The organism is Bhargavaea cecembensis DSE10, from assembly GCF_000348905.1.
Taxonomy (GTDB): Bacteria; Bacillota; Bacilli; order Bacillales_A; family Planococcaceae; genus Bhargavaea; species Bhargavaea cecembensis.
In genome coordinates, this window is the sequence record NZ_AOFT01000009.1 from 57,479 (window position 1) to 115,149 (window position 57,671).

Genomic DNA, 57,671 nt, shown 5'->3' on the forward strand with positions numbered 1-57,671 from the left:
GAAATGTACACACCGGAACATCTGCGATGAGCTGACGCTTAATGGCATCTTTTACGAGGAACGAAACTCTTTCCAGCGTTTCTGCGAGATCATGGTCATGGTTCTTGCTTTCCACATTCCAGTATCGCCATTTCCGGATACCCTGTCTGTCAAAGGTCAGGGCATGCGCAGGCGGGAGTTCATCGATTCCGCGGAAAATTCCATTTCCCGGACTGCGTGACGGACCCAATCCGAACACTTCCCTTAATCCGTCACGGTCCACTTGCGCTTTGATTTGCGGATGCTTCAGAATGGCTTTGATTTCGGAAGCAAACATCAGAGAGTCGGCACCGGCCCGGTAGAATAACGGCTTAACGCCCAGCCGGTCTCTCGCCAGAAATATACGATCCAGCGTTTCGTCCCATATTCCGAAGGCGAAAATTCCGTTTAGCCGCTCCAGGCACTGCTCTCCCCATTCGATATAAGCAGTCAGCAGCACTTCGGTATCGGACCGGGAATGGAACGGATAGCCCTTGCTGATCAGTTCTTTTCTGAGCTCTTCCGTATTGTAAAGCTCACCGTTGTAGACAATCCGGTAAGTGCGTCCCTGTGATTCTTTGGTCATCGGCTGCGACCCGCCCGAAGGGTCGACGACTGTCAGACGTGTGTGGCCAAGGGCCATATGCTTTGAACACCATATGTTCAGTGCATCCGGCCCGCGTCTTGAAAGGGTGGCGGCCATTGACTGTATCACCGGCACTTGCTGTCTGAGATCCCGCTGCCAATCTGCCCAACCGGTAATTCCACACATTTTTGCTCACTCTTTCTAAGGTGTTTTCACAGGCTGCCGCGGCTCAATATTGAGTCAGATACTGTTCCCGCTCCCAAGGGTGGATCTGGGTGCGGAACATATCCCATTCAATTTCCTTGGACTCCACAAAGTGTTCAAACAAGTGGCTACCCAGGCCCTTGATGATGACTTCATCCTCCTTCAGCAGTTCCAGGGCGTGGGCCAGTGTGGACGGGAGATCGATGATTCCGTTGTCATTTCTCTCCTTTCTGGACATGTCATAGATGTTCTGGTCGATCGGTTCGGGAGCCTGTAATTCGTTCTTGACTCCGTCCAGTCCGGCAGAAAGAAGTACGGCCATCGCCAGATACGGATTTGCGGACGGATCTACGCTTCTGACTTCGACACGGGTGCTTAACCCCCGCGATGCCGGAATCCGGATGAGCGGGCTCCGGTTTCTTCCGGACCATGCGACATAGCAAGGCGCCTCGTAGCCGGGAACAAGCCGCTTATAGGAATTCACTGTCGGATTCGTGATGGCCGTGAAGCTTGGTGCATGTTTGAGGATTCCCGCCAAAAAGTGTCGGGCTGTATCGCTCATTTCCATCACGCCGTCCGGGTCATAGAACGCATTTTCTTCCCCTTTGAACAAACTCAGGTTACAGTGCATGCCGGAGCCGTTGATGCCGAACAATGGTTTTGGCATGAAGGTCGCCAGGAGGCCGTGCTTTCTGGCAATCGTTTTGACGACCAGTTTGAATGTCTGTATATCATCGCAGGCTTTCAGTGCGGACTGATACTTGAAGTCGATCTCATGCTGACCGGGGGCAACTTCATGGTGCGAAGCCTCCACCTCGAAGCCCATTTCTTCGAGTTCCAGTACGATATCGCGACGGCAGTTTTCCCCCAGATCTGTCGGTGCCAGGTCGAAATAGCCCCCGCTGTCATTGAGTTCAAGCGTCGGATTTCCGTTTACGTCCAGCTTGAACAGGAAGAACTCCGGCTCAGGACCGAGATTGAAGTGGGTGAAGCCCAGTTCTTCCATCTCTTTCAGCACCCGCTTCAGATTGGAACGCGGATCGCCTTCAAATGGTGTACCGTCCGGATGGGCGATATCACAGATCAGACGGGCTACTTTCCCTTTTTCGGACGTCCACGGGAAGATGACAAACGTGTCCAGGTCCGGGCACAGATACATATCGGATTCTTCGATCCGTACAAATCCTTCAATCGAGGAGCCGTCGAACATCATTTTGTTATCCAGTGCTTTCGGGAGCTGGCTGACCGGGATTTCTACATTTTTGATCGTCCCAAACAGGTCCGTGAACTGCAGGCGGATAAACCGCACATTCTCTTCCTTCACCAAATCCATCACTCGCTGTTTATCCATTTCCCCCAGCTCCTTTTCTTTTTCAATTTCGTTCAGGCAATGAGTTCCCCTGAGCAGATATAAGCGGCTTCTCCTCTTTTCCGCACATGCCCATCTACGTCCCACGTAATCTCCAGGTCACCCCCGGGCAAATGAACGGTGATGGGCTGATGCGGATCCGAAAAACCATTCAATGTAGCAGCGACGACTGCCGCGCAGGCACCAGTGCCGCATGCCATCGTGATGCCGGATCCCCTTTCCCAGACCCGGCACTCGATTTCCCGTGGACCTTTGACCTGCACCCATCCGACATTCACCCGTTCCGGGAACAGGCTGGAATATTCGATGAGCGGGCCCAGACGTTCAACTTCGACTGCCTGCACATCCCCGGTGAAAATAATCGCATGCGGATTTCCCATTGAAATACAGGTGATGCGCAGTAGTTGTTCGCCAAAAGTGTGCAGTTCATCGATTGTCCGGGCTTCCGGATCGCCCTGCATCGGGATCGCCCCCTTCTGCAGTCCCGGCTTCCCCATGTCCACTGTTACAAAGCTGACATGGTCGTCAACTGTCCGGCCTTCTTCAACTTCTGCGCTGACAATCCCGCCCAGAGTCTCTATCGTGAAATTCCGCCGGCCGGCGTATCCGTGATCGTAAACGTACTTTGCCACGCAACGCAGCCCATTGCCGCAGTTTTTCGCTTCCGAACCATCTTCGTTGAAGATCCTCATTTTGAAGTCCGCTTTTTCCGAGGAGCCGATCAGGATGATTCCGTCAGAACCGATTCCGAAATTGATCTGTGAGACTTTCCTGGACAGTGCCGGATACCGGTCTTCTTCCAGGACATTGCCCGGATCATCCAGTTGGTTGAAAATTACATAATTGTTTCCGAGACCATGCATCTTCGTGAACTTCAACTTCTCACCTCCTTAAAAGAAGAACTTGCATGTCTGGAGCCTGCTTCTGATTTCATTCAGGATCATTTGCTCTTCTTCCGGCCCTTCTGCTTCGAATGTCACCGAAAAGCGCACGTAAGATCGCGCATCGTCCCATGGCACGGTGGAAATGGAGTGATCCTGGATCAGATAGTGGCTGAACGCTTCTGCATTCTGGAACGTCGGACCGTTTTCCACTCCGGCAGGCGCTTTGACATAAAGGAAGAACGATCCCTTAGGCTTCACCGCATCCAATCCGCTTTCCCGGAGGATGGAAGACAGTTTTTCGTGCCTCGCCGCATACTTTGCGGCTGTTTTTTCCGTGATTTCCGGGTGGGCCAGCGCATAGGCAGCCGCTTTCTGGATCGGGATGAATTGGCCCGAATCGCTGTTGTCCTTCACTGCAACGAAGGCGGATACCAATCTGGCATTCCCCGCGATAAAGCCGATCCGCCATCCGGTCATATTGAACGACTTGGAAAGCGAGTGGAGTTCCACTCCGACGTCTTTTGCTCCCGGGACCGACAAAAAGCTGAGCGGTTTGCTGCCGTCGAATACCAATGCTGCATAAGCGGCATCATGGACGACGATCAGTTCATGCTCTTTAGCAAAGCGGACAACCTCTTCAAAAAATGCGCTGTCAGCAACAGCTCCTGTCGGGTTATTCGGATAGTTCAGGTACAGCAGCTTCGCTTTCTCCAATGTCTCATCTGACAGAGAATGAAGATCCGGAAGAAAGCCGTTTTCTTCAAGGAGCGGAAGTTCAACGACTTCCCCTCCGAGGTACCGGGTATGGGTTCCGAGAATCGGATAGCCGGGAGTCGTGATGATCGACACATCGCCGGGATTGATCAGCACCTGAGGCAGCATGGCCAGTGCAGATTTTGTACCGATCACATGATTGATCTCCGTGTCCGGATTGAGACCGGCCACTCCAAACACATCCTGCATGTAGGCAGCTGCAGCCTGCCTGAATTCCGGAATCCCATTGTCGGCATAAAACCGGTTTTCCGGCTTTCTGCTTTCGATCATCAGTTCCCTGAGCACAGCGTCATCCGCCATGGCGTCCGGCTCACCGACACCAAGATCAATCAATGCTTTGTCCGGATTTCTCTGCAGCGCTTCCCGTTTGGCCCGCTTGATCTTCTCGAACTTATAAACTTCATTGTCCATTCCAAAGCGGGAACCTCCAATGCGCTCGGCAAACCGGTTCCGGATAAAGTCCGCACTCACCATTCTTTTTCCCCCGTCCGGTTCATGATGTTTTTCCTGTGATGTAGTTGTGGCATTCATCTGCAGCTTCCTTCCCCTCCTGGATGGCCCAGACAATCAGGCTGGCTCCTTTCCGGGCATCTCCGGCTGCAAAGACGCCTTTTCTCTGAGTCTGATAGGTGGTGCCCATCACTTCGACGTTGGACCGCTGATCGGTAGCTATTCCCAGGCTTTCCGTCTCGGCTCCTTCGAATCCGATTGCAAGCAGCACCAGCTGGGACGGCCAAACTTTTTCGGTGCCCGGTATCACTTCCCTGATTTTCTCGCCGCCTTTGACGATGGTCGTTTTGATCTCCGCACTTTTCACCCCGGAGACCCGGTGGCGGTCATCGTAAGTGAATTCAAGAGCAGTCGTGGCAAACTCTCTGGGGTCATGCCCGAACTTGGCGATGGCGTCTTGCTGTCCGGTATCGACCTGATGGATAACCGGGAATTGCGGCCATGGGTTTTCGGCTGAGCGAGCCTTCGGTCGTGCCGGATAGATATCGAATTGGACAAGACTTCTGCAGTTTTGTCGGACTGCCGTTGTCACACAATCCGTCGCGGTATCCCCGCCGCCGATCACAATGACGTCTTTGTTCTCCGCGGAGATGTATGCCTGATCCTGAAAGCCGGAATCCAGGTAGCTTTTCGTATTCAGATGCAGATAGTCCATTGCGTAATGGATACCGGCGGCTTCTCTTCCCGGGATTTCGAAGTTTCGCGGCCTGGTCGCACCGATACATAGGACAACGGCATCGTAATCCTCCTGCAATTGCTCAAGCGGTACCTGGTTCCCGACTTCGACGTTCGTTACAAACCGGATGCCTTCCTGCTCCATCAGCCTGATCCTGCGATCCACCACCTCCTGCTCGATTTTCGTTTTCGGTATCCCGTATGTGAGCAGGCCTCCAACACGGTCCGCCCGTTCATAAACGGTCACCTGATGCCCGTGCTGATTGAGGACAGTGGCGCATGTAAGACCCGCAGGTCCAGAACCGATCACCGCCACTTTCTTTTCTGAGCGCTCCGACGGGATTTTCGGCTGTACCCATCCTTCTTCAAACGCTTTATCGATGATGGCACGCTCGATGTTCTTGATCGTGACCGGCTCATTGGCAAGCGATGCCACACAGCCCCCTTCACACGGTGCCGGACATGCGCGGCCGGTAAACTCCGGAAACGGGTTGGTGCGGCTGAGCCGCTCGTAAGCCTCTTTCCACCGTCCCCGGTAAACCAGGTCATTCCATTCGGGAATCAGGTTATAAATCGGACAGCCTGTCGTCATTCCAGCCAATTCACTTCCGTTCTGGCAAAACGGCACCGCGCAATCCATGCACCTGGATGCCTGTTCACGCAATACCCGGTCAGGCGGCAATACGGAAATCTCTCTCCAGTCTTTGATCCGTTCATCGGTGTCGCGATAGTTCCCTGCGTTCCTCCGGTGATCCATGAAACCTGTAACGCTTCCCAACGGCCTCACCTCCTGTGTGTTAGTTCAGACTATATTGAAGTTCTTCACTTTGCCGGGGACTTTCAAGAATCCGTTTATACTCGGTCGGTATCACCCTTACAAACTGCGGGATATACCGGTTCCAGTCATCCAGGATCGACTTGGCAACCGGACTGTCCGTATATCGTGCATGCCTTCCAATCTGCCGTTTCAGGAACTTGATCTCTTCTCCATCCCGGAGCTGTTCGAGCGTCACCAGTTCATGGTTGCAACGGTTGCCGAAATCCTCGCTGTCCTCCGTCAGGATATAAGCAATTCCGCCCGACATGCCGGCTGCAAAGTTATCTCCGACTTCCCCAAGAATGATGGCAGTTCCGCCGGTCATGTATTCACAGCCATGATTACCGGTTCCCTCCACAACGACATGAGCCCCGCTGTTCCTGACACAGAACCGCTCGCCTGCAATTCCACGAATATAGGCTTCGCCGGAAGTAGCGCCATAAAAAGCGGCATTCCCGATAATGACGTTCTGTTCAGCCTGGAATTTTGAAGCGGTTGGAGGATAAATGGCAATCTTGCCTCCCGAAAGCCCTTTTCCGACGTAATCATTGGCTTCGCCTTCCAGGGTGAGGGTCATTCCCTTCGGCACAAATGCACCGAAACTCTGGCCGGCGGAACCCCTGAAATGCAGCTGCATGGTGTCGTCACCAAGCCCTTTTCCTCCGGTTTTCCGGGTCAGTTCACTTCCGGCACACGTTCCCACCGAACGGTTGATGTTCCGGATCGTCCGCTCAACACGGATTGGCTTTCCTTCCTCCATATGCTGATGGATAACCGGAAGCAGTTCCGTGCTGTCCAAGGTTTGATCAATGCGATGATCCTGTTCTACCTTCAGTTGGCGCACATCCGGCTGATAGTGGAAGATCGGGGACAGATCCAGTTTTTTTGCTTTCCAGTGTCCGGTTCCCGCCTGTGTGAGAAGATCGGTTCTTCCGATCATCTCTTCCATTGTCCTGAACCCGAGCAGGGCCATGTACTCCCTGACTTCCTCGGCAAAAAAGTGCATCAGCCGGACAATATCATCTGCAGTTCCGAGCATGTTTTTCCGGAGCTGCGGGTTTTGGGTCGCAATGCCGACCGGACAGGTATCCAGATGGCAGACCCGCATCATGACACAACCGAGTGAAACGAGCGGCATTGTGGAAAACCCGTATTCTTCCGCCCCCAGAAGCGCCGCAATGACCACATCCCGGCCGCTCATCATCTTTCCGTCCGTTTCAAGGGTGACTTTTTCCCTCAGGCCGTTCAATTTGAGTGTCTGATGAGTTTCGGAGAGTCCGATTTCCCATGGCATGCCCGCATGCTTGATGCTTGAACGGGCGGCGGCACCGGTCCCGCCGTCAAAACCGCTGATCATAATCACGTCGGCTTTCGCCTTTGCCACACCTGCCGCAATCGTCCCGACTCCGGTGCCGGAGACGAGCTTCACACTGATCCTCGCTTTTGGATTGGCGTTTTTCAGATCGTGGATCAGCTGCGCCAAGTCTTCGATCGAGTAAATATCGTGATGGGGAGGAGGCGATATCAGTTCGATTCCCGGAGTGGCCCCTCTCGTCTTTGCCACTTCAATCGTCACTTTGTGTCCGGCAAGCTGGCCGCCCTCACCGGGCTTCGCCCCCTGTGCCATTTTGATCTGGATTTCTTCGCTGTTCACGAGATAGTGGCTGGTCACCCCGAACCGCCCGGAGGCAACCTGCTTCATCTTGCTGCATTTGGAGTCGCCATTTGCCAATGGAACAAACCTCTCAGGATCTTCTCCCCCTTCGCCGCTGTTGCTCCTGCCACCGATCCGGTTCATCGCGACGGCAATCGCTTCATGGGCCTCCTTGCTGATCGAACCGTATGACATGGCTCCGGTCTTGAACCTCTTGAAAATCGATTCAACCGGTTCCACTTCTTCAATCGGTACCGGGGCTCCGGACGGTTTGATGTCCATCAGGCCGCGGAGCGTCGTCTTCATGCTCAGTTCCTCAGCAAGCAACCGGCTGTATTCCCGATAAACCTCATATTTTCCGCTGCGGACGGCCTGCTGAAGCAGATGGATCGTTTTCGGCTGGAACAGATGAGTTTCTCCGCCTGCGCGCCATTGGAAATCAGATCCGCTTTCAAGGTGCGGAGCGTTCTTCTCCAGTGTTTGTGCGTGCCTGTGCCGGACTTCCCTTTCAAGGTCATCGATTGTCAGTCCGCCAAGTTTTGATGGTGTATTCGGAAAGTAGCAGCTGATCACAGCATCGCTTATTCCGATCGCCTCAAAGATTTGTGCTCCCATATAGCTGCGCACCGTTGAGATTCCCATCTTGGACATGACTTTCAGGATGCCCTTTGTGATTGATTTCACATAATTGGTTATAGCGAGTTCTTCCGAGATCGCTTCTTCCGCTGTTGGAAGCGACTCGAAAACCAGGTATGGACAAATCGCATTGGCTCCGTAGCCAAGAAGCGCTGCAAAATGGTGGACTTCCCGCGGTTCACCGGAGTCAACAATCAGGCTGGTTTTGTTGCGCAACCCCTTCCTGATCAGATGATGATGAACAGCGGATACGGCCAGCAATGATGGAATGGCCGCAAAGCCTTCTCCGGCATCCCGGTCAGTGAGAATGATGAGATTGTCTCCCCGAGCAACTGCAAGCTCCACCCCTTTAAGCAACCCTTCAAGTGCATCCTCCATCCTTTCCGAAAGCGGAAAAGCCATGGAGTAATCAGCTGATGACCAGTCCGGGGTCTTTAAGGCACTGATTTTCCTAAACCCGGCCGGTGATAGGATTGGGGTTTCCAGGAGAATGTTCTTTCGGTCCAATTCTTCCGGACAAAGCAGGTTTCCGCTGCTGCCCAGCAATACTTCCATTGACGTGACCCGTTCTTCCCTGATCGCATCGATCGGAGGATTGGTCACCTGCGCAAATCTCTGCTTAAAGTAGTTGAACAGAAGCTGCGGCGCATCAGACAACACTGCCAGGGGGGCATCGTAGCCCATCGATGCGACAGGCTCGGAGCCTGTTCTGAACATTGGCTTCAGAACCTTTTCCCATTCTTCGTCGGTATATCCGAAAACAGCCTGTTTGAGAAGAACCTCACTCTCGGATCTGACAGTTCTCAGGGCGGTCACATCTTCCAGGTCTCCCAATGGAACTAGGAGATTATCTGCCAACTTTTTATAGTCGTTCTCCGATGCAATCATTTCTTTGATTTCGCCGTCTTCATAGAGTGCCCCGCTCTCCATATCCACCAGTACCATCTGTCCGGGCATCAGCCGTTTTTTACAGAGGACCCGGTCATCCGGGAAATCCACCACACCTACTTCCGATGAAAGGCAGACCACGCTATCCTCCGAGACGATCAGACGGGCAGGCCGAAGACCGTTCCGGTCCAGACGGGCACCGACCACATTGCCATCGGTAAAAGCCATGGCCGCCGGCCCATCCCATGGCTCCATGAACAGGCTGTGATACTGATAAAAGGCTTTTAGCCGGTCATCCATCCGGCAGTTTTTCTCCCAGGCTTCAGGCATCAGCATGAGCATCGCTTTGGGAAGGGACCAGCCCGATAAGACGAGAAATTCCAGAGCGTTGTCAAACATGGCAGAGTCACTGCCGTCGCGGTCAATGATCGGTAACAGTTCCGCAGCTTCCTCTCCCAGTAAATCCCTGAACTCTGCTTCCCTGGATTCCATCCAGTTCACATTGCCGTTGATCGTATTGATCTCTCCATTGTGCATGGCGTACCTGTATGGCTGTGCCCGGTCCCAGCTTGGAAATGTATTGGTGCTGAAGCGGTTGTGCACCATGGCCATCGCCGATTCATACGTTTCATTTTTCAGGTCTGCAAAGTAGTCCCTCAACTGGCTTGGGAGCAGCAAACCTTTGTAAATCAGTGTTCTTGAAGAAAAGCTGACCACATAATGCGGCTCGATATGAGCGTCTTTCATTGCGTTCTCAATTTTCTTCCTGACCTTGTAGAGATCCCTTTCAAACCGGATATCACCAGGCAGGTCATAAGGTGATTTCACGAATACCTGGCGGATATCGGGTTCGGAATCGACTGCCAGCTGATGCAGGTTTACCCTGGTCCTGGGGACTTCCCGCCAGGCCGCCAATTCCAGATTGGCATCTGCAATGGCCTTATGGATAATCGTTTCACAGAGTTCCCGCTGGTCCTCCGTTTTTGGAAGGAAGAACATGCCGACCCCATACATTCCTTTTTTCAATACAGGGGCCCCGGCATTCTCCCACTCTGTACGGAACAGCCTGTGTGGGATCTGGGTGAGGATTCCTGCACCATCACCCAGCTGGTTGTCAGCGCTGCTACCTCCCCGGTGGTCCAGCCGCTCCAGTGCTGTCAAAGCCTGCGCGACGATCGAATGTGACGGCTTTCCCTTCAGATGTGCAATGACTGCGATGCCACAGGAGTCGTGTTCAAAACGAGGATCATACATCCCTTCGCTTCCCGCCATCCAAGAATGATGCATAAATATCCTCCTTTACGAATCATTTTTCGAGTTACCTTTATGTTATTAGCTTCTAAAGAAAAAGTATTTAGAAGTTTTGGATAAATATTTGCACTTTTTGAACAATAAAACAAACGAATAATTCAGTTGTTTGCATCTGAATCATTCGCTTTATATAAAATCAGACCTGATATATATGTCGATTTTGGTTTCTATAATCTGTAAATCGGAACTTAAAATCTAGCTTGAATAAAAAAAGACTGCAACGGAGAGTCCTTCCCTCACCATTGAAGCCCATTTGAATGCTGCATATTTCATCTAATTTCTGACGGGTTTTTTCCGGTATATTGCTTGAATTGCCGGCTGAAATAATGAAGATCACGATAACCGAGCGCATGGGCGGCTTCCGTCACGCTCAGTCCGGTAAAGTGAAGAAGGTGTTCTGCCCGTTTGATCCTGCAGTGGACAACATAGGACTTTACGGTATGCCCAATGATCTGCTTGAACTTTTGTGAAAAGTACCGTTCTGAAAGATGCGCCCGTTCAGCCAGGCTCTCTACTGTATGAGGCTCACCCGGGTGCTGCTGGATATAATTCGCAATTTCTCGGATCGTTTCCGCCAGGCGCCTGCTATTCATATCCTCTTTTTCCCGGGATTCCCCATGTTCTTCCCTAAGCAGATGAATCATGAGCTGCTTCAGAATCAGCTTTCCTTCGGTTTCCGCGCCGTACGTCTCCACCAAAAACAGTCGGACATACCGGCTCAACAAGGATTCAAAGCTGATCGGGTCAGACAATACCCGGTGGGGACCAGGGATCAGCCGTGGTTCATTGGCCAGATCAAAGTGAATATAAGTCAGCACAAAAGGGTTCTGGGGATTATGAATGGCTTCCGTATCATCGCCCGGACGGAACAGGAAGCAATGTCCCTTTCCCACTTGATAAGTTTGTTTGTTCAACACCACGGTCCCTTCACCGCTCCATACATAAAACAGGTCATAATTCGGCATGGGATGGTCTCTTTTCTTCCATCTCCAATCCGGCTCACAGTGAATGGTTGCGAGCGCCGGCTTTAGTCCAAAGTCTTCCGGATTTAATTCAAGCATCCCATCCCTCCCAAATATAACAACATTCTTGAACCTGCAGTTCCGGTGTCCTGCCGATGAATGGGTCTGCTGATTTACTTGGAGGCTGTTGATTCTGATTGACCCTTTACTTTTCTATTATAATATTAAGATCAAATTACTATCAAATTTGAATCCAATGAATATGAACCCGGCACTTTTATGATTAAGGGCGGATGATCCATATATGAAGAAAGACTCCGGGGATATACCGGAGTCTAAAAAGCCTTTGTACAGCAGTGTTTATTCAACGGTGACGGACTTCGCCAGGTTGCGCGGCTTATCCACATCACATCCGCGGTGAAGGGCAGCATAGTAGCTGATCAGCTGGAGCGGAATGACTGAGACGAGCGGCGTCAGCATCGGATGGACGGCCGGAATGACGATTCGGTCGCCTTCCTCTTCAATGCCTTCCATCGAGATGATGCACGACTTGGCTCCTCGGGCACCGACTTCTTTGACGTTCCCCCGGATATTCGGGCTGACGGCTTCCTGTGTGGCAAGCGCAAACACAGGCGTCCCTTCCTCGATCAGGGCGATGGTCCCGTGCTTCAGTTCCCCTCCGGCAAATCCTTCTGCCTGGATATAGGAAATCTCCTTGAGCTTGAGTGCGCCTTCCAGGCTGACAAAATAGTCAAGACCGCGCCCGATAAAGAAAGCATTCCGGCTCAGTTCGAGGAAATCAAAGGAGAGGCCTTCCATTTCCTCTTTTCTTACGATCATCGTCTGAACCGCATTTGCGGCAATTCCAAGCTCCTGGACCAGGTCGAATCCGATCTCATTCCCTTTCTCGCCGGCAGCAAGGGCTGCGAGAATGGCGAGCACTGCAACCTGGGCGGTATAGGCCTTCGTCGAAGCTACCGCGATTTCAGGACCGGCATGCAGAAGGACCGTGTGATCTGCTTCGCGTGACAGAGTGGATCCCGGGACATTCGTTACAGTAAGGGACGGGTAGCCAAGTTCCTTGATTTTGACCAGCACCTGGCGGCTGTCTGCCGTCTCCCCTGATTGGGAGATAAAGACGAACAGCGGCTTTTCGGAAAGAAGCGGCATGTTGTAGCCAAATTCACTGGAGATATGGACTTCGGTCGGCACACCTGCAAGTTTTTCAAAGTATTCCTTCCCGACAAGACCCGCATGGTAGCTGGTTCCCGCAGCGATCACATAGATCCTGTCGGCACGATTGATTGCTTCGAGCGTTTCCTGATCAATGCTAAGCTTTCCGTTTTCATCCTGATAGGCTTGGATAATCTTTCTGAGAACGGCAGGCTGTTCGTCGATTTCTTTCAGCATGTAATGCGGGTAGGTCCCTTTTTCAATATCCGAGGCATCCAGTTCGGCTTTGTATGCTTCACGGCTGACCGCTTCACCGGTAATCTTGCGGATCTGGACATTTTCCTTCGTGACAATCACCATTTCTCCGTCATGCAGTTCGACGAACCGGTCAGTGACCTGAAGCATCGCCATCGCATCGGAAGCGATCACATTGAATCCTTTCCCGAGACCGACGAGAAGCGGTGATTTGTTTTTGGCGACATAGATGGTGTCCGGCTCTTCTTCGTCGATCACGGCAATGGCATATGATCCGTGAAGCATTGCAAGCGTCTCCGCAAACGCCTCTTCTGTGGTCATGCCTTCAAATACCAATTTGGCGATCAGCTGAACGATAATCTCCGTATCGGTATCCGAGACGAGCTGAACATCAGCAAGTTCCTCACGGCTGAGCTTCTCATAGTTCTCGATGACCCCGTTGTGGACGAGCGTGAAGCGGCCGGATACATCCTGATGGGGGTGTGCATTTTTTACGTTCGGCACACCGTGTGTGGCCCATCGAGTGTGGCCAATACCGGTCTGCGCTTCAATAGACTCATCCACAATGCTCCGCAGGTCGGCAATCCGACCTTTAGATTTGAAGAGCGACACCCCTTCTTCGCCGGCAACGGCAATCCCCGCAGAATCGTATCCGCGGTATTCCAGCTTTTCCAGTCCCCTCAACAAGATTTCCTTTGCATCCGATCCACCGATGTAGCCTACGATTCCGCACATATTCAATTCCTCCATTATCAGTCAATGTCAAATAAGCGTCCTGTTTTCCGTTTTTCAAACGGACAGTGGGCGCTGTCTTACAAGTTGGATTAATTCCGCACGAGCAGGCAGTTCCTGCTCCCGTATGCGGAAATTGATGCCGGCTTTCCCCTCTGTGTCACACAATCGCTTGTGTGTTTTGCTGGAAAGCATGACAACCGGGCATCGCGGTCGGGAGGCATCCGCCGAATTGTCGATGAACCTCCACCTCGTCTGCTGGGGCTGTGATCCGATTTCCCCAGCTCAGGCGCTTTTGATTGTTTTCCGATTTTGGCGTATCGCCGGCCCTCCTTCGCCGTTTTTTACTGCTTTTGTAATGTATTATACGGAAAGCGACATTGTCAATTACCTTTTACTTCAAAATCATTATTTTTATTGTAAAACCTTCCCTCTGCAGTATAAAAAGAAGAACGTTGTACCAGCAGGATATAGAAAAATGGTCAATTCCCATATTTCCGGAACTTTTCAGAAAATACTACGTTAATGATAAGGAACGAGTCCGTAAAGTAACTTCAATGACCTATTCCCCAAACCCGATTTACCGAATCCGAAAATGAACAAAAGCGGCCGAAACTGAAATTGCGTGAAATGGAGGAGATGGATTGGAGTTTTATAAAGAACAGAACAGCAACATAAAGAAACCGGTGGTGAACGCAAAAACCATGACTGTCTCTAAACAGACATTGATTCTGATCCCGATCATTGTCGCGCTGTTGATCGTACCAACGAGCTATATGCTGACTTTTGCCTATTATGCGTTCGGAACCAAATCCACGACACTGATGGATACCGCCAGCAAAGTTCTTTATCTGACAGAGCCGAATACCGCTCTTGAAGAAATGGAATTTGATATGGAGTTTTCCCTATTCTCAATGGATCTGTCATTTGATCAATACAAACAAGTCGGCGGTGAGCAATATCCAATCCGCCGTTATGACCTGCATTTTGTGCTTGACGATCTCGTGGATAAGGAAATGACCTCAAATCTTGAAAGGACACCGCCGAAGTTCCCGACTCAAACCAATCAGTGGCTTGTACACCCTGCGCAAGGGATGCCGGAATTCAACAGCGGACACGAATGGCAGGTACTTGCAGGGCTGCCTGACGAAACGGTTGTCGAAGCCTACCTATCATTTAATGACCTCTATCAAGTGATTGATGTCAGAAGTGAGTTGCCGGGCATCGATGTTGTCTGGGCTGCCATCTACACCGGAACCGAGGATGAGATGCTGAGCGCGGATGGGGATGTCGTTTCACCGATCGGCTACCCGGTACAGCCTGACCGGACATACTGGTCCCCTTTCCGGGATTCAATGTCACATGAAGAGACGTTCCTTCAGATGCTGAAGGACATTCAGCCGTATGAGGAGCTTGCAGCGGAAGTCTCTTCCCATAAAAACCTGGAACTCGAGGAACGGATTGCATTTATTGAGGAAAACGGCTTTGACACTTACGGTGCGGTGATCACCGGACCGAAGAGAGAGGTTGAGGCACTGAAAGATTCGGCGTTGATCCGGCATATGAAACTGGGTGAGGTGAAACTGTGGAATTGGACAAAGTAAAACTTAAATCTTTTCAGGTGCTCGGATGGTTCAGTGTCATTGCAGGTATCGTTGCGCTGGCGCTTCTGAACATAGCCATGCTGTCCGGATATGATCTGCCCATCACCAGCCAGCTCTCCTTCTGGATAACGGTCATTCTCATATCGGGCCTGATTTCCCTTTCCAACAGACAAAGCCGTTCACTTGGTTTTTGGGGACTCGGAATCGCGGTTTACCTGGCGTTTTTCATTGCCGTGATTTTCATCCTTGGGTGGATCATCGTGCCGTTCCCCTGATGCAGGCACAAGCACAACACATAATAAAAAGACTGCAGGCCGGATGAGTGATACTTTCCGATCTGCAGTCTTTATTATGAATCAGCTTCTTGAAGTTGCGGCATCCGTTGCCGGTGCAGCGCCTTGCCGTGAAGTCTCCGCAGCCGAAGACCTCATGAACAACGAACAAATGAGGCCGATCACGGAAATGGCTGTCGTGAAGTAGAATGCATATTTTACACCGGATGTCAGCACTTCGGCTTCCGTTGCACCCGGAGCCGATGCGCCATACGCTGCCTGCCCTGCGGTGAAGAGGGTAATGGCTACTGCCGTCCCTGCAGCCCCTGCCACCTGGTTCAGTGTATTCATCGCGGCCGAGCCGTCCGCGTAAAGGGTCCGTGGCAATTGGTTCAGCCCATTTGTCTGGGACGGCATGGTGACCATCGTCAGACCGACAAACATCACTGCAAATGACACAAGAACCTGCCAGGCTGGGGTGGAAGCGGACAGGAATGCCAGGAACCCAAGATTGCCGAGCAGCACAAAGACAAAGCCGATGATGACGAAGTAGCGCGGCCCCCACTTGTCGAACAGAGATCCGACAATCGGGGACAAAATGACATTCACCGCGTTGCCCGGAAGAAGAATCAGGCCAGCCGCAGCTGCGCTGAACAGCAGTGCCCCCTTCAGGTAGAGCGGAAGAAGGATGGCCGTTGCCAAGATGATCAGGATGCTGAGGAACATGATGAGCGTTCCGAGTGTGAACATCGGATACTTAAATACGGAGAGGCTGATCATCGGCTGGCTCATCCTTGTCTGCCGGATACCGAACAAAAGCAGTGCAATCAGTCCGACCAGAAGCGGTGCCCATACATAGACGGACGTGAAGGAATGCTCAGCCATCGTGCTAAGCGCAAAGATCAGTCCGCCAAAGCCGGCTGTCGAAAAAAGAATCGATAAGACATCAATGCGGGGTTTTGTGATTTCCGAGACGTTCACGATTTTCAGTGACGCGAAAATGATGAGGAACACATAAAAGATTGCACTCATCCAGAAAATATAGGGCCATCCCAGGGAAGTGATGATTACGCCCGATAGGGTCGGTCCAACTGCCGGGGCCGTCGTGATGACAAGGCCCATGAGCCCCATGACCACCCCGCGCCGGCTGACCGGGAAAATTAGCAGAACAACGCTCAGCATCACCGGAAGCAAAAGGCCCGTGCCGATCGCCTGGATGAGTCGCCCGGCAAGAAGAATACCAAAGGTCGGCGAGAATGCCGCGAGTAACGCACCTGCGAGCGAAATAGCGAGCCCGCCTATCACGAGCTGCCGTGTCGTAAACCATTTCATGAGAAGTGCCGAAACCGGCACGAGGATGGCCAAAACGAGCAGGTAGCCGGTCGTCAGCCACTGGGCGGTTGCCGGGAAGACCGAAAACTCGTCCATGATGTTAGTCAGTGCCATGTTGAGGGCAGTCTCGCCGAACAGGCCGATAAATGCGCCAAGCATCAGGATCAATGCCATCGTTTTGGGATTCTTCACTTGGATATGTGTTTCCATATTGCTCTCCTTTTACTAATACAGCCGGATTCCCCGGCAGGAGACGTGCCGTTCTCTTTCCTTGCAGCACGACCGTGCACATATGGAAATGACATCGCTCTTGATTAGTGTTCTTTGTTTTGGTCAGGGTTGATGAATTTGACCTTCCTCTGCCTCGCCGCCGTACACCTCCGGAAACGCCGATTCTCCAACCTTACCAAAAATTTTTTCTCAACGTCAACCCGGTTGACAAAATTTTTATTTCATGAGCACTCGGGCTTTTTCCGTTAAAAAACCTGCCGGAAAGGTGCTTCATGCCCTTTCCGGCAGGTTCGATTTTATGCTTTTTTGATGACGGCCCTAACCGGGCTCCCGTCAGCGCCATGGATGGCAAGCGGTAATGCAATGAAATCATAATCCCCCGGTTCAACATCAGCCAGCATCAGATTCTCGACGATATGGATGCCGTTGTCGCCGAGTGAATGGTGCGTCGGAAGTTCCTTGCTGTCGGTCCGGTCTACCGACGGGACGTCGATGCCCAAAAGGAAGATTCCCAATTCCCTGAGGTATGGGCCGATATCCGGCAGGAGTTCGATGAATGTCTCCGGAAAGACAAGCGGGTTGTTCGTCTCCGATGATTTCAGGAGAAGCCGCTCCACCCCTTCCAGGTCATAGTCTTCCAGTTCAGAACGTCCGAGGGATGGGTGTGCTGTCACATCGATGACCCTTGCCCTTCCGATATAGGTGTTGACGTCCAGCTCATGCAATTTCCTGCCAGTCCCGTCAAAATGAAACGGGGCGTCTGCATGGGTCCCCATATGCAGGCTCGTCCGGATCTCACCGATGTTGACCGATCCGCTCTGCTCCTTCGTGACGCCGAGCTCAAAACGGAAAGGCGTGTCCCCGGGCCAGTGGGCCATATCGTTCGTGAGCGGCTGTGTAATATCGATCCATCTTTTTTTCTCCATGTCTCTTCTCCCCCTTTCAAAGTGTCGTCCTCAAGTCCCACAGTTCCGGGAAGAACCGGTGGTCAAGTACTTGCCTCAGGTAACCGACACCCGACGACCCTCCCGTGCCTTTCTTGAACCCGATGATGCGCTCAACTGTTTTCATATGGCGGAACCGCCATTGTTGGAGCCAGTCTTCCACGTCGACCATTTTCTCTGCCAGCTGGTACAGATCCCAGTAACGGCCGACATCCCGGTATACTTCTTCCCATGCCGCCGCAACAGTGGGATCACCGGCATAGACGACTGTATAGTCCCGGTTGATCAGTTCCGGATTGATCGGGAAACCTTCTCTTGCCAGCGCTCCGATCGCTGCATCATACAGTCCCGGTGCACGGTAGGCCTCCTGCAGTTCCCGATGCACGTCCGGGTCTTTCTCATAGATTTTCAATATGGCTTCCGACTTGTAGCCGAGCGCGAACTCGATCAGCCTGTACTGATAGGACTGGAAGCCGGAAGCCCTGCCGAGGCTGTCCCGGAATTCCAGATATTCCGCAGGCGTCATCGTGGATAGCACATCCCAGGCCTGGATAATCTGCGACTGGATCTTCGAGACCCTTGCCAGCTTCTTGAACGCCGGCTGCATATCGTCTTTTCCGATGTCTTCAATGGAAGACCTGAGCTCATGCAGGATCAGCTTCATCCAGAGTTCACTCACCTGATGAATGATGATGAACAGCATCTCGTCATGGTGCCCGGACAGCCGTTTTTGAGAAGAAAGAATCTGATCAAGTGACAGGTATTCACCATAAGTCATCGATTCCCTGAAGTCCGTATGGATGTCCTTTTCCTGTTCAAGTGCTTTTTTCAGGTCAGAAATTTTCTTGGGCATTGCACGCCCCTCCTTTGTCAGGCGACGATGCCGCGTTTGTTTTCAAATTTCTTGTACGCTTCCTCATCCATGATCTTCTTGAGAATCCGGATGGTTTCATAGACATCCTCGAATGAGTTATAGAGCGCAGCCGGCGCCAGCCGGATACCTTTTGGTGCCCTGAAATCAGGAATGACACCTTCCGCTTTCAGCGCACTGCAGATGCGTGCAGCCTCTTCATGTTCCAGATAGACATGGCCTCCCCGCCGGGAATCTTCCTTGGGGTTTGCCAGTTTGAAGCCATATCCGTCAAGTTCCTGATCAATCAGGTCCATCATGAAGCGCGTCAGTCCGAGCGACTTTTCCCTCAGGCGTCCAAGGCCGGCTTCTTCGAAAAGCTCCAGCGAGCCGGCAAGCGGTGCCATGCTGAACATGTTCGGCGTCCCCACCTGATAAGCACCCGCATGCACAGCCGCAGTCATGTCATGTTTCATGTCAAACTGTTTTTCCTTGTCGGAGCCGAACCAGCCGGCAAGTCCGGGAGCCGCCCCAAAATGACGCTCATGGATAAACAAACCGCCAGTTGAACCCGGACCACCATTCAGGTATTTGTAGGTGCACCAGAATGCGAAGTCGGCTCCCCAGTCATGAAGGTCATGCTCCATCGCACCGACCGAATGGCAAAGATCGTATCCGATCAGGATGCCGTTCCGGTGTGCCGCTTCCGTCAGTGAAGGCATGTCGAGGACCTGCCCGCTCCGGTACAGCACCGACGGCAGGATTGCAATGGCAACTTCATCCGACATAGCGCTGATGATGTCTTCTTCCTCGATCAGATGACCGTCCCGGCTTTTTACACTGATCAGATGTTCTTTTGGATCCAGCCCGCGGAGCTCCAGCTGGCTTTTGATCGCGTAAATATCACTCGGGAAATTGAGTTCGTCCGCCAGGATCTTCGTCCTCTTCCCTTCCGGCCTGAAGAATGTGGCCAGGATCTGATGCAGATTGGAGGTGGTCGACCCGGTCACCATCACCTCTTCAGGATTGGCTCCGACAAACGGTGCCATTTTGGCAGAGAGCTCCTCCGGAAGATAAAACCAGGGGCGCTCTCCTCCTGTCCAGCCATTGATGCCATGCGCTTTCCAGGAATCCATCAGATCCAGAAGTGCCCGCTCCGCCCGGCGGGACATCAGACCAAGCGAATTTCCGTCCATGTAAATCGTTTCCGGCTGTATGTAGAATTCTTCCCGGAAATCCTTCAGGCTGTCCTGCCGGTCAAGTTCCCTCGCCTCTTCCATAGTCCTCTTCGCCATATCATGGCCCCCTTTGCTGTTTACTCCGACTGTACGGCAATGCCGGAAACCTTGCAAGCGCTTTCCGCAATAATGGCTAGTTTTTGAAGATATAATTGTACTCGAATCTTTAGAAAATTACCGTGAGATTTAGCTTTATCCGTGATAGAATAAAACCATTCAATTTCAAAAAAAGGTCGTGTTATGGATGCCAGCTACAAATGAACGGACTAAATTGCTCCACGTGGAGGATATTCTGATCGCCTACCAGAAGCTGAAGGAAGTCGTTGCACATACGCCTCTACAGCTGAATAAACGGCTTTCCGAAAAATACGGCTGCCGGATATACATCAAGCGCGAAGACCTTCAGCACGTCCGGTCGTTCAAGCTCCGGGGCGCCTACTACAAGATCAAATCTGTCGAGAACGAAGCCCGCGAAAAAGGCGTCGTCTGTGCAAGTGCAGGAAACCACGCCCAGGGCGTCGCCTATGCATGTGCCGAACTCGGCATCGAAGGCAAGATTTTCATGCCTCAGACCACGCCGAAGCAGAAGATCAACCAGGTGAAAATGTTCGGCCGTGACCAGGTCGAGATCATCCTGACCGGTGATACGTTCGACGAATCCTCTGCCCAGGCACTTGCCTATAAAGAGGAGCACGGCCAGCTGTTCATCCATCCGTTCGATGATCCTGTCCTGATGGCCGGCCAGGGAACGGTCGCAGTCGAGATCCTGAATGACATCGAAGAACCTGCCGACTTCGTATTCGCATCCATCGGCGGCGGAGGGCTGATGTCCGGACTTGCCACCTACATGAAGAATGTCTCTCCGCAGACAAAAATGATCGGTGTGGAGCCGGCGGGCGCCGCCAGCATGAAAGCTTCCATTGAGAGCGGACAGGTTACTCCGCTCGCTTCCATCGATAAGTTCGTCGACGGGGCTGCCGTACAGACACCGGGATCCCTCACTTATGAGATCTGCAGCGAATATGTGGACGACATCCTTCCTATTCCGGAAGGCAAGGTGTGTACGGCTATCCTTGACCTGTACAATGAACATGCCATCGTGGCAGAGCCTGCCGGTGCTCTGCCGATTGCGGCGCTGGATGAATACAAGGATGAAATCAAAGGCAAAACCGTGGTCTGTGTGATCAGCGGCGGAAACAATGACATCAGCCGCATGCAGGAAATCAGGGAAAAGTCCCTGATCCATGAAGGGCTCCTCCACTACTTCATTCTTGACTTCCCGCAGCGTGCGGGCGCACTCCGCCAGTTCCTGGACAATGTGCTTGGTCCCGATGATGATATCACGACGTTCGAATACACAAAGAAAAATAACAAAGAAAGCGGGCCGGCGATTGTCGGCATCGAGATCAAACATCCCGAAGACTACACAGGCCTGATCGAACGCATGACCACCCTCGGCTTCCCTTATAAAGAACTGAATAAAGACAGCTACCTTTTCGGCCTGCTGATCTGACTCCATTGCTGTCCGGCGTTGCCGGACAGTTTTTTTCGGTTCATCCGGTCAGTCCTGTTCAAGTTTGTTTTTGACAAGTGCCAAGTCTTCGAGAAAGAGTTTATAGAGATTGGGACGGCGCCTGACCGCCAAGGGATGGTAGGCAACGGTCGTCTCATAACCGTTTACTCTATGCCAACTGCCCCGCAATCCTTTCACATCCAGTTCGGGGTTCCCGAAAAACGATTGCACGGCGACATTTCCGAGGCAGAGGATAAGATCCGGCCGGTAAGTCCCCAGTTGTTCGTCCAGATGGCGCCGCATGCAAATGTCCCTCGCTTGTTCCTTGTCGTATTTCCGGACCGGCTTGCGTTTCAAGATATAGGTCACATAAAACAGCTTGTCGTCCAATCCGGTTTCAGCGATGGCCTGCTGGAAGGTCTGCCGGGTTCCGCAGACAAACGGATCCCCCTCCCGGTCCTCCCGGGCACCCGGGTTGTCGAGAATCACCATTATAGGCGCCTCCGGGTTCCCTTCTCCCCATACCATCCTCGTCCCGTGCCGGTCAAGCCCGCACTCCCTGCAATCCCGTTCACTTGCAGGAGTCGGATCCTCCGGCCAGATTCGGGGGCAAAATGGCATTTTTCATCACCTTCCCGTTCGTGTAAAGTACCTATAACGGACTTTTTATCTATAAACATTGCCCTGAAGGAGTGTCGTCATGCCATCCGTCAGCCAAGAATTCATCCGAATCATCCATGCCAATGAAAACAATCTGAAAAATGTCTCAGTGGACCTGCCAAAAAAGAAAATCACCGTTTTCACCGGTGTCTCCGGTTCCGGCAAGTCTTCGCTCTGCCTGGATACAATCGCTGCCGAGTCCCGACGCGAGCTGAATGAAACGTTTCCCAGCTTCGTCCAGCAGTATCTTCCGAAGTACGGAAGGCCCCGGGTCGGCAGGATCGAGAATCTGCCCGTGACAATTATCCTCGACCAGAAAAAGCCCGGCCAAAATTCGCGGTCGACCGTCGGGACATATACGGATATCTACGCCCAGCTCCGACTGCTCTATTCCCGTGTCGGCCGGCCGTTCATCGGCTATTCCGACGCATTTTCCTTTAACCACCCGTCGGGCATGTGCCCGCGCTGCGAAGGCATCGGCGAAGTGACGGACCTGGATGTCCACCGGCTGATCGATTTCGATAAGTCGCTGAATGACGAGGGAGTCATCAGTTTCCCGGCCTTTACCACGGGAGCCTGGCGGTGGAAGCGCTATATGCCTACAGCGGCCTGTTCGACCTGGACAAGAAAATCCGGGACTACTCACCTGAGGAATTGGAGCTGTTCCTTTACTCCCCACAGATCAAATTGAAGAACCCGCCGGCTAACTGGCCCAAATCCGCCAAGTTTGAAGGGATTGTCCCGCGCATGTACCGGAGCGTCATCACCCAGAAGGAAGGCAAACGCCACCAGAAGCTGCTCGACCAAATGGTGTCGACATACAAGTGCCCGGAATGCGGCGGCACCCGGGTCAACGAAAAAGTACGGAGCTGCAGAATCGACGGCAATAGCATTGCGGACGTGGTGGCAATGTCCATAGATGAGTCCGTCCAGTTTATCCGGTCCATCACCGACCCGATTGCAAACGAGCTTAAGAAAGAGCTGGAACTCCGGCTCCGCGCACTTGTCGACATCGGTCTCGGGTACCTGACGCTCAGCCGCGGTGTCAGCACCCTGTCAGGAGGAGAAGCGCAGCGGACGAAGATCGCGAAATACATCAACTCCGCGCTTACCGATATGGTTTATGTATTCGATGAGCCAAGTGCCGGTCTTCATCACTCCGACATCAGACGCCTGAGCACTTCACTGATGAAGCTGCGAGACCACGGCAATACGATCCTAATTGTTGAGCACCATCCCGAAATCATCAAATTGGCCGATCATATTATCGATATGGGTCCGAATGCCGGTGAACATGGAGGTGAGGTCGTATTCACCGGGAGCTACCCGGAACTCCTGGCATCGGATACGCTTACCGGACGGTCCCTGCGGCATTCCATTCCGCTGAATGACACCCCCCGGACGCCAGCAGGATGGCACCGACTGGAAAAAGCTGCGCTGCACAACCTGAATGATGTCACGGTCGATTTCCCTCTCGGTGTGCTCACAGTGGTCGCCGGCGTGGCCGGGTCCGGCAAAAGTTCGCTGATGCAGCTGTTTGAGCAGGATTGGACAGGACCGGTCGTCTCCATCAGCCAGAAAGCCATCGGAGCCACGGCCCGCTCGACACCCGCAACTTATCTGAACATTTCCGATGACATCCGGAAGCGGTTTGCCCGACAAACCGGGCAGGCGGCCTCCCTCTTCAGCTTTAATTCCAAGGGGGCCTGCCCTGCATGCGGAGGCAAGGGCATCATCGTCACCGGCATGCACTTCATGGATCCGATCGAGACGGTCTGTGAAGTGTGTGACGGCACCCGGTATGCCCCGGAAGTCCTTCAGTACCGGATGGACGGACAGTCGATTGCAGATGTAATGGGCATGTCTGTAAAGGAAGCGGTCGGTTTCTTCGAAGAGGAACCGTTTAAGGAACAGCTCATTTCTCTGGATCGTGTCGGGCTCGGCTATATCCGCCTGAACCAATCGATGTCGACTCTTTCAGGCGGTGAATTGCAGCGGGTAAAACTGGCGAGCCACCTGAATGAGAAAGGGACGGTTTTTATCATGGACGAACCGACAGAAGGTCTCCATACCGATGATACGCTGAAGCTGATGGACCTGTTTCACCAGCTCGTTGATGAAGGAAACAGCCTGTTTTTGGTCGAGCACCGGCTGGATGTTATCAAGCAGGCTGACTATCTCATTGAACTGGGTCCCGAAGGAGGCAATGCAGGAGGCAATATCCTCTTCACGGGACCACCCGGAGAGCTTCTGAAAAGCAGCAAATCCGTCACCAGGCCGTATATCGAGGAAAGCCTGCAACATTGATCTGCCAAATAGAAAAATCGGACCTTCGAAAAAACTGAAGGTCCGATTTTTTAACTTTTACATCAGGCCGACCGCATGTCCTTCACGGTCAATGTCCATGCGCATGGCGGCAGGTTCCTTCGGCAGGCCCGGCATCGTCATGATATCGCCTGTCAGACAGACGATGAACCCGGCCCCAATTTTTGGGATCAGTTCACGGATGGTGATCGTGAATCCTTCCGGACGTCCGAGGACTGTTGGATCATCCGTGAACGAGTACTGGGTCTTCGCCATGCAGACCGGCAGGATGTCCCAGCCCCGCTGCCTGATTTCGGCCAGTTGCTTTTGTGCACGGTCTGTAAAATGCACCCCTGCTCCGCCGTATACTTTTGTCACGATGGCTGCCACTTTGTCCTCGAAAGCATCCAATTCATCATACACCGGGGCGAATTGGTTGCCTTCTCCGATTTGTTCAAGGACGAGCCTGGCCACATCAGTACCGCCCTGACCGCCCCGTGCCCATACATCGGCTACCGCGGCCCGCACACCGTTTTCACGGCAAAAACCGAGGAGCGTTTCGATTTCTTCCTCTGTATCGGTGATGAAGCGGTTCAGTGCCACGACAGGTTCGATACCGAACGCCCGGATCGTGTCGATATGCTTTGCCAGGTTCGGGAGTCCTTCGGCGACTGCAAGCGCATTGGAGGCGGATAGGTCTGTTTTTGGAATGCCGCCGTGCATCTTCAGTGCCCGTACGGTCGCGACAATGACGACTGCATCCGGCTTAAAATCCCCCTGCCGCGCTTTGATATCCATAAACTTTTCCGCGCCCAGATCGGAACCGAAACCGGCTTCTGTGACCACGATATCCGCCAGCTGTTTCGCAGTCAAGGTGGCGGCAAGCGAGTTGCAGCCGTGGGCGATGTTGGCAAACGGGCCGCCGTGGATCAGCGCCGGAGTCCCCCCGATCGTCTGGACAAGGTTCGGCTTAAACGCCTCTTTCAGCAAAAGGGTCAATGCCCCTTCTGCACCGAGGTCACGGACAGTCACCGGTTCTCTCCCGTACGTATAGCCGATGACGATGCGCGCAAGCCGTTCTTTCAGATCATCCAGGGACTTTGCCAGACAGAAGACAGCCATGATTTCAGAGGCGACGGTGATGTCGAATCCGTCTTCTCTCGGAATGCCGCCTGACGGGCCGCCGAGCCCGACGGTCACATGACGGAGCGCCCGGTCATTCATATCCAGGACCCGCTTCCAGATGATCCTTCTGGGATCAATACCGAGTGAATTGCCCTGATGGAGATGATTGTCGATCAATGCGGAAAGAGCATTATTGGCCGTCGTGATCGCATGGATATCTCCGGTGAAGTGAAGGTTGATATCCTCCATCGGCAGGACCTGCGAATAGCCGCCACCTGCCGCTCCGCCCTTCATCCCCATGACCGGGCCGAGTGACGGCTCCCGCAGGGCGACCATCGTTTTTTCGCCCAGCAGAGAGAATGCATCGGCAAGACCGACTGTTACCGTCGACTTTCCTTCACCGGCCGGAGTCGGGCTGATCGCCGTCACGAGCACGACCTTTCCGTCCGCCTCTGAAGGAGAAAGCTTGTCCACATCAATCTTTCCTTTGAAGCGGCCGTAGGGTTCCAATGCCTCTTCCGGAATTCCTGCCTTTTCCGCAATCTCTCCGATCGGTTTCATCTCGGCACGGCTTGCAATTTCCAAATCAGTCAGCGGTGTTGTTGTCTTCATCACGGTCTCCCCTTCAGGCTGTTGTTATCTTCATTATACTGCCCGAAAAGACACACCGTCTTCAGACTTCTTACAAAAGAATGACACCTAAACTTTTCCCTGCGCATGGAATGAAGAAAACAGAAAGGATGATACCGATTCCATTCGAACTCCCTGTGCAGATTGTTTCCCATCCCATCCGTATGGCAACCCCAAAAATCGATCTGGTGTATCCGCAGGTCACCGGTCTGGCCAATCCATCAGCCCAGACGGCGATCAATCTGGAAATCGTCACTGAGTTCGCTCTGCTTGTTCAGCAGCTTGGCTATGGAAATCAAAATCTGGTTGAGATGACCGGCTACTATGAGGTGAAGACGAATGAACGGGGCGTGCTCAGCCTTCTGCTCGTCGTCTATTCCTTCACGGGCGGGGCTCACGGCCTGACGCTTGCCAAAGGATTGACCTTTGACGTCCACACCGGAAGGCGATATCGCCTTGGAGATCTTTTTAAACCGGACAGCGGATATACAGAGGTGCTGTCCGGTTTTATCGGTGAATGGATCGAACAATGGGAAGTCCCGGTTCTTGAACCGTTTGAGTCGATTTCACCTGACCAGGACTTCTATCTGGCCGACCATTCCCTCACTGTGTTTTTCCAGTTATATGAGCTCACTCCGTATGTTTACGGCTTCCCCTATTTTCCGATTGCGCTGAAATCACTGGAGTCTATTATCGCAGATCCCAGTCCGGCAGCGACACTCCTCCCATTTTAAAAAAGCTCCGATCCCCGACCGGGGACTGGAGCTTTTTCTCAGTATTTATTGTGATACCATGCGGCAGCAGCCTGAATTTCCGACTGGGTCAATGAGTGACCGAAGTTTTCCCAATGGACATGGACCTCTGCCCCCGCCCCTTCCAGAAGGCCCTTCAGATCTTTTGCTTCATCCATCGGACAGATGGGATCATTGGTGCCCGCGCCGATAAAGACGGATGTTCCATCCAATGACGGAAGTCCTTTATCACGGACCGGAACCATCGGATGGTGAAGGATTGCGCCCTTCAGGGCATCAGCGTAATGGAACATCAGGCTTGCCGCGATGTTAGCCCCGTTCGAGTAACCGACTGCAATCACGTTATTCCGGTCGAATCCGTAGTCTTCTGCAGCTTTATTGATGAATGTATTCAGGTCTTCCGTACGTTTGACCAAGTCTTCCAGGTCGAAAACACCTTCCGCCAGCCGCCTGAAAAACCGGGGCATGCCATTTTCAAGAACCTCGCCCCTGACACTCAGGATTCCGGCATCCGGATCGATAAAATTACCGATCGGGAGCAGGTCATTTTCTGTTCCTCCGGTTCCATGCAAGAGTAAAAGCGTCGGTCGGTTAGCTTTACCTTCCTTATAGATATGCTTCAATCGGATCCCTACTTTCTTTATCTCGAATTAAAGATAATAGTAACAGGTTTTATCCTGCATGGAAAGTCAGTTGTCTTATCGAAAATAAAAACCGTAAAAAAAGTATGCACGAAATGTTTACTCCAATTCCTGCCGGGTAAATAAACAGTACAAGGCGAACACCGCCGGATGCATCGGTACGATTGATGCGAAAGGCGGAGAACTGCACAGCCTTGGCGGAAAATTTGCTTTATGTGACGAAGATCTATTCTCGTCAGCGCCGCATGATCCGTGTCGGCCGGACCGAATATCCGCAAGACGAATCATCAAAAGGATGATGGATCATGGAAACCAGGAGGACAAAAAAATAGGCAGATTGAAGTAGATATCTGCCGGTGCGATTGACCGGAGTGAATCCGGACAGCTATGCAATGGACTCAGGGGATGGTAGACAATGGACACCAGGAGGACACAAGAAAACCCGCCTAAACGGGCTTAGGTTTTCGCAAAGAACGAACGGATCGATTTTCCGTACAATCCTTGCACGTGACTCAGGAGATGGTGCCGATGGAAACCCGGAGGTCCGACAGGGACTGCGGCGGACAGTAAGTTTTTTGTGAAAGTGCATTTGACAGCCTGACTGCAACTTTGGTGCTCAACCGACTTGACACCTTTGCCGGAAAGGCGACGGCAGTTTGGCCGATCCTGCAACAGACGAGATGGATCACTTCTTCGTCAGAGCAGTATGAATCAGCAAGTTTTCCGTTTGCAGGGAAACCGCCCGATCGATGGATCGGGCGGTTTCTCCTTTTTATTTCTGAAGGAATGTTTCAGGCATGACCACTGCTACGACTTCACCTGTTACACAGACTTCCCCGTCTGCTTCAACTTCAACAAGCACCTTGAACTTTTTTGGGTGGATTTCCTCCACTCGGCCGGTAGCCTTCAGGAGCTTTCCGTGAGGTGTCGGTTTCTTGAAGTCAACATGGAGCGAAGCAGTAACGAATCTTGGCGGGTCCTCTCCGTCTCCCGGTTCGTGGCCGTTTTTTCTGTGCAGCGCCAAAGATGCAGAGCCTGTGCCATGACAGTCGATCATGGAGGCAATTACACCCCCGTAGACAAACCCCGGAAGAGCCAGCTCATCTCCCGCAGGGTCGTAGTAGGTGACCGTCACATCCCCGTCCCAGCCCGTCCTGAAATGATGCCCCCTGGCATTCCGCCTTCCGCACCCATAGCACCAGGCGAAGTCATCCGGGTACTCGTCCTGGATAGCGTGGACGATTTCCTTTGCTTCCTGTACCATCTTAATCCCTCCTATTTCCCCCTCTTATCTTCTTCCTCTTTTCGACAGCTTTTCCGGATTTCCTTCAAAATGAAAGGCATTTGATGTTAAGAAGTTAGGAGGGACCTCAAAGGGCACTCCATTTTTCGTGCGCGAACTTCCTGGATTCACGCGCAAACCCGGCGCGTCCCACTTTCCGTACACAAACTTCCTCGATTCGCACGCAAACCACCCATGTGCTTCACCATTAAAAACCACAGACAGGGGAGCAAAGGGCTCACTTAGTCTGTGGTTCGGATTTTTGCTTACTTCCCCTTCACCTTGATGTTGTCCATGACGAAGCGGTCTTTTGGAAGAGTCGGCATGCGGACCATGTTGATGGTGAGGTCCTGCTCCGGAACGTAGTAGGACAGGTTTTCTGTCAGGTACCGCACGCTTTCTTCGATAATCATGACGGCAATCGGTTCACCGGGGCACCGGTGGCCGGTATCCGGATCGCCGCCGCCCTGCGGGATAAAATTGAACCGGTCATCGACAAAGTCATTGAACCGGTCTGGGTTGAATGTCTCCGGCTCTTCCCAGATGCGCGGATCCCGGTTGATGCCATGCACATCCAAAATCACATGACGGCCTTCTTTAAACTGATAGCCTTTCCATTCAAAGTCTTCCTTGACAACTGCCGGAAGAAATGGCGTGAACGGATAAAAACGGCGGACTTCATTCGCAAAGTTGTTCAGCTCTTTTGTGGTGCCGAGCCTGTTTTTCCATTCCGGGAAATTCTGCAGGGCAAGCGCCGCAAATGCGACGAATCGGGCCACCGCGACGGCAGGCCGGATGACATTCAGCAGTTCGATGGCAGCCATGTGTGCATCCAGCAGTTCCCCTTCTTCCTGATGGAAAGCGACCGTATGAACCGGCGTGCCTTCCTCAGCCTGCATCCTGCCGTCCCGGACGGCTTCGATCACTTCCTGGATCCAACCTTCCGTCTCTGTCCGCACCTTTTCCCCTTCGCGGTACCGTTTGCCGACACCGCCTGCTGCGTCAATCATTACACCGACTTCATAGGCACGCCGCCAGGATTCCGCATCCGTCAGCGGAACGCCTGTCCACCGGCACATGGCTCTCAGAATCAGTTCCTCTGATTCATCAAACAAAACAGCTCGCTTTTTCTGTTCCATTTCCAGCCCCTTGCGTTTCCACTCTTCCTGAAGGATTGTACGGAGATGGGCCAGCCTTTCTTCGGTCATCATCGACATGAACATGGCTTTCCGGATTTTGTGCTTTTGTCCGTCCTTCGTATGAATCCCGTTTACGCCGAACAGCGTTTTCTGGATGCGTTTTGGCATGGCGCCTTCCCGCTTGATCTTGGATTCGTCATAAAACAATTCAGCGGCATCCCGCCCGGTCATGACGATCATCTTCTTGCCCAGGATCCTCGCCTCGAACACATCGGTCTCCAGTTGGGCCATCCGTTTTCCGACAAAATTGTATCCTTCGGTGACCACGTTGAACGTACTGTCAATCATCTTGATCTCTGGAATCTGTTTCGTCATCCCTACACCTCTTCTGTCAGATAGTCCTCTATGTATTCCCTGATTCCCGCTAAGAATAACGCGATGCCGCAAGTCAGAAAGGTCAGAATCTGCTTTCAATGATTGCCCGAATGTTATACAATTAGTTCGACTACCGTAAGATTAAGGGGGATACACCAATGTCCGCTATTCCGCGTTCAGAAGTGAAGCTCGAAGAAACATGGAACCTGAAAGACCTGTTTGCATCAGAATCCGACTATGAAGCAAGGCTGGATGAGATCCGCGAGGCCGTGCGCAAGTTCTCCGAACAGTACAAGGGCAACGTGACTGACGCAGCATCGGCCCTTTCAGCACTCAAGGACTATGCAGCAATCTATGAAAAGATCATCCCTGCAGGCACTTATGTCAATCTTCTGCAGAGCGAAGACCAGACGAACAGCGATCATCAGATGAGAGGGGCGGCCTTCGGTTCGCTCATGGCGAAGAGTTCAGCCGAAATGAGCTTTTTTGAGAGTGAACTCTCCCAGCTTCCTGAAGAAGAGCTGAAACAGGCGATGGAGCAATCAGAAGATTTCCGGATCTATCTGCGGGATATCCTACGCTTTAAGCCTCACAAGCTGCACCCGGAAGTGGAGAAAGTTCTTGCTGCCTTCTCTTCCGTACTTGATGCACCATATGAGCTTTACAACGTCACGAAACTGGTTGATATGGACTTCCCTGACTTCGAAGCCGGCGGCGAGCAGTTCCCGAACAGCTACAACCTGTTCGAAGGAACATGGGAAACCGATCCGGATACGGAAAAGCGCCGTGCAGCCTACAAAGCGTTCTATGAAAAGCTGGCCGACTACCAGCACACCACTGCCAAAACCTATGACACACACCTCCAGACGGAAAAAACGACTTCCGACCTTCGCGGTTTCGATACGGTCTTCGATTACCTGCTGTTCAACCAGGAAGTCGACCGGGAACTGTACGATCGCCAGATCGACCTAATCATGAAAGAACTGGCGCCTCATATGCGCCGCTACGCCAAATTGCTTCAGAACGTGCATGGCATCGACCGGATGACCTTCGCGGACCTGAAAGTACCGCTTGACCCGTCGTATGAGCCGAAGATCACCATCGAAGAGTCCAAGAAGTATATCTTCGAAGCCCTGTCCGTAATGGGAGACGACTATTCCGAAATGCTGAAGCGCTCCTATGACGAACGCTGGACCGACTTCGCCCAGAACAAAGGAAAATCGACGGGCGCATTCTGCTCCAGCCCATACGGTGTGCATCCGTATATCCTGATCTCCTGGTCGGGCAGCATGGAAGATGTCTTCGTCCTCGCGCACGAACTCGGCCACGCCGGGCATTTCTACAATTCCAACAGAGCGCAGGGTGTCTTTAACGCAAGGCCGTCCCTCTACTTTATCGAGGCGCCGTCTACGATGAACGAGATGCTGATGGCCAATCACCTGCTCAAGAACTCGGACGATCCGCGGTTCAAGCGCTGGGTCATCGCCTCCATCGTGGCGCGGACGTACTACCACAACTTTGTCACCCACCTTCTTGAAGCTGCCTACCAGCGCAAAGTCTACGAGCGCATCGATGCCGGCCAGAGCGTCAATGCAGGCGTGCTGAATGAACTGAAGCGCGGTGTGCTTGAAGAGTTCTGGGGCAGCGATGTCACAATTGAAGAAGGCGCTGAACTCACCTGGATGCGCCAGCCGCATTACTACATGGGCCTTTATCCGTATACCTACAGTGCGGGCCTGACGATTTCCACGCAGGTATCCAAGCGGATCCTGGATGAAGGCGAGCCGGCTGTGAATGAATGGCTGGAAGTTCTTCGCGCAGGCGGAACAAAGTCACCGGTGGAACTCGCGAAAATGGCAGGCGTTGACATTACCACGGATGCTCCGCTCCGCGACACCATCGCCTACATCGGAGGCCTGATCGACCAGCTCGAGCAGCTGACCGAAGAAGTCGCTGCAAACACGAAAGCCTGATCTCTCTCCCCTTCCGCAATTGCGGAGGGGGTTCTTTGATTTTCCGGAAATACGGTGTATAATTAAGAATTGTGGCTTACTCCATCATTGGAGTGAAGCGGGTTGGGAGAGGGATAACTGAATAGCAGGTTTTCTGTATGAGAAAGAATATTTTTGATTTGAAGGGACACGGTACGAACGACGAACGTACGGACGGAAGTGATGGCCGGACTGGTCGGGTTCTTCACGATCGCCTATATCATCGCGGTCAACTCGTTCATCCTTGCCGAGTCCGGGATGCCGCTTGAAGGCGCCATGATCGCCACGATCCTCATTTCGTTTGTCGGCTGCCTCCTTATGGGCTTCTGGGCAAATGCACCAATCCTCCTGGTTCCCGGAATGGGCATCAACGTGATGTTCACCTACACGTTTGTCCACTCGATGGGAATGGATTACCGGACAGCGCTGACACTCGTGTTCATCTCCGGTGTCCTATTCGTGGCAGTCGCCTTCACGAAGCTCGGTGCCATCCTGAACCGGGTGATTCCGCAATCCCTGAAGGTGGCCATCACGGTCGGGATCGGGCTGTTCCTGATCTTTATCGGCCTGGAAAAAGGCGCCATCATCGATCGCGGTACAAGTTCAATGATCGCATTGGGCGACCTGTCCGATCCGAAACTCATTGCAACGGTCCTGACGCTCCTCATCGCACTCGTCCTGTTTCTGAGGAACATCACCGGGCATTTTCTCTGGGCGATGATCGCGGGAACTGCCATCGCGGCACTGTTCGGCATTTTGCCCGACGGCTCCGGTAATGAGGAAATCTCGCTTGCTTCCTATGGGGACGTATTTGGTGCGTGGTCATTTGACAGTGTGCTGTCCATGGCGTTTATCGTCGGGACGTTTTCCCTGACGATGGTCACCGTCTTTGAGAACATCGGCCTTGTTCAGGCACACACAGCCGCAGCGGGCCGGCCGGAAAAGGCGGAACGTGCATTGCAGGCGACTTCGCTGTCCGCCATGCTGTCCGGACTGTTCGGCTCCAGCACGCCGGTGGCCACCGCGGAAACGGGTGCCGTCATCGCAGCGGGCGGACGGACAGGACTCAGCGCGGTCACAGCAGGTATCCTGTTCCTGCTGTCGATCTTCTTTATCCCGGTCATCCAGTATATTCCTGATAATGCCGTCGCCCCGATTCTTCTGATCATCGGCGGACTGATGGTCCAGAATATCACTGACCTGGAGACATCCGATCTGACTGAGGCGTTTCCCGCGATTTTCCTGATCGCCATGATTCCGTTTACCCAGAGCATCGCCGACGGCGTCGCGGTCGGGTTCATCCTTTATCCGCTTTTGAAACTGGCAAGCGGACGGGCACGGGAGGTTGCCACTCCGCTTTACGTAATCGCGGTCCTCTTCATCCTGAATTTTGCGGTTTATCTCGTCTGAGACACCGCCATAGAAAAAAGGCTTTCCGGAATGTCTGTTCCGGAAAGCCTTTTATATTGGAGAAAATCAGCCCTTCATCCGGTCGGCACGGATGCCCATCGCGTCCGCCATGAATTTGGCAAAGCCGTCTCCGAACTTGTCCATGTTCCTGGTGAACCGCTCGTCTTGGATATACAGCTGCCCCAGCCCTTTGAAGGCTTCGGGCGAATAAGTATGGCCCATGCCGTTCAAGAAAGCATGCCATTCGCCGATGGCCTTCTGGACCTCATCCGAGGCCGGATCCCGGTGTCTCATGGCGGCAAGTCTCCGGAACAGGGTGTCCATCTGCTCACCGATCTGCTTCTGCCCTTCCTGCCCCATGTCGGCCAGCGTCTGCTTGGAGCGGTCGACCGCTTCGTTTCCCCAGCGTTGCCGGGCTTCTTCCTCGTAAGGATTATTCGTGAAGTCGAATCCCTCGAACTTTTCCTTATCTGTCATTTTAATTTCCCCTTTCGCATCCTGTATGGTGTTCTCGAGCGTCCTGATCATCCGGTCAAGCCTCGACCGCTTTTCCAGCAGTGCCTCGCGCTGCAGAGCAAGAGCCTCTGCCTTGTCGTATTCCGGACTTTGCAGAATTTCACCGATGTTCTTTAGCGGAAATCCCAGTTCCCTGAAAAACAGGATCTGCTGGAGCGTTTCCAGGTCGCGCTCAGAGTACTGCCGGTACCCCGCCTCCGTTACATGTTCCGGAGACAAAAGCCCGATCCGGTCGTAATGATGCAGTGTCCGGATGCTGACACCGGTCAATTCTGCGACTTCCTTTACTTTTCGGAGCATCCCGACCTCCTCCTTCTTCTCTTAAATTCAGTATAAAGTCTGACGTTGCGTCAGGGTCAACACTTCAATTCAATAAAAAAAACCGAATCCACCCGTCGAAACCGGGTGAATTCGGATTGTCCGCAATTATTCTTTATGATTTCACGAAAAGCAATTTACCCGTCTGGATGATAATGAAAGGAACAAATGCCAGTCCGTAGACCATATATAACTGTTCCTTTCCAAGCTGAGCCACTTCAAACAGTCCAAGCGTCAATACGAGGTTCAGGAGGATAACGCCAATCAGAAACGCGGTCCAGCAGGCGATGTTGGTAAACAGGCCGAGCCTGAAAATGGAGTCTTTTGAGCGACAGTTGAATCCATGGAACAACCGGGCGAGGCAAAGCGTGGCAAAAGCCATCGTGGTGGCATCTGCGGGCCCCCCTGCAGATAATCCATACTGGAAAGCGATAATCGTGACAGCGGCAATCAGCAGGCCTTCCATGGTGATCTGCATGACATCCCGCTTGCTGAACAGGCCTTCATCCTTGTCTCTCGGCTTTTCTTTCATCACTTTTTTGCTGTGCGGCTCAAGCCCGATGGCAATCGCCGGCAAACTGTCCGTCAGGAGGTTGATAAACAGAAGGTGAGCCGGCAGGAAAGGAACCGGGAGTGCAAGAAGGGAAGCGTAGATCACAACGAAAATTGCACCGGCATTGCCGGACAATAAAAACTGGATGGCGTTTTTGATATTGCTGTACATGCTGCGCCCATTGGATACGGCTTTCACGATGGTTGAAAAATCATCATCGGTCAGAACCATTGATGACGCATCTTTCGCCACTTCTGTTCCGGCCATGCCCATGGCCACCCCGATATCCGCCTGCTTCAGGGCCGGTGCATCGTTCACGCCGTCCCCGGTCATGGCAACCACGTTCCCTTTTTCCTGCCAGGCTCTCACAATCCTGATTTTGTGTTCGGGAGAGACCCGTGCGTAAACGGAAATCTCTTCAATCCGGTCCTTAAGCTCATCATCGGACAGCTTTTCAATATCTTTTCCTTCTACCGCTTCGGACGGGTCATTCAGAATCCCGATTTTCCCGGCGATCGCGATGGCAGTGATTTTATGGTCACCCGTGATCATGACCGGCTTGATGCCGGCACGGATACAATCGGCCACCGCCTGTTCCGTTTCCTCCCTCGGCGGATCCATCATCGCAATCAGGCCCAGAAGTGTCAGTCCCTCTTCTTGTAACGCACCCGGCAGTGTCGGGAGAACTTCTTTATAAGCAAGAGCCAGTACACGCAGCCCCCCATCGGCAAACGAATGGCTGGCCTGTCTGATCGATTCAATCTGATGCAGGGAGATTGCCTGTACACCACCCGCCGTCTCGATGCGGCTGATTCTCGGTATCAGGACATCTGTCGCACCTTTGGTGATCATCACCTGCTTATGGCCGATGCGATGGACCGTCGACATGAACTTTCTGCGGGAGTCAAACGGAATCTCCCCGATGCGCTGATTCTGCTCCCGCTCCGCCAGTTCATCAAATCCATATTGCTTTCCGATGTTGACGAGAGCCACCTCTGTCGGGTCCCCGATTTCCTGTCCGCCTGACGTTACCGCATCGTTGCATAGCAGGGCCATGCGCAGCAGCTTTTCGTGATGTTTATTGCCCGGCTTCAGCTGATCATGGCCGAGCATCTGCCCATCCGTGTAAAACAGCTGGACCGTCATTTTATTCTGGGTGAGCGTTCCCGTCTTATCCGAGCAGATCACAGAGATATTGCCCAGGCTTTCAACTGCATGCAATTTCCTGATGATAGCATTTTCCTTGGCCATCTTCTGTGTCCCGAAAGCAAGGACAATCGTCACAATGGAGCTCAACGCCTCAGGAATGGCTGCAACTGCCAGGGAAACGGCGAACATGAACGAATCCGCCAGTTCCCTTCCGCGGATCACATCCAACCCGAAAACGATCAGGCAGATCACCGTGATTCCGATGGCCAGCGCTTTGCCGAATTGATCCAGTCTTTCCTGGAGAGGCGTGCTTTTTTCCTTGGCGTTTTCGAGCAGATCTGCAATCTTACCGATTTCGGTATCCATGCCGATTGCCGTCACAACAGCTTTTCCCCTGCCGCTTGTGACAAAGCTGCCTGAAAACGCCATGTCTTTCCTGTCGCCCAGTGCGACGTGCTCCCCGCTTACGAATTCCGCATTCTTCTCAACGGGGACGGATTCACCGGTAAGCGAGCTTTCGTTGATCAGGAGGCTGTAACTCTCCAAGATCCGGGCATCCGCACAAATATAATCCCCTGCGTTGATGATCAGGATATCTCCTGTCACGACTTCGCGTGAAGGAATCTGTACGACCTTCCCATTCCGCAATACATTTGCAGAGGGGGCCGACATAGCTTTCAGGCTGTTCAATGATTTTTCCGCTTTGACGTGCTGGATGGTACCAAGCGCTGCGTTCAGCAGGACCACGGACAGAATGACGATTGAACTCTCCACTTCCCCCAGAAACGCGGAGATGACGGCCGCAATATTCAGGATGATGACCAGGAAATCTTTGAACTGGTCAATGAAAACGGCACCGGCACTTTTGCGCTTTTCTTCGTGCAGTTCATTAAATCCGTCTTTTTCCCGCTTCAGCCTGACTTCTTCGTCTGTTAGCCCCCGCCCGATCGCTTCAGGCTCGTCCAATTGTGGCTTGACCGGTGTTAGCATGACACTCATGCGGTGATCCCTCCATCGTGTATGGCTATATCTCATGCGGCGGACAAGTTCTTCTACATGATGAAGGTATGCATCGCAACCCTGTTCCATGCGCTTCCTGGCCGGCTTTTAGATGCATTTGTTTTTGCCCGGAACAATAGAGGCTATACTTGATATAGGAAGGAGTGGCAAAATGAGCGATTCCAATACAAACCGTCTGATTCATGAGAAATCCCCTTATCTTCTCCAGCATGCCCATAACCCGGTCGACTGGTACCCATGGGGGGAGGAGGCTTTCCGGAGAGCAAAGGAAGAAAACAAGCCAGTCTTTGTCTCGATCGGCTATTCCACCTGCCACTGGTGCCACGTGATGGCCCATGAGTCGTTCGAGGACGAAGAAGTTGCAGCGCTCATCAATGAGCACTTTATCCCCGTCAAAGTTGACCGTGAAGAGCGTCCGGATATTGACGCAATTTATATGGATGCCTGCATGAAATTGACCGGACAGGGCGGATGGCCGCTTAACGCCTTCCTCACCCCTGACCAGAAGCCGTTCTATATCGGCACCTACTTCCCGAAAACCGGCAAGTATGGCCGTCCGGGCATGATGGACGTGCTGCCGCAGCTGCACGATGTGTACACGAATGATCCGGATCGGATTAAAGAGATCGGTGACCGGATGAAGGAAGCGCTCGAAGTCCGGGCCGAACCGGGCACCGGGGAAATCCCCGCTTCCACTCTCCATCAGGCATTCGGCCAGCTGGCCCGGCTGTATGACGGCGTCTACGGAGGATTTGGCGGAGCGCCGAAATTCCCTTCGCCCCATCAGCTTCTTTACCTGTTCCGATACTTTGAATGGCACGGAGAGCCGATGGCATACACGATGGCGGACCGGACGCTGGATGCGATGGCCTCAGGCGGGATCTACGACCAGATCGGTTCAGGATTCGCCCGCTACTCCGTCGATGAATACTGGCTCGTCCCCCATTTCGAGAAGATGCTCTACGATCAGGCCATGCTCATGCTGGCCTATACGGAAGCCTTCCAGATTTCCGGCGACGAACGGTATGCCGGTATTGTAAACGACCTGTTCCAGTTCATCAGACGCGAGATGACCCATCCTGAAGGAGGCTTCTATTCTGCACTCGATGCTGACAGTGAAGGGGCGGAAGGCACCTACTACTTGTGGACGGAAGAGGAAGTGTTCACGGTCCTGGATGAAAAAGAAGCAGAAATCGTCTGTGCGGTATATGACATCACACCGGGCGGGAATTTTGAGGGCAAAAGCATCCCGAACATGGTCGGACTCAATATGGATGCCGTCACAGAGGAGTTCGGCATCACGGAGGAAGAAGTGGAGCGCATCCTGGACGAATCCCTGCCGAAGATGCTGGCTTATCGGGAGAAGAGAATCTACCCGCATCTTGATGACAAGATCCTCACCTCGTGGAACGGCCTGATGATCGCGGCTCTCGCCAAAGCCGGTGCAGCGTTCTCCGAACCCTCCATGGTGGAGGCGGCAATACAGGCAGCAGAATTTATCGGGGATCACCTGGATGACGGAGACCACCTTTTTGCCAGGTGGCGTGACGGAGAGGCCAGGTTCCACGCTTATCTGGATGACTACGCTTACCTTATCTGGGGGCAGCTGGAGCTCCACCAGGCAACTGGTGATGACCGGTACGCAGAAGAAGCTGTGCGTCTTGCCGGCATCCTGGAAGCACGCTTTTCGGACGGTCCGGGAGGATTTTTCTTTACCGACCGGGAAGGCGAAGTGCTTTTGACAAGGAGCAAGGATATACTGGACGGTGCCCTGCCGTCGGGCAACGGCATTGCCGCCATGCAGTTGTGGAGGCTCGGCAAGCTGACGGCGGATGAGCGCTGGATCCGGCGGGCGGATGAGATCATGACAGAATTCGCGGGAGAAGCCGGCCAATACCCGAACGGCACTCTCAGCCTCCTGATGGCAAGAATGGCGTTTGAGGCCGGCGGGCGTGAGATCGTCGTGACCGGCAGCCGGCCGGATGACCGTTCGGATCTGCTTGAAACGCTCAGGGCAGCTTTTCTTCCTTTTGATGTCTGGACAGAGCCGGGGGATGCCAACAGTCCTCTTTCCGGCCTGACAGAAGGGAAAAGAGATGACAGCCATCCGCTGACTGCCTTTGTCTGCGAAAGCAATGTGTGCCGCGCGCCTGTCCATGGATCAGATCAGATTGCCGGTGCACTCGGCTTGGATGAGGGCGCATGAAGGTTGTGATCCTGGGTGACACCCATATGCCCCGCATGGCCAAAGCCCTGCCTCCCCGGCTGATCGATGAGCTTGAATCTGCAGACCGGATCATCCATACAGGGGATTGGCAGTCGCTTGAGGTTTTCCTCGCGCTCAAGCGCTTTGCGCCGGTCGACGGTGTATACGGAAATGCCGATCCGCCCGAGATCAGGGACCGCTTCGGCAGGGAAAAACGTTTTTCCCTTGACGGTACGACTGTCTGCCTCGTCCACGGTGACGGCAAGGGAAAGACCACTCCCCTCCGTGCACTGGAGACGTTCAGGGATGAACAGCCGGATATCATCCTGTTCGGCCATTCCCATATCCCCTATCACGAACAGCATGATGGAATCGTGCTGTTCAATCCCGGATCCCCGACCGACAAACGGAGACAGCCGGAATTCTCGTTTGGCATCCTGGAAATCGGGCATGCCGGCTTTGCCCTGCGACATGTTTTCTACAGCAGCAAAGTATAAAGCCCGGAAGACGTGATGTCTTCCGGGTTTTTTGAATCTCATGCATCCGACAGATGCTTTGTGCAGTTATAAAGTGTGCAAAGGTTCCGGTCGTCACGCATTTCCACGACCGTCACTGACGTATTGAGGATTCTGTCCGAATGCTCCAGATCGGGGACAAGCGCCCGAAGCAGCCGCCTGATAAAACCGCCGTGCGTGACAAGAAGCACCTTGTCCTCCGGCCGCTTCCTGATCTCTTCAAGAAACGCCATTCCGCGCGCAACCATGTCTTCATCAGGTTCCATTCCAAGCGAAGGGAGGAGCGACCGCCATTCACTGCCCCATTTTTCGATGCGGTCCTGTTCAGTCGTCCCTTCCAGCTGGCCGCCGAATACTTCCACCAGCCGGCCGTCAGTGACGAGCGGAATGTCCGGATTCGCTTCCCTGATGATTTCCGCGGTCCTGAGCGCACGTTTCATCGGACTGGCATAGATGATCTCCCAGTCCTCGTCCGCAAGACGGGCAGCCGCTTTTTCCGCCTCGGCAATGCCTTCGGGGTCAAGCGGGATATCCGAATGCCCCTGCCATTTCCGTTCCTTATTCCACGCTGTCACGCCATGGCGGACAAATCCGATCTGTTTCATACAATCCCTCCCACGCCCGCAATCGGGCCGTTCTCTATTACCTTTCGACCGGCAATCGCCGAATCCTTCCCGGAGGCACAAAAAAGACCGCTGGAGCGGTCCTTGGCGAAGAGTCTGTTCAGTTTGTGACGAGCGCTTCCCTTCCGTTCTGTCCGACTGCCGAAGGAATGATCAGTTCCGCCACGATCGGCATGTGATCGGATGCGTCCGTGTCGATGACACGCGCATGACTGATTTTTTCTGCTCCCCGGGAGAAGAGATAATCGATCCTTGCTGCAGGCTCTGTCATCCCCATACCTGAGGCATCTCTATGACGGCTCGGGAACGTGAGCGATTCTTCAGGCATGATTCCGGCAAATGCATCCCGGAATCGTGAGCGGACTTTTTCGATTTCCGGGTGGTCCGGGACAGCATTAAAGTCTCCCGCGATCACTGCCGGGAAAAGCGTGGCTTCGGCGATCTCCAGAAGCTCGCCGATATTCGACCGGAGCCCCTCTTCATGCAGGGCCAGATGGGTATTGAACAGGCTGAGGTAAGTTCCGCCGAGATCGATGACGGTTTCCAATACCCCTCTCGGCTCTGCATCTTCCGGAGGTTTCTCGACCTCCCGGTAGGAATGGTTCACCGCATATTTGATCGGAAAACAGCTGAGCACCGCATTGCCGTATTTCCTGGACGGCTGTCCGGGAACCAGCGGCGGCTCGACCAGATTCGGCCCGTAGCTGTACGACATGTCCAGCATGGCGGCAAGGCGGGCGGCCTGATCTTCAAAGCCGCTCCGGCCGGAATAATGGCTGTCCACTTCCTGGAGGGCGATGATGTCCGCACCGCTTGAGCGAATCACACCGGCGATCCGTTCAAGATCCACCCTGCCGTCCATGCCACGGCCGTGGGCGATATTGTAGGACATGACGCTTACCGTCCTCACAGCTTGCTCTTCCTCAATTGCCGTCCGCCCAGCCATGGACACTGCCGGTTTTCCTGTCATGAAATCTCTCCTTTTTGTGTGGTTTCTCTGACGGGGAAAATCACTGACCGTTTCCCTTCCTACTTTAGCCACACAACATGATGAGAGTGTAAGGGCTGTGTTAAAGATTGTAAAGTTGGCTTGCCCGTGTTCACAAAATCTACAAAATCCGGGTGTGGAACATGGGTACCGCGGGCAGGATGGGCTTAAAAAGAGAAGGTGGTCCGGCAATGAAAACCGACTCACTGAAGCATCCTTCCATTCTCCTGCTGCTCCTTTCCGTGGCCGATACCTATCTGACACTGACGGGCATTGCGGGAGGTTATATCCGGGAAGCCAACCCCCTCATGAACGCCATACTGAAAATAGAGCCTGCCTATTTCTTCGCGGTGAAGCTTGCACTTCCTGCAATCCTGGTCGTCCTATCCCATGCGATCGGCGAATCGCGTCCTGTCCGTATCCTGATGAATGCAGCCCTCATCGTCTATGTCACCGTGTTCTTATTGCATGCGGTCTGGATTCTCCTGATCTGAGCAACTGCCCAGAAACAAACTGAAATCACCGATCAGATGCAGCTCATGCATCGGCCGGGTCATGGCGACATACAGCAGCTTGCGGTCCAGTTCACTATCCCTGAACGGGTCACTGAACGCGGCGACCATCACCGCATCAAACTCCAGCCCCTTTGCAAGATGTCCGGGCACGACGAGCAGGCGGCCGGACTGTGGCACGGATCCCTGGCCAAGGAGCATCACTTGACCGTCCAGACCAGCGAGCCCTTCAGCCATCTTCTCCGCCTCACGCGTGGTCTTCGTGATCAGCGCGACCGAGTGATGGCCTCTGGAACGGATTGCCCGGTAAAGCCGGTGCACCGCTCCGGGATCAAATGCCCCGGCCTGGTGCACTTCCGGGTGCGGTCCGTGCCGGACCACCGGTTCCACAAGCGGAAGTCCGGCAGCGAGCCCGCCAAGCACTTTGTTTGCGGCTTCCATGATCTCCGCCGTCGTCCGATAGCTTTTCTGGAGTGTCCGGAAGGCTGCGCGCGGAAAAAGGTTCCGAACCGTCTCCCAGTCGCGCACCGACCGGTAGGAATGAATGCCCTGGGCAAGGTCCCCGACGATGGTGAACATATCGGTATCCAGGGCATCGCGGAGGGCTGCCAGTTGGAACGCACTATAGTCCTGTGCCTCATCAATGAAGACCGAACGCATCTTCCACTGATCCGGAATTCCCTTCAGGCGGGCCTGAAGATAAAGCAGGGCCGCAAGATCCTCGGTTTCCCACCGTTCTTCGGCCGCCGACTTTACAATTGCCTTCCTTTCCGCTTCAGTCCACCCGGCAGCAGTTTTCCGGATCAGCTCTTCATCCTTGAACCATCTCCGGTACTGCTGTTTAATGTTGTAGGCGGGAAAGCGTTTCATGTAGGCAGCCGCTGTTTTCTTTCCCTCCCGCTCGATAGCCGGAAGACGCTCATCCCGTTCGTCGATCAGACGGGTCGTCTGTTCTCGGCGCTTCCGGTCATCCCGGATTCCGAACAGCGCCTTGTCCAATGCCTGCTCGTAGCGGGCGGTCAGTGTGGATAAAATCTCCTTCCGCTTTCTGGCTGTCTCTGTCTTCAGAATGCCGGCAATCCGGTCAAGACGCTTCTGAAGAGGCAGGTAACTGAATTCCTTGAGGAATAACCGCCTGAGCCGTTCCTTTTTGATGATCCGGAACTTCTCGATATACACATCTTCAAACAGGCCGGCTATTTCTTTCTCAATCATGGCGACATACCGGTCAAGGGCATTCCGGTAAGCGAGTGACCCCTTCAGCCTCGAGAGAATCAGCGTTTCCCCATCCACTGCACTTCCTTCGGCAAGCTTTTCCAGCTTCCTGTTCGGATCCGCCACCTTCAGCTTCAGTCCGGTGGCACCCAGTACAAACTGTTCAAAGGTGGTCTGCCGGATTTTATCGACACCGAGTTCGGGCAAGACGTCCGAAATGTAGCCGATGAACAATTCACTCGGTGCAAGAATCATCAGTTTGTCAGCCGGGAAATTTCCGCCCATCGTATAGAGGAAATACGAGATGCGATGGAGGGCGATCGTTGTTTTGCCGCTCCCTGCTGCTCCCTGGACGATGATCGGCCGCTTCAGGTTTGCACGGATGATTTCATTCTGCTCTTTCTGGATGGTCGAGACGATCTCCGTCAGCCGGACGTCCGCCTTTCCGGACAGCGCCTCCTGAAGAAGTTCATCATTCGTCGTCAGGTCGACATCGCGGATATCCGCCAGCTTGCCGCCTTCGATCTTGTACTGGCGCTTGGCATAGAGATGCCCCCGGTTCTCTTCCCCGTTCACCTCGTAGGTGACCTCGCCGATCCGGCCGTCATAATAGACGTTTGCAACCGGCGAGCGCCAGTCTACGATGACCGGTTCCTGCGTTTCCCTGTGGAACAGCGAGGTCTTTCCGATGTAGAGCAGTTCGGCCCCTTCCCCTTCTTTTTTGAAATGGATCCGGGAAAAGTAGGGATTCTGAAGGACCGCTTCCAGCTCTTCCTTCCGTCCTGCCGCCATCTCAAAAAAACGGGCATTCGTCAGGATATTGATGTAGCTCAGACTGGAGTCCAGATGCTCCAGGTCGCCCATGGACTGCCTGATATTTTCCCTGGACGCTGCCGCTTCCCGCTCGGTTTCTCCGAGCAGCCGCTGCATATATTCCTTTGTGTATTCCAGCCGCTCCAATTCTTCCGCATAATCCGGATGATCCTTTGCTGCCATCGCACTCCCCCCACATCCCTTAGTCCCTGCAGAAAACAGGACAGCATTGTACCACTGCTGTCCGGCAGCTTCAACCGCTTCTTCCTTACTTCCGCTCTGTCTTCATGTAAGTCCGGCCATCGTACGACCGTTCCATCAACCCATAATCTATAAAAAACCTTCGGATTGTTGCATAGTCCGGATAAGCACGCTTCAGGATTTCATTTACTTCCCGCTCACTGTAGGCTTTTCCTATTTCAAAACGGTTTGCCAGATGCTCTGCCACGATGAATTTTCTTTTCTCTTTTGAAGGAAAAACATCCAGCGGCCCGTCCGGCCCTTTCCTGAACAAGTTTTTCAATGTCTGTTCCCGCTCTTTATCCGATATGATAAAAGTCATTCTTGATCCCCCTTTTCATAGAGAACATTCAGATCCGGCCATCCATAGACCCACTCCTCATGCAGGTCACCGGCAATTTCTATCTGCTCTGCTCCGATCCGGCTGCCGCCAAGGGCCTCATAAAAATGGCGTGAAGGATTATTCCGTAGTACGCGAATGAGCAGTGAACGGTAACCCGCTTCCCTCAGAGCCATGGCAACCTGCCGGACAAGTTCACGGCCGGCCCCCTGCCCCTGGCATTCTTTCAGCAGGTAAATGGCATACAATTCCCCGTCATATCCCGGGTAGCTGCCGGACCGTTCCTGTCCCCCATTGGCAAAACCGACAATGCCCCGCGCTTCTTCAGCGACAAATGCCTTGGTGTGAAAAATCCCTCTCTTCCAGAGCTCCTCCCGCTCCTCTATGTTCAGTGATTCAAGGTATTCATCTGACACGATTCCCCGGTAAGTCGTCTTCCAGCTTCTCACATGAACTTCAGCCATCCCTCTTTCGTCACCTGCTATTGCCCGTCTGACGATCATCAGGTCCCCTCCATTTTGCGGTTCGCAATTACCTGCTTGGTTCCATGTTGTCAGTTTTCCGCCCGTACCGCAATATGAAAAAGCCTGTCCGGCTTGTGCCGGACAGGCTTCGATTTACATATCCTTTTCTGAACCAAGCTCCATCGCGATCACCATGACAATGATCATGACGATCATGAATGATACAGTCATCAGCAGCATTTGCTCATCTCCTTACCAGTTGATAAAGCCTTTGGATCCGGGAGGTGCATCCTGAATCATGTGGGTGATCGGAAACGTGTAGGCGAGAAGGATCAGGGCGACTGCGATGCCGATCCAGATCCACCAGTTTTCAAGCCACCTTGGTGTTGCCGAAGCATCGCTTTCCGCAATCGGGAACTCTGCATACAGGTCACCCTCTTCGGAACGCGGTTCAATCAGCCAGAGCCGGAATACGATGACCATCAGCAGCATCGCTGAGAAGAACAGGATGATTCCGCCAAGAGCCAGTGTCGATGTATTTGAGAAGAATCCGTCAAACCAGCCCAGTACCGTAGGATGATCACTGTAATTGGAGTGCTGCGTCCGCCGCGGAGCACCGAGCAGTCCGAGTACGTGCTGTGCGGTGGACATAAAGAGCATGCCTACCGACCAGGAAATGATCTGGACAAATGCCAGCTTTTTGGTCGTCTTTGTAAGTGTCCGTCCCGTCAGATAAGGAATCAGCCAGAACGAGATGCCCATGAATGTCATGGCGACCGGTGTTCCGACCGTGATGTGGAAGTGCCCGACTACCCAGAGCGTGTTATGCACCAATTCATTCAGCTGAAAACTGGTATTGATGATCCCCCCTGCTCCGCCGGGGATAAAGAATACCATCGCGATAAAGAGCGAGGTAAAGCGAATGTCGTGCCAAGGCAGTTTGCCGACCCATCCGAACAGCCCCTTGGCCCCTTTCTGGCGACCCGAGATCTCAAAGGTCGCAAACAGCGAGAATGCGGTCATAAGAGTCGGAATGACGACCATGAAGGTAAGCGTGACCTGAAGGAATTTCCAGAAGTCGGCGACGCCCGGCTCGGTCAGCTGGTGGTGAAGGCCGACCGGAATGGAAAACAGGATAAAGAGCAGGAAGGACAGGCGCGCCAGGGAATCACTGAACACTCTTGTTCCGAGCAGCTTCGGGACGACCAGATACCAGGCCATATAGGCAGGAAGCAGCCAGAAGTAGACCAGCGGGTGGCCGAAAAACCAGAAGAGTGTCCGGCTCAGTTCGACGTTGATCGTATCCACCCACCCGAATGCCCAGGGAATGTACATGAAGACAACAGCGGCGACAACACCGAGACAGGCGATGATCCACATGATCAGTGTCGAAATGGTCATGAATGCGAACAGAGGACTCATGACACCCGGATTGGCTTTTCTCCACTTCACGTAGTGGGCGATCAGCGAAAAGCTGATGATCCAGGTACCGATGATCAGGAGGGCAAGGGATACGTAGAACCAGCCGCTGGCTTTAAGAGGTGCATAAAACGTGTAGAGGACACTTGCCCGTCCCGACAGGATTTCGATGGTTGCCCATACGGTACCGGCAGCTGCCACGAAAAATCCGATCCAGGACCAGCGGGCCACTTTCGGGCCGAAGCTGCCGAGCGACCTGCTCATCCCGGTGATCAGGAAGGCATAGATGAAGAACGTTGTGTAGACAAGGGCCAGCGTGACTCCGTGTACAGTCAGAACCTGATAATAGTCCAGCCAGACGGGCAATTGGATCATCTCATTGCGCATGAACACCTGGATCAGACCACAGAGGGTGCCGACCAAAAACGCCGTATAGGCGAAACCGATATTCCACAGGGCCAATTTCCGTTCGGACGCAGCTGCCGTACCCGCAACAGCGGATGATGTGTGCCGACCCGCAAGAGGTCCGCGGTCAGAGTGCAGAATCATTCCTCAACCACCTCGATTTCTGTATGCATGAAGTGATGGCCTGTACCGCAATATTCATTGCAGAGAATCAGATAAGTTCCCGGATCCCTGAAGGTATAGCTTTTCTCGTTGACCTGCCCCGGAACGACCATCATGTTCACTTTTGTTCTGGGAATCGTAAAGCTGTGGATGACGTCCTTGCTGGTTACTTTGAAGATGATTTCTTTGCCGGCCGGAACTTTGATCTCCGATGGCTCATATCCATAGGCCATGGCCTTGATCACGACTTCATAGGTATCATCGTCAATCTGATGGACACCCGGATTATCGAAAGGTGCCGTAACATCCACTTTCTCAGGATCAATTTTCTTCATGCCGCCAGCCGGTGTCTGGCCCTGGGCAAAAGCCTGGACTCCGACGATGCCGAGGAATACGGTCAGCATGGCGATTCCGAATATCAGCCAGATTTTCTCGAACTTGTGAAGATGCATCATGTTTCTCCCCTCTCTTTAAAGTGCCACATACATGGCGTAGACAGCCGCCCACATCACGGCGATGAGAACCCCGACTACCAGCACACTGATCAGCGTGCCCCGCAAATCCGCTTCGTGCGGGTTCCTATTGTTTTTCATCTCCAACCATCCTCCCGGTCAGTTTCTATAGTCCTATCTTAAAATTCGGCACATCCCGAAACTGTGATAAACATCACACGATTTCCGCTGATTTCGGGGCCGCTGTAATAAAATAGACAAAAAGGCCCCGGTCTTCCGCAATGCATCCGTGCATTGCAAAAGTCTGGGTACATCTGAAAAGCCCGCCTGCATTTCCCGCAGGCGGGCTTACTTCTTATATGGTGGTGCGGCTACTCGATACTGCAGATTTCCACAGGGCAGTTTTCACAGTGCATCGCATCCCGGAGATAACCGATATCGGTCAGCACAATCCTGCCATTGTCCATCCGAATCTTTCCGTTACGTTTCAGTTCCGACAGCATCCGGTTGGCCACTTCCCGGGCCATCCCGCAGAAGTTGGCCAATTCCTGGTTGGTCAGTTCCAGATCAATCAGGATTCCGCCGCCTTCCGCCGGGACACCGTAACTGTTTGACATCCGGATCAGCGTCGAATACAGGGCGCCTTTTTTTCCGTGCAGGATAAGATCGCGAAACTTTGACTGAGTCCGTTGCTGGAGGATTCCCATCCATTTCATGTAGGCGATCGAAAGCTCATGCTCCAGGTAAAGAAGCTCCTCCAGGCGGTCCTTCGGAATGGCTTGAACCGTCGTCTCTTCTGTCGCCTTCGCTTCCACGGTGTAGGCGGCCGGCGGACAGAACGGCATGACCTCACCGATAAAGTCCCCTTCACCGCAGATTCGGAACGTAATTTCACGCCCGTCCGGCGTCACTTTGCCGACCCGGACTTTTCCCGTCTCCACATAGTACAGGGTTTCCGCCTGCTCGCCCTCCCTGAACAGGTACTCCCCCTTACCGATCGGAATGCTTCCCGCCGATGCTTTCAGAATGCCCGTCATGCCGTCGACGGCCGATAATGTGCGGTCCATTGCGCCACTTCCTTTGTCCGTGAATCCCGGTCAGGCCTTTTTGTAAGCCCTGCGCTCGGCATATTCTCCGCATGCCGGGCACACCTTGATGACATGGCCGCGGTCCCTGCGATACGTGCGCAGAAGAGAAGTCTTGCGCTTGCAGATTCCGCATTTTTTCTTAAACAGTCCCAACAATCTTTACACACTCCAATTCCTGATGATGCCTTTGTTACTCTCCGCTGCTGCTCCGGGTAATCTGCCCGGCTGCATCCAGACTGAATACCGTTCCGTTTGACAAAGAAGCCGTCAGCGGATGGATTTCAGCATCTTTTTTTGAGAAATACCATCTGCGCCCATCGGGAACCAGAACGAAGTAGGCGTCACCGCTGCCGATGAAATTTAGTTCATCTGGCTCCAGATCCGTGCCGCGCAGCGGCAGCCCTGCATCAAACAGCGTCTGCCCTGCCTGCTGCACATCACCTGTCACCAGTCCGACCTCACTGATATTCAGGAAAGACGATCGGGTGATATCCCCATAGACGTCTTTTCTCCTCCGGCCGATGAGTTCGACGACATTGCCTGCCGGGTCCTCGAAATACATCGAGTCGGCATCAAATGCACGGAAATATACCTCATCCACGCCATCTTCCCAATTTAGCGGGACACGGTCCTGGATCCAGTGCTTCAGCATGGAAAACTGATTGCCTGGGATGTTGATTGCAAAATGGTAAAAGGCCGGCCGGTCCGCGGCAACAAACGTCACATCGGTCGTCCCGATTCTGACAGTAAAGCGGTCTTCCGCTCTTTCTGTGATTTCCAGCTCAAGAATATTGCCATAAAAACGCCGCATCGCAGCGAGCTGATCTGTGTATAATGTCACCGATTTAAACAAACGGTTCACCCCGCTTTTCATACTGTTTCCATTATAACACGGCCGCCATTTCCCCACCGCACCATCAGGAAGCAATGAACTGTTTTTTCTCCCCCACACATTTCCATTGCATCCCGGCCAGTTTTGCCCTATACTCTAAATACAAGCTGCATTGACCGTATTGATTATAAAGTTAAACCTTTGAGCTGAAATAGGGAGTTTAAAAACGAGATCGGAATGATAGGCTCCGGACCTTTTTCCGGAGACGTGCAGGAACATCTCTGAGGACACCCACTTTGTGGAGTGATGGTTTTTAACTTTCTAATTTTCCTACGGCAAAGGCGGCTTCTTATTTTGACATTAACCGGCCAGTCCGTTCCACGGACTGGCCTTTTTCATTTATTCTCCGCAGAAAGGATGACGCTGATGCTAAAACGGCTGCTGGTTAGCGGCTATAAGCCGCATGAACTCGGGATATTCAATGATAAGCATCCGGGAATCGCCGTGATCCGCAGGGCGATCACCGGCAGGATCCGCGGTCTGCTGGAAGATGAAGGCCTTGAGTGGGTGATTGTGAGCGGGCAGCCGGGTGTTGAAACCTGGGCTGCCGAAGCTGCTTATGAATTGCGGCGCAAAGAATATCCCGAACTGAAAGTCGCGGTCATCACGCCATTCCTTGAGCAGGAGAAGAACTGGAACGATTCCAGGAAGCTTGCATATGAGTCCATCATCGGGAAGGCGGACTTTACGACCGTCCTGATGAACCGGCCTTATGAAGGTCCGTGGCAGTTTTCCGAGAGGGATAAGTTTCTCCTCCGCAACTCGGACGGCCTGCTCCTGGTCTATGATGAGGAGAATGAGGGATCTCCCAAATGGTTGCGCAAACTCGCTCTTCCCGCTTCAGAACAGGGCCATTACGAGCTGCTCACCATTTCTGCCGAAGACCTCAACTTTGCCGCAGAAGAGATGCGGATGGAAGAAGAAGGCTGGTAAGTCTGCTGTTTTAACGGGAATGCCCATTATCCTTTTATCGATCCTGAATACGGCAAAAAGCCATCACTTTTCGAAAGTGATGGCTTTTAATGATCGGTTCCTGCAGTCGGCTGAACTTATCAGAGTACGAACTCGGTATTCACGTAGACAAGTGTCCAGTGGTCGGCATCAAGTAGATCTTCGATTTTGAGTTTCTCGCCGTGGCCGAGCCAGACATCATCTCCCATGACCGCGACGACCATCGAACGGCCGCCATTATGCAGGTTCAGATAAATGTCTCCGATATTCGGCTGGATTTCCTGTGTCCTGGATAGCTTCGCCCCAAGCTTTGCATCTTCTGCAAGTGTCTCCTCGGATACAAGAGATGCGTCCTGATAAGCGATGTTCCGGGCTTCCGGGTTACGCCCTTCCTGCAGCACAACGAATTCCTTGCGCTTGATCGGATTCTGGCGGCCCGTAACGACTGTCCGTCCTTCGATCTGCTCGACTTTCTCAAATTCGTTGAGACCATAATGGCTCATCGGTTCCGGATCCGGCTTTGTAACCAGAATGTACCCGTCGACTTCCGGCTCGAGGTCTTCACGGATCGTATACCATTGCCCCATAAACATAAATGCATCCATGTGGCTTGGCCTGTGAAGCGTGATTTCTTCCGCCTTGCTTGTGACCTGTTCCATGTCTTTGATGCGGTACATGTGTACAGACTTTTTGGCAAGCGGGTTGATGGTGTAGACTTTGTGCAGCTCGTTTTTGTAATAAACGAACTGTCCTTTCCGTACCTGAAGTAATTTCACTTCGTGTACCTCCCTCCTACAGTGGCTCTCGTTTCATCTTAAGGGATGGGCGGACGGGTGTCCATGAACATGCAAAATTTTTTATCCGCATGTTCGGTTCAGATGCCAATCTTTTAGACATGCCGGCTTTTCAGCACGGTGATCATCAAGAGTTCCCTGAGATCCTGTTCACTCATCCCGGGCAGCCGGGCAGTGATTTCTTCTATCATCCTTTCCCGTCCATCCCGGTCGCCATACATCCGATTGCCTGCCCGGACAAGGGAATCCGCCAATTCTTCAAGTCCGGTTTCTTCTGAACCGGCTGACCGGTCCGGTTCAAGAGCAGCGTACTCTTTTTCAGGGTCCTGTTCACCGGTCAGCAGGCTTTCTGCTGATATTCCGAATCTCTCGGATATGGTGACAATCCAACTGGCAGAAGGAGCGCTTTTGCCTTCCTCCCAATGCTTGATCCGGCTTGCCGAAGTGCCGATCTCTTTGCCGAAAGCCAGCATCGACAGCCCCTCCCGCTCACGGAGCGCCTTCAGCCGCCTGCCGAATGCAGCCTGATTCCAAGCCATGGGGCTCCCTCCTTCTCTATTCCCCATCATAGCATAGCTTAACTTATTCAGAAATCACGGCTTATAGTTTATTTTTCCGTCATGCAGCAAGCGGCTCCTATTCCTTTTTCACCGAAGGCAATCTGCGAAACATCGCGAAATTTGTCTGATGTTTTCGATAACAGGTGGTACACTAAATACAATTCGATGAAAAGGGGGCGTTTTGCCTGCAACAGCATTATTTCCTTGGAATTCGTATCCCTTCAGACGTTCAGAGGCTTGCTGATCAGTACCTGAATCAACACCGGCTGGCCGAACGGTACAAAGTTGTTTCGCATCCCGATGATCTCCATATCACCCTTTTTTACCTGGGAGCCTGCGATGATCGGATGATTTCCAAGCTTTCCGTCCAGCTCCGCTCCCTTTCCGAACGGCATCCCGGCTTCACGATACAGGTTGATGGGTTTAATTTCTTTGGTCCGTCCACGGGCCCGCGCGTTACCTACCTGTCCGTTACAAAAAATATGCTCCTTGAACGCCTTCAGAAGGATGTGTCCGCTGCCGTGACAGCGGTGACCGGCCTGCCATCAAAAGACCGTTTCGTTCCCCACATTACGATCGCCAAAAAGAGAAAAACCGATGAGCGGCTTGCCCTCTCATCCGATTTATTTGATCCGTATCCGGTCTCTGTCGACAACTTCCATCTGTTTCAGATTCATCCGCACAATACACCGAAATACGAGCCAATTGAAACTTTCCCTTTGGGGAGGCCCGATTAAACGAACAGACCTGGTTCTGTTCTTTTTTTGGATTGGTACTTGTCAATAAGCAGTAGTATGGAATATACTGTTTGCATGGTACTGCTTTTTGCACAGTAGTTACAGACAGGCAGGTGAAATGATGAATGTACAGTTCAAAAAAGGGGTGCTGAACCTTTGTGTGCTTGCCCTGCTCGACGGCCAGGACCGCTACGGCTATGAACTCGTGCAGATGATCTCCAGGCGGATCGAAGTCTCAGAGGGATCTGTCTATACCCTTCTCCGGCGGCTGACAAAGGAAGGATATTTTGAGACCTACCTAAAAGAATCCTCTGAAGGGCCCCCAAGGAAATATTACCGGCTGACCGTCGCCGGACAGGATTACCTGAAGGACCTGCTTGCCGAATGGCGAAGCTTCACCGAAAGTGTCAACGATCTGATCGGAGGGGATGGAAATGATGAATAAGGAGCAGTTTCTTCATGCGCTCGGGAAAGAATTGGCCGTATTGCCTGCAGAGGAGAAAGAGGACGTCCTGGGGGATCTGGATGAATACTTTGAAGAAGGATTGCGGGATGGCAAAAGCGAGCATGAAATCGCTGCCTCCCTTGGTACCCCGGAAAGTATCGCTGCTGATATTTTGAGCGCTTATCCCGAATTTACGGAAACGGAACAGCCGGCTGCCCGGACCAGAAAACAGCATGATGATTACGAGATGATCGAGATTCCCGGCGGCCGCTACACCGCTGCCGAAATCATGACAGAAACCGGTGCAGTGAAGGCAATCCCATCAGCGGATGGGGTCACTCGCATCGAATTGATCGGAAACCGGAAAGACCTGAAGTTCGACGCCGATATCCATGACGAAAAACTGAGCATTACCCTGGTCGGACGCCGCAGCATCAGAAGCTGGTTCAGCTTCGGTAGTTCCCCAATGTTCCGGATGGTGATCCATCTGCCGAAAAAACTTTATGAGTCTCTTTTGATCCGAACGGAAAACGGCTCGATCTCAGCCGAAAAACAACTGGCCAGACAATTTGCCGCCCATTCTGATAATGGCCGGATCACCGTCAGAGAATGCGCCTTTCGTTCAGCAGAAGCAAAAACCGACAATGGCCGGATTGAAATGGATAAGATGGAATCCGATACACTCCGTTGCACGACGGACAACGGACGCATCCAATTGGCCCGTGTCCGATCAGGCCAGATCTGGGCAGAAACCGACAATGGCCGGATCACGATGGAGAACATCGAAGGGAACACCACAGGAAAAACGGATAACGGCCGGATCGAGCTATCCGTGGAACAAATCACTCATCCGATCGATCTTAAAACGGATAATGGCAGTGTAACAGTGACCATGATGGCCATACCTTCTGATGCCTCAATCCGTGTCCGGAACGTCAATGGACATGTGGAGATTTTCGGTGAGCGGAAAAAAGAAGCGATCTTTGGCGACGGCCGCATACCCGTAAAGCTTGAATCAGAAAACGGCAGAGTTATGGTCAAGCAATAGCGCTTCCGTATGTTTAAATGAAAAGAGGCCGTTCCGGATCAGAATTTCTTCCGGATTGGCCCCTTTTTAATATCCGCGCTGCTGCCTGGCATAGTTTTCGTCATTCTTTTCCCGGTAAGCACGGATCATTTCATCCGGCGTGAATCCGAGCAATTCAGCAATCGCCCCGTAATGCACCCAAATGGCTTCATACGAAGCCCTGTCCTGCCGCTCGCCGAAGTCGAGTACAGCCCGCTGTGTCCGGATGAACATGTCCGTCAGGTCGCCCGCCATCTTCCCTTTCGGCCATTCCTGAAGATCCTCCATGTCCCTCAGAATGCCAAGGGACAGCAGGAAATGAATGGAATCCACATATTCCTCGATCAGCACCGGCTTCGGGGACGGACCTTTTTGGCTCCAGAATTTAAAGCAGCGTGTTTCATTGGCCAGCTCCGCCAGCTCAACGGTGAGGGCCAGCAGCTTCTCCCTGAAGACATCCCGTTCAACACCGTTGTTTTCTTCAATATACGCATCCAACCGTTTCTGCATTTCAAATAGACCTGTCAGTTCCAATCTTGCCCCTCCGAACAGAAAAAAGTTATCGTTTTTTTGAAACCTTTTCGCGTTTCAATCGTATAGGAGGAAACCAGTATGTGCAAGGGGGCACCGCCATGGCCTTGATTATCCGAGTGATCGTAATCGCCGTCATCGTCTATTTGTTCTACCGGGGCATCCGTTACCTCACCGACCCCAAAAGAAAGCTGGATGAAGCCTATGAGCAGGAACGGTATTACTTCTATGATGACGTGAAAAATGTCCGGAAAAATTTTTTCATCACCTATAAAGGCGCCCTCTTTGAAGGTGAGAAATATATGGGGACAACCGACCGGTCATTTGAGGTCGTCTCCATCTTTGTATGGGTCAAGGACGAAGCTTCCCTTCAGGGCTTCACCCGGGATGATTTTCTGTTCCTCGAAAAAGAAATCCGCATGAGCTATCCGGACGCGGACATCAATTGGAAAAATCCGATTGAGCAGCTGATGAAAAAAGGCGGAACCGCTTAATGCGGTCCGCCTTTTTGGCTTTATCCGAGCTGCAAAGTTCCTGCCAGATACAGAATGGCCGCGAGATCCACAATCGCCAGCATCAGAAAGCCGACACGGAAAGCGGTGTGCTTCGTCTTATGCCGGAATGCCTGCATGCCGGCATAGGAACCGGGACCGCCGCCGAGAATGGCAATCATCCAGAGCGTCCGCTCCGGCACCCGCCAGCCGCCGTTTTTCGCCTGCCGCTTGTCATAGCCCATCATGATGAAACCGTACGCTGACAAAATAAGAATCCAGCCGATCCCCACGTTTTCCATGCCGATCCCTCCGATCCATCCAAAAAGACCGGCGAATGGTCGCCGGTCTCTCCACTGGATTAGTTAACTGCTTTTTTCGCTGCTTCTGCGAGTTGTGCGAATGCTTTCTCGTCAGTGATCGCGAGGTCTGCGAGCATCTTGCGGTTCACATCGATGCCTGCAACTTTAAGGCCGTGCATGAGTTTGCTGTAGGACAGGCCGTTCAGGCGTGCAGCTGCGTTGATCCGTGCAATCCACAGTTTGCGGAAGTCACGTTTTTTCTGACGACGGTCACGGTATGCATATTGCAGGGACTTCATGACCTGTTGGTTAGCTGTTTTGTAGAGTGTGTGCTTCGAGCCGTAGTAGCCCTTGGCAAGTTTGAGAACACGATTACGACGCTTACGTGTTACTGTTCCGCCTTTTACGCGTGGCATTGGATTTCCCTCCTGATGTTGATTCGATTTCTATGATCGGATTATTTCATGTAAGTGAGCATTTGCTTGATGCGCTTGAAGTCGCCTTTGGAAACGACGGCAGCTTTGCGGAGATGACGCTTTTGCTTTGTCGATTTGTTGGCGAACAAGTGGGACGTATAAGCACGGCCGCGCTTGAGTTTGCCGGAACCGGTGCGCTTGAAGCGCTTTGCGGAACCTTTGTGTGTTTTCATTTTCGGCATGGTCGGTATCCTCCTAATCCTGTGCGTAGATTATTTCTTTTCTTCGATCGGGGCCATCTGCAGGAACATGCTTCGGCCTTCCATCTTCGGTTTCTGTTCGACTGTGCCGACTTCCTTGCAGGCTTCGGCGAAACGTTCGAGAACGCGCTGGCCGATCTCCTTGTGGGTGATCGCACGGCCGCGGAAACGGATGGACGCTTTCACTTTGTCCCCTTTTTCAAGGAACTTGATTGCGTTTCGGAGCTTGGTCTGGAAGTCATGCTCGTCGATGGACGGGCTCAGGCGGACTTCCTTGATGTTGATGACTTTCTGGTTTTTGCGCGCTTCCCGTTCTTTCTTCTGCTGTTCGAACTTGAACTTCCCATAGTCCATGATCCGGGCTACTGGCGGTTTTGCGTTCGGTGCGACAAGAACGAGATCCAAGTTTGCACGCGTAGCGATTTCCATCGCTTCGTTCCGCGTTTTGACGCCCAGCTGATCACCGTTTTGGTCGATGATGCGGAGCTCCCGGGCACGGATGCCCTCGTTGACAAATTTGTCTCGGTTATCTCTGCTAATCGTAAGCCACCTCCGTGTAGTAATTCGCGAATACATGGTTTGGGCAGGCTCGCGGGGATGGTCCCCGTGGCCAATCCGAAAGAAAAACGGGTGGACCTGGGTCCACCCGCCGCATATGTGACCGCGCCAACAGGCACGGGACGTCACAATGGTGCAAACCTGCCAACAGCCGAAGCGTCGATCAGGTGAGAAGCGGGCAGCTCCTTCTTCTACCACAAACTGTATTCCTTAACCTAATCAATAATAGCCTATGCAATACAGCTTGTCAATGATTTTGTTGGAGATTTGTTTACTTCATCCTCCTAATCACGGAGAATGCTGCTTTTCGTTCCGGCGCACGCTTTCCGCGGGCGTTGCCTTAGCCTCCTCGAGCTACGCTCTGCGGGGTCTTCGGCTAACGCTTTTCCCGCAGGAGTCGGCGCCTCCACTACAAGCAAATAATGAGATAGACATTTAGCAAACATAAATGGCATCGGCTGGCCCACGGAACGGGATCAGAGCCACTCCTTTTACTTTGTCATCTTGAAACTACACTAGAATGCAAACGGCATGGACGTCGGGAGACACCTGCAGGAAAAGCCGGGCTGGCGAGATCCGCTTCACGCGGAGCTCGGCGCCGGCCTGCGGTAAGCGACCAGAGTCCATGCCGTTTTGCTATGCTCACATTAAAGCTTCTTCCCGGTCAACGCCTCGTTGTTTAACTCACTGTTTCCCGTCCACTTCTTCGCGGAGTTTGGCGATAAAGTCGTTGAGCGGGATGGATTCGGATTTTTGTTCGCCGTATTTCCGGACGTTGACTTCGCCGGACTCGGCTTCTTTGTCGCCGAGGACGAGCATGTACGGGATTTTCTGTGTCTGGGCTTCGCGGATCTTGTAGCCGAGTTTTTCGTCACGGCTGTCGACATCGACGCGCAGGCCCTGTGCCTGGAGGGCTTCCCGGACTTTCT

52 protein-coding genes, 1 other RNA gene and 1 pseudogene (2 of these 54 running past the window's edge) are annotated in these 57,671 nt (G+C 53.0%); 16 read left to right on the forward strand and 38 right to left on the reverse strand.

Going from position 1 to position 57,671, the window contains the following annotated elements; translation table 11 throughout:
- The 8 genes from asnB to glmS form a co-directional block, all read right to left on the reverse strand.
- Positions 1-790, reverse strand: the beginning of a protein-coding gene (asnB, locus tag C772_RS09760) for an asparagine synthase (glutamine-hydrolyzing) (protein ID WP_008299614.1). It extends 1,058 nt beyond the left edge of the window; only the first 790 of its 1,848 coding nucleotides appear in the window; its start codon is at positions 788-790; its stop codon lies off the left edge, out of view.
- A 43-nt stretch (positions 791-833) separates the two neighbouring features.
- On the reverse strand, positions 834-2,159 hold the full coding sequence (gene glnA, locus C772_RS09765; protein WP_008299615.1) for a type I glutamate--ammonia ligase: 1,326 nt from the start codon (positions 2,157-2,159) through the stop codon (positions 834-836).
- Positions 2,160-2,191: 32 nt separating this feature from the next.
- Positions 2,192-3,055, reverse strand: coding sequence for a diaminopimelate epimerase (gene dapF, locus C772_RS09770; RefSeq protein ID WP_008299616.1), 864 nt, complete (start codon positions 3,053-3,055; stop codon positions 2,192-2,194).
- A gap of 12 nt (positions 3,056-3,067) precedes the next feature.
- On the reverse strand, positions 3,068-4,309 hold the full coding sequence (locus tag C772_RS09775; protein ID WP_008299617.1) for an LL-diaminopimelate aminotransferase: 1,242 nt from the start codon (positions 4,307-4,309) through the stop codon (positions 3,068-3,070).
- A 19-nt stretch (positions 4,310-4,328) separates the two neighbouring features.
- The gene (locus tag C772_RS09780; RefSeq protein WP_008299618.1) at positions 4,329-5,798 is read right to left on the reverse strand and encodes a glutamate synthase subunit beta; all 1,470 of its coding nucleotides are present in this window, start codon (positions 5,796-5,798) and stop codon (positions 4,329-4,331) included.
- A gap of 19 nt (positions 5,799-5,817) precedes the next feature.
- On the reverse strand, positions 5,818-10,302 hold the full coding sequence (gene gltB, locus C772_RS09785; protein WP_008299619.1) for a glutamate synthase large subunit: 4,485 nt from the start codon (positions 10,300-10,302) through the stop codon (positions 5,818-5,820).
- A 293-nt stretch (positions 10,303-10,595) separates the two neighbouring features.
- On the reverse strand, positions 10,596-11,387 hold the full coding sequence (locus C772_RS09790) for a helix-turn-helix domain-containing protein (protein WP_008299621.1): 792 nt from the start codon (positions 11,385-11,387) through the stop codon (positions 10,596-10,598).
- Positions 11,388-11,648: 261 nt separating this feature from the next.
- Positions 11,649-13,451, reverse strand: coding sequence for a glutamine--fructose-6-phosphate transaminase (isomerizing) (gene glmS, locus C772_RS09795; RefSeq protein WP_008299623.1), 1,803 nt, complete (start codon positions 13,449-13,451; stop codon positions 11,649-11,651).
- Positions 13,452-14,092: 641 nt separating this feature from the next.
- On the opposite strand from glmS, the gene C772_RS09800 reads away from it, so the two are divergent.
- Both C772_RS09800 and C772_RS09805 read left to right on the forward strand, forming a co-directional pair.
- Complete coding sequence (locus tag C772_RS09800) at positions 14,093-15,052, forward strand: anti-sigma factor (RefSeq protein ID WP_008299624.1); 960 nt, start codon at positions 14,093-14,095, stop codon at positions 15,050-15,052.
- The gene (locus tag C772_RS09805) at positions 15,034-15,327 is read left to right on the forward strand and encodes a hypothetical protein (protein WP_008299626.1); all 294 of its coding nucleotides are present in this window, start codon (positions 15,034-15,036) and stop codon (positions 15,325-15,327) included. Before C772_RS09800 ends, C772_RS09805 begins: the two co-directional genes overlap by 19 nt.
- An 81-nt stretch (positions 15,328-15,408) precedes the next feature.
- Here the strand turns inward: C772_RS09805 and C772_RS09810 are convergent, their stop codons facing one another.
- The 4 genes from C772_RS09810 to kynU form a co-directional block, all read right to left on the reverse strand.
- A complete protein-coding gene (locus C772_RS09810) occupies positions 15,409-16,866 on the reverse strand; it encodes a DHA2 family efflux MFS transporter permease subunit (protein ID WP_008299628.1) in 1,458 nt (485 codons plus the stop codon).
- A gap of 317 nt (positions 16,867-17,183) precedes the next feature.
- Entirely contained in the window at positions 17,184-17,813 is a 630-nt protein-coding gene (gene kynB / locus C772_RS09815; RefSeq protein ID WP_008299630.1) for an arylformamidase, read from the reverse strand.
- A gap of 16 nt (positions 17,814-17,829) precedes the next feature.
- Positions 17,830-18,684 (reverse strand): tryptophan 2,3-dioxygenase, encoded by an 855-nt coding sequence (kynA, locus tag C772_RS09820; protein WP_008299632.1) that lies wholly within the window; start codon positions 18,682-18,684, stop codon positions 17,830-17,832.
- 17 nt (positions 18,685-18,701) lie between these two features.
- Positions 18,702-19,976, reverse strand: a complete 1,275-nt coding sequence (kynU, locus tag C772_RS09825) for a kynureninase (protein WP_008299633.1) — start codon at positions 19,974-19,976, stop codon at positions 18,702-18,704.
- A gap of 187 nt (positions 19,977-20,163) precedes the next feature.
- Between kynU and ilvA the strand changes: the two genes are divergently transcribed.
- On the forward strand, positions 20,164-21,432 hold the full coding sequence (gene ilvA / locus C772_RS09830; protein ID WP_008299634.1) for a threonine ammonia-lyase IlvA: 1,269 nt from the start codon (positions 20,164-20,166) through the stop codon (positions 21,430-21,432).
- Between the two features lie 48 nt (positions 21,433-21,480).
- On the opposite strand, the gene C772_RS09835 is transcribed toward ilvA, so the two are convergent.
- Positions 21,481-22,053: a uracil-DNA glycosylase gene (locus C772_RS09835; RefSeq protein ID WP_035002018.1), complete on the reverse strand. Its 573-nt coding sequence runs from the start codon at positions 22,051-22,053 to the stop codon at positions 21,481-21,483.
- A 79-nt stretch (positions 22,054-22,132) separates the two neighbouring features.
- On the opposite strand from C772_RS09835, the pseudogene C772_RS09840 reads away from it, so the two are divergent.
- Positions 22,133-24,399, forward strand: a pseudogene (locus tag C772_RS09840) (ATP-binding cassette domain-containing protein).
- Positions 24,400-24,456: 57 nt separating this feature from the next.
- Here the strand turns inward: C772_RS09840 and C772_RS09845 are convergent.
- On the reverse strand, positions 24,457-26,133 hold the full coding sequence (locus C772_RS09845; protein WP_008299638.1) for a formate--tetrahydrofolate ligase: 1,677 nt from the start codon (positions 26,131-26,133) through the stop codon (positions 24,457-24,459).
- Between the two features lie 128 nt (positions 26,134-26,261).
- Here C772_RS09845 and C772_RS09850 point away from each other — a divergent pair, with 128 nt between their 5' ends.
- A complete protein-coding gene (locus C772_RS09850) occupies positions 26,262-26,885 on the forward strand; it encodes a DUF3298 and DUF4163 domain-containing protein (RefSeq protein WP_035002075.1) in 624 nt (207 codons plus the stop codon).
- Between the two features lie 38 nt (positions 26,886-26,923).
- Here the strand turns inward: C772_RS09850 and C772_RS09855 are convergent, their stop codons facing one another.
- The 3 genes from C772_RS09855 to C772_RS09865 form a co-directional block, all read right to left on the reverse strand.
- Positions 26,924-27,526, reverse strand: a complete 603-nt coding sequence (locus C772_RS09855; protein WP_008299642.1) for an alpha/beta hydrolase — start codon at positions 27,524-27,526, stop codon at positions 26,924-26,926.
- A 790-nt stretch (positions 27,527-28,316) separates the two neighbouring features.
- On the reverse strand, positions 28,317-28,808 hold the full coding sequence (locus C772_RS09860) for a PaaI family thioesterase (protein ID WP_008299645.1): 492 nt from the start codon (positions 28,806-28,808) through the stop codon (positions 28,317-28,319).
- A gap of 284 nt (positions 28,809-29,092) precedes the next feature.
- Entirely contained in the window at positions 29,093-30,340 is a 1,248-nt protein-coding gene (locus C772_RS09865) for a cytochrome P450 (protein WP_008299647.1), read from the reverse strand.
- Between the two features lie 158 nt (positions 30,341-30,498).
- On the opposite strand from C772_RS09865, the gene pepF reads away from it, so the two are divergent.
- Together pepF and C772_RS09875 are read left to right on the forward strand one after the other, a co-directional pair.
- Positions 30,499-32,313, forward strand: coding sequence for an oligoendopeptidase F (pepF, locus tag C772_RS09870; RefSeq protein ID WP_008299649.1), 1,815 nt, complete (start codon positions 30,499-30,501; stop codon positions 32,311-32,313).
- A gap of 201 nt (positions 32,314-32,514) precedes the next feature.
- Positions 32,515-33,741, forward strand: coding sequence for an NCS2 family permease (locus C772_RS09875; RefSeq protein WP_008299650.1), 1,227 nt, complete (start codon positions 32,515-32,517; stop codon positions 33,739-33,741).
- Between the two features lie 66 nt (positions 33,742-33,807).
- Here C772_RS09875 and C772_RS09880 read toward each other — a convergent pair whose 3' ends face one another.
- Together C772_RS09880 and C772_RS09885 are read right to left on the reverse strand one after the other, a co-directional pair.
- Positions 33,808-34,557 (reverse strand): MerR family transcriptional regulator, encoded by a 750-nt coding sequence (locus tag C772_RS09880; RefSeq protein ID WP_008299651.1) that lies wholly within the window; start codon positions 34,555-34,557, stop codon positions 33,808-33,810.
- 133 nt (positions 34,558-34,690) lie between these two features.
- Entirely contained in the window at positions 34,691-37,276 is a 2,586-nt protein-coding gene (locus tag C772_RS09885) for a cation-translocating P-type ATPase (protein ID WP_008299652.1), read from the reverse strand.
- A gap of 172 nt (positions 37,277-37,448) precedes the next feature.
- On the opposite strand from C772_RS09885, the gene C772_RS09890 reads away from it, so the two are divergent.
- Positions 37,449-39,503 carry a thioredoxin domain-containing protein gene (locus C772_RS09890; protein ID WP_008299653.1) on the forward strand — a complete coding sequence of 685 codons (2,055 nt, stop codon included), beginning with the start codon at positions 37,449-37,451 and terminating at the stop codon, positions 39,501-39,503.
- Positions 39,500-40,000: a metallophosphoesterase family protein gene (locus C772_RS09895; RefSeq protein ID WP_008299654.1), complete on the forward strand. Its 501-nt coding sequence runs from the start codon at positions 39,500-39,502 to the stop codon at positions 39,998-40,000. The genes C772_RS09890 and C772_RS09895 overlap by 4 nt, the downstream gene beginning before the upstream one ends.
- 38 nt (positions 40,001-40,038) lie before the next feature.
- Here the strand turns inward: C772_RS09895 and C772_RS09900 are convergent, their stop codons facing one another.
- Together C772_RS09900 and C772_RS09905 are read right to left on the reverse strand one after the other, a co-directional pair.
- Positions 40,039-40,623: a histidine phosphatase family protein gene (locus C772_RS09900; protein ID WP_008299655.1), complete on the reverse strand. Its 585-nt coding sequence runs from the start codon at positions 40,621-40,623 to the stop codon at positions 40,039-40,041.
- Positions 40,624-40,741: 118 nt separating this feature from the next.
- The gene (locus tag C772_RS09905) at positions 40,742-41,611 is read right to left on the reverse strand and encodes an endonuclease/exonuclease/phosphatase family protein (protein WP_008299656.1); all 870 of its coding nucleotides are present in this window, start codon (positions 41,609-41,611) and stop codon (positions 40,742-40,744) included.
- 209 nt (positions 41,612-41,820) lie between these two features.
- On the opposite strand from C772_RS09905, the gene C772_RS09910 reads away from it, so the two are divergent.
- The gene (locus C772_RS09910; protein WP_008299657.1) at positions 41,821-42,123 is read left to right on the forward strand and encodes a DUF5658 family protein; all 303 of its coding nucleotides are present in this window, start codon (positions 41,821-41,823) and stop codon (positions 42,121-42,123) included.
- Here C772_RS09910 and helD read toward each other — a convergent pair.
- The 9 genes from helD to C772_RS09945 form a co-directional block, all read right to left on the reverse strand.
- Complete coding sequence (gene helD / locus C772_RS09915) at positions 42,091-44,352, reverse strand: RNA polymerase recycling motor HelD (RefSeq protein ID WP_008299659.1); 2,262 nt, start codon at positions 44,350-44,352, stop codon at positions 42,091-42,093. The two genes, C772_RS09910 and helD, sit on opposite strands and share 33 nt — an antisense overlap.
- Positions 44,353-44,437: 85 nt before the next feature.
- Positions 44,438-44,731 carry a DUF2087 domain-containing protein gene (locus tag C772_RS09920; protein WP_008299661.1) on the reverse strand — a complete coding sequence of 98 codons (294 nt, stop codon included), beginning with the start codon at positions 44,729-44,731 and terminating at the stop codon, positions 44,438-44,440.
- On the reverse strand, positions 44,728-45,252 hold the full coding sequence (locus C772_RS09925; protein WP_008299663.1) for a GNAT family N-acetyltransferase: 525 nt from the start codon (positions 45,250-45,252) through the stop codon (positions 44,728-44,730). The genes C772_RS09920 and C772_RS09925 overlap by 4 nt, the downstream gene beginning before the upstream one ends.
- A 213-nt stretch (positions 45,253-45,465) precedes the next feature.
- Positions 45,466-47,181 carry a b(o/a)3-type cytochrome-c oxidase subunit 1 gene (locus tag C772_RS09930; protein WP_008299664.1) on the reverse strand — a complete coding sequence of 572 codons (1,716 nt, stop codon included), beginning with the start codon at positions 47,179-47,181 and terminating at the stop codon, positions 45,466-45,468.
- Positions 47,178-47,651, reverse strand: coding sequence for a cytochrome c oxidase subunit II (locus C772_RS09935; RefSeq protein ID WP_035002084.1), 474 nt, complete (start codon positions 47,649-47,651; stop codon positions 47,178-47,180). Before C772_RS09935 ends, C772_RS09930 begins: the two co-directional genes overlap by 4 nt.
- Positions 47,652-47,669: 18 nt before the next feature.
- The gene (locus tag C772_RS16735) at positions 47,670-47,792 is read right to left on the reverse strand and encodes a hypothetical protein (protein WP_008299667.1); all 123 of its coding nucleotides are present in this window, start codon (positions 47,790-47,792) and stop codon (positions 47,670-47,672) included.
- A 230-nt stretch (positions 47,793-48,022) separates the two neighbouring features.
- Positions 48,023-48,718 (reverse strand): Crp/Fnr family transcriptional regulator, encoded by a 696-nt coding sequence (locus C772_RS09940; RefSeq protein WP_008299669.1) that lies wholly within the window; start codon positions 48,716-48,718, stop codon positions 48,023-48,025.
- Between the two features lie 30 nt (positions 48,719-48,748).
- Positions 48,749-48,895, reverse strand: a complete 147-nt coding sequence (locus C772_RS16740; RefSeq protein ID WP_008299670.1) for a hypothetical protein — start codon at positions 48,893-48,895, stop codon at positions 48,749-48,751.
- A gap of 34 nt (positions 48,896-48,929) precedes the next feature.
- On the reverse strand, positions 48,930-49,592 hold the full coding sequence (locus C772_RS09945; RefSeq protein WP_035002092.1) for a hypothetical protein: 663 nt from the start codon (positions 49,590-49,592) through the stop codon (positions 48,930-48,932).
- Positions 49,593-49,732: 140 nt separating this feature from the next.
- Here C772_RS09945 and ssrS point away from each other — a divergent pair.
- Together ssrS and C772_RS09950 are read left to right on the forward strand one after the other, a co-directional pair.
- Positions 49,733-49,923: non-coding RNA, 6S RNA (gene ssrS / locus C772_RS16380), on the forward strand.
- Between the two features lie 74 nt (positions 49,924-49,997).
- Positions 49,998-50,564 carry an SLOG family protein gene (locus C772_RS09950; protein WP_035002022.1) on the forward strand — a complete coding sequence of 189 codons (567 nt, stop codon included), beginning with the start codon at positions 49,998-50,000 and terminating at the stop codon, positions 50,562-50,564.
- Positions 50,565-50,683: 119 nt separating this feature from the next.
- Here the strand turns inward: C772_RS09950 and C772_RS09955 are convergent, their stop codons facing one another.
- Complete coding sequence (locus C772_RS09955) at positions 50,684-51,358, reverse strand: hypothetical protein (protein ID WP_008299676.1); 675 nt, start codon at positions 51,356-51,358, stop codon at positions 50,684-50,686.
- A 113-nt stretch (positions 51,359-51,471) separates the two neighbouring features.
- Positions 51,472-51,915 (reverse strand): helix-turn-helix domain-containing protein, encoded by a 444-nt coding sequence (locus tag C772_RS16140; protein ID WP_008299677.1) that lies wholly within the window; start codon positions 51,913-51,915, stop codon positions 51,472-51,474.
- A 206-nt stretch (positions 51,916-52,121) separates the two neighbouring features.
- On the opposite strand from C772_RS16140, the gene thpR reads away from it, so the two are divergent.
- From thpR to C772_RS09975, 3 genes are all read left to right on the forward strand, one after another.
- On the forward strand, positions 52,122-52,673 hold the full coding sequence (thpR, locus tag C772_RS16385) for an RNA 2',3'-cyclic phosphodiesterase (RefSeq protein WP_268743607.1): 552 nt from the start codon (positions 52,122-52,124) through the stop codon (positions 52,671-52,673).
- Positions 52,674-52,794: 121 nt separating this feature from the next.
- Complete coding sequence (locus tag C772_RS09970) at positions 52,795-53,118, forward strand: PadR family transcriptional regulator (protein ID WP_035002027.1); 324 nt, start codon at positions 52,795-52,797, stop codon at positions 53,116-53,118.
- Positions 53,108-54,166 (forward strand): DUF4097 family beta strand repeat-containing protein, encoded by a 1,059-nt coding sequence (locus C772_RS09975; protein WP_008299684.1) that lies wholly within the window; start codon positions 53,108-53,110, stop codon positions 54,164-54,166. The genes C772_RS09970 and C772_RS09975 overlap by 11 nt, the downstream gene beginning before the upstream one ends.
- Before the next feature lie 66 nt (positions 54,167-54,232).
- On the opposite strand, the gene C772_RS09980 is transcribed toward C772_RS09975, so the two are convergent.
- Positions 54,233-54,718: a dUTP diphosphatase gene (locus C772_RS09980; RefSeq protein WP_008299685.1), complete on the reverse strand. Its 486-nt coding sequence runs from the start codon at positions 54,716-54,718 to the stop codon at positions 54,233-54,235.
- Between the two features lie 98 nt (positions 54,719-54,816).
- Between C772_RS09980 and C772_RS09985 the strand changes: the two genes are divergently transcribed.
- Positions 54,817-55,209, forward strand: a complete 393-nt coding sequence (locus C772_RS09985) for a hypothetical protein (RefSeq protein WP_008299686.1) — start codon at positions 54,817-54,819, stop codon at positions 55,207-55,209.
- 20 nt (positions 55,210-55,229) lie between these two features.
- Here the strand turns inward: C772_RS09985 and C772_RS09990 are convergent, their stop codons facing one another.
- From C772_RS09990 to thrS, 5 genes are all read right to left on the reverse strand, one after another.
- On the reverse strand, positions 55,230-55,508 hold the full coding sequence (locus C772_RS09990; protein ID WP_008299687.1) for a DUF1294 domain-containing protein: 279 nt from the start codon (positions 55,506-55,508) through the stop codon (positions 55,230-55,232).
- Between the two features lie 59 nt (positions 55,509-55,567).
- The gene (gene rplT / locus C772_RS09995; RefSeq protein ID WP_008299688.1) at positions 55,568-55,924 is read right to left on the reverse strand and encodes a 50S ribosomal protein L20; all 357 of its coding nucleotides are present in this window, start codon (positions 55,922-55,924) and stop codon (positions 55,568-55,570) included.
- Between the two features lie 41 nt (positions 55,925-55,965).
- A complete protein-coding gene (gene rpmI / locus C772_RS10000; protein WP_008299689.1) occupies positions 55,966-56,166 on the reverse strand; it encodes a 50S ribosomal protein L35 in 201 nt (66 codons plus the stop codon).
- Positions 56,167-56,196: 30 nt separating this feature from the next.
- On the reverse strand, positions 56,197-56,760 hold the full coding sequence (infC, locus tag C772_RS10005) for a translation initiation factor IF-3 (RefSeq protein WP_008299690.1): 564 nt from the start codon (positions 56,758-56,760) through the stop codon (positions 56,197-56,199).
- A gap of 666 nt (positions 56,761-57,426) precedes the next feature.
- Positions 57,427-57,671: the 3' portion of a threonine--tRNA ligase gene (gene thrS / locus C772_RS10010; protein ID WP_008299691.1), read on the reverse strand. The gene runs 1,693 nt beyond the window's last position; the window shows 245 of its 1,938 coding nt (coding positions 1,694-1,938); its start codon lies beyond the right edge, outside the window; it ends in the stop codon at positions 57,427-57,429.

Bases quoted from the DNA above. Each gene is read 5' to 3' on its own strand.
- glnA (WP_008299615.1), bottom strand. From the start codon at position 2,159: ATGGATAAACAGCGAGTGATGGATTTGGTGAAGGAAGAGAATGTGCGG.
- C772_RS09775 (WP_008299617.1), bottom strand. From the start codon at position 4,309: ATGGTGAGTGCGGACTTTATCCGGAACCGGTTTGCCGAGCGCATTGGA.
- gltB (WP_008299619.1), bottom strand. From the start codon at position 10,302: ATGCATCATTCTTGGATGGCGGGAAGCGAAGGGATGTATGATCCTCGT.
- C772_RS09790 (WP_008299621.1), bottom strand. From the start codon at position 11,387: ATGCTTGAATTAAATCCGGAAGACTTTGGACTAAAGCCGGCGCTCGCA.
- glmS (WP_008299623.1), bottom strand. From the start codon at position 13,451: ATGTGCGGAATCGTAGGCTACATCGGTGGATCGGATGCAAAGGAAATC.
- C772_RS09810 (WP_008299628.1), bottom strand. From the start codon at position 16,866: ATGGAAACACATATCCAAGTGAAGAATCCCAAAACGATGGCATTGATC.
- kynB (WP_008299630.1), bottom strand. From the start codon at position 17,813: ATGGAGAAAAAAAGATGGATCGATATTACACAGCCGCTCACGAACGAT.
- kynA (WP_008299632.1), bottom strand. From the start codon at position 18,684: ATGCCCAAGAAAATTTCTGACCTGAAAAAAGCACTTGAACAGGAAAAG.
- kynU (WP_008299633.1), bottom strand. From the start codon at position 19,976: ATGGCGAAGAGGACTATGGAAGAGGCGAGGGAACTTGACCGGCAGGAC.
- ilvA (WP_008299634.1), top strand. From the start codon at position 20,164: ATGCCAGCTACAAATGAACGGACTAAATTGCTCCACGTGGAGGATATT.
- C772_RS09835 (WP_035002018.1), bottom strand. From the start codon at position 22,053: ATGCCATTTTGCCCCCGAATCTGGCCGGAGGATCCGACTCCTGCAAGT.
- C772_RS09845 (WP_008299638.1), bottom strand. From the start codon at position 26,133: ATGAAGACAACAACACCGCTGACTGATTTGGAAATTGCAAGCCGTGCC.
- C772_RS09850 (WP_035002075.1), top strand. From the start codon at position 26,262: ATGATACCGATTCCATTCGAACTCCCTGTGCAGATTGTTTCCCATCCC.
- C772_RS09860 (WP_008299645.1), bottom strand. From the start codon at position 28,808: ATGGTACAGGAAGCAAAGGAAATCGTCCACGCTATCCAGGACGAGTAC.
- C772_RS09865 (WP_008299647.1), bottom strand. From the start codon at position 30,340: ATGACGAAACAGATTCCAGAGATCAAGATGATTGACAGTACGTTCAAC.
- pepF (WP_008299649.1), top strand. From the start codon at position 30,499: ATGTCCGCTATTCCGCGTTCAGAAGTGAAGCTCGAAGAAACATGGAAC.
- C772_RS09875 (WP_008299650.1), top strand. From the start codon at position 32,515: ATGGCCGGACTGGTCGGGTTCTTCACGATCGCCTATATCATCGCGGTC.
- C772_RS09880 (WP_008299651.1), bottom strand. From the start codon at position 34,557: ATGCTCCGAAAAGTAAAGGAAGTCGCAGAATTGACCGGTGTCAGCATC.
- C772_RS09885 (WP_008299652.1), bottom strand. From the start codon at position 37,276: ATGAGTGTCATGCTAACACCGGTCAAGCCACAATTGGACGAGCCTGAA.
- C772_RS09890 (WP_008299653.1), top strand. From the start codon at position 37,449: ATGAGCGATTCCAATACAAACCGTCTGATTCATGAGAAATCCCCTTAT.
- C772_RS09895 (WP_008299654.1), top strand. From the start codon at position 39,500: ATGAAGGTTGTGATCCTGGGTGACACCCATATGCCCCGCATGGCCAAA.
- C772_RS09900 (WP_008299655.1), bottom strand. From the start codon at position 40,623: ATGAAACAGATCGGATTTGTCCGCCATGGCGTGACAGCGTGGAATAAG.
- C772_RS09905 (WP_008299656.1), bottom strand. From the start codon at position 41,611: ATGACAGGAAAACCGGCAGTGTCCATGGCTGGGCGGACGGCAATTGAG.
- C772_RS09910 (WP_008299657.1), top strand. From the start codon at position 41,821: ATGAAAACCGACTCACTGAAGCATCCTTCCATTCTCCTGCTGCTCCTT.
- helD (WP_008299659.1), bottom strand. From the start codon at position 44,352: ATGGCAGCAAAGGATCATCCGGATTATGCGGAAGAATTGGAGCGGCTG.
- C772_RS09920 (WP_008299661.1), bottom strand. From the start codon at position 44,731: ATGACTTTTATCATATCGGATAAAGAGCGGGAACAGACATTGAAAAAC.
- C772_RS09925 (WP_008299663.1), bottom strand. From the start codon at position 45,252: ATGATCGTCAGACGGGCAATAGCAGGTGACGAAAGAGGGATGGCTGAA.
- C772_RS09930 (WP_008299664.1), bottom strand. From the start codon at position 47,181: ATGATTCTGCACTCTGACCGCGGACCTCTTGCGGGTCGGCACACATCA.
- C772_RS09935 (WP_035002084.1), bottom strand. From the start codon at position 47,651: ATGCATCTTCACAAGTTCGAGAAAATCTGGCTGATATTCGGAATCGCC.
- C772_RS16735 (WP_008299667.1), bottom strand. From the start codon at position 47,792: ATGAAAAACAATAGGAACCCGCACGAAGCGGATTTGCGGGGCACGCTG.
- C772_RS09940 (WP_008299669.1), bottom strand. From the start codon at position 48,718: ATGGACCGCACATTATCGGCCGTCGACGGCATGACGGGCATTCTGAAA.
- C772_RS09950 (WP_035002022.1), top strand. From the start codon at position 49,998: ATGCTAAAACGGCTGCTGGTTAGCGGCTATAAGCCGCATGAACTCGGG.
- C772_RS16140 (WP_008299677.1), bottom strand. From the start codon at position 51,915: ATGGCTTGGAATCAGGCTGCATTCGGCAGGCGGCTGAAGGCGCTCCGT.
- C772_RS09970 (WP_035002027.1), top strand. From the start codon at position 52,795: ATGAATGTACAGTTCAAAAAAGGGGTGCTGAACCTTTGTGTGCTTGCC.
- C772_RS09975 (WP_008299684.1), top strand. From the start codon at position 53,108: ATGATGAATAAGGAGCAGTTTCTTCATGCGCTCGGGAAAGAATTGGCC.
- C772_RS09985 (WP_008299686.1), top strand. From the start codon at position 54,817: ATGGCCTTGATTATCCGAGTGATCGTAATCGCCGTCATCGTCTATTTG.
- C772_RS09990 (WP_008299687.1), bottom strand. From the start codon at position 55,508: ATGGAAAACGTGGGGATCGGCTGGATTCTTATTTTGTCAGCGTACGGT.
- rplT (WP_008299688.1), bottom strand. From the start codon at position 55,924: ATGCCACGCGTAAAAGGCGGAACAGTAACACGTAAGCGTCGTAATCGT.
- rpmI (WP_008299689.1), bottom strand. From the start codon at position 56,166: ATGCCGAAAATGAAAACACACAAAGGTTCCGCAAAGCGCTTCAAGCGC.
- infC (WP_008299690.1), bottom strand. From the start codon at position 56,760: ATGTATTCGCGAATTACTACACGGAGGTGGCTTACGATTAGCAGAGAT.